Genomic DNA, 56,585 nt, shown 5'->3' on the forward strand with positions numbered 1-56,585 from the left:
CCCCCGGGGGGCGCTGTGCATCAACCCCCCCCGCGCCGGCCCCCCCGCCGTCAGCGACCCCCGATGGGCGCGAACACGGAGGCAGGGGGCGTCAGACGTCGTAGCGGGCCGGCAGGGCCGCCAGCGCGCTGACGTCCCCGGCGACCTCCTCGACCTGGGGTTCGGAGCCGTCGGGGGAACGGCGGAGCACGACCGCGGGGCCGGGTGCGGTGGGGGACACGGCCGTCCCGCCCACCGTGAACGCCTGGTCGCTGACGCGCAGCCAGGTCCCCTCGCGCAGTCCGAGCACGGCGACGTCGTTGACCTCCAGGAACTCCCGGAGACGGGTTTCGCGGGTCTCGCCCATGTGCGTGCTGGCCGGGTCGGCGTCGACGAAGTGCGGGTTCAGCTGGAAGGGGACCAGACCCAGGGAGGACAGCGTCGCGGGCTCGGTGATCGGCATGTCGTTGGTCGTGCGGATCGTCGGGGCGCTGATCCCGGTTCCGGCGCTGGCTCCCAGGTACGGCGTCCCCGACCTCGCGGCGTCGCGCAGAGCGTCCAGTCCTCCGTTGCCCTGCAACGTCTTGAGCAGCCGGAAGGTGTTCCCGCCGCCGACGAAGACGGCTTGCGCGTCGCGGATCGCCGCTCCCGGGTCGGCGGTGGTGTGCGCGCCGCGCACCGCGATCCCCAGGGGTTCGAGCGCCTCGGCGACGCGCGCGGTGTAGCGGTCGTGGTCGGCCAGGGCGTAGGGGACGAAGAGCAGTTCCGTGCGGCCGGCCAGGACGGCGACGACCTCGGTCAGCGCGTGCTCGAGGTACCCCCGGCCGTGGTTGGTCGAGTTCGACATCAGCAGCAGTTCCACGGTGAGCGGTCCTTCGTGGGGGAGGGGCGGGTCGCCGGAACCGTACCCGGCGGGGAGCGCCGGGTGATTTCACGTGTTCGTAACACGTGGGCGTGGACGACGGGCATGAGCCGGGCGTACCTTCCCTGGTCACAAGTCGGGACGCCGTTCCGACTATCGGAACAGGTGAGGCGAGGAGAGCCCGTGCCCGACGAGCTGCTGACCGTCCAGCGCGCGCTCGACGTCCTCGCGCTGTTCAGCACCGACCGGCCCGACTGGGGGGTCACCGAGGTGGCGGCCGAGCTGGGGCTGGCCAAGTCGCAGGCGCACCGGCTGCTGACCACGCTGGCCGGTCGCTCCTACGTCGTCGTCGACCCCCGCACCCGCAGCTACCGTCTCGGACCGGCCCTCATCGGGTTGGGACAGGTCGCCAGCCGCTCGGACGGGACCCGGCAGCTCGCCCTGCCCGTCCTGCGCCGGCTGGCCGCCACCAGCGGCCACTCCGCGCAGCTGAACGTCTACGACGGACCGCAGTACGTGCTCGCCGCGGCCGCGCAGTCCCCCAGCGAACTCCAGTACGAGTTCACCGTGGGCCGTCGCTACCCCTGGTACGGCGGCGCGGCCGGACACGCGATCTACGCCTTCCGCGACCCCGCCGAGATCCAGAGCTTCCTCGCGCTCGGGTTCACCCAGTCCGCCGAACGCGGAGCGCACACCCCCGAGGAACTGCTCGCCCGGCACGCCGCGACCCGGCTGCGCGGCTGGGCCCACTCCGCCGGGGAGTTCGACCCGCGCACCGCGGCCGTCGGCGCGCCGGTCCGCGCGGCGGGGCAGGTCGTGGCCTCGGTGATCGTCATCGCGGCCGTCCAGGCCCTCGAACCCGACCTCGACCGGATGGGGGCCGAGGTCGTGCGAGCCGCCGCGGAGCTGTCGGACGTCTTCAGCACCGGACGCGCGGTCGAGGCCCTCCCCCCGAACTCCTCCCCGAACGTCCCCCCGAGAGGACAACCGTGACCGTGCAAGACCAGGAGACGGGCACCGCCGACCGGCGTCACCCCCGTGCCCTCGAACCCGTGACCCTCGTGGTCCTGGCCCTGCTCAGCGTGCTGGGCGCCCTCATCGGCCTGCACATGATCACGACTCTCGGGGTCTCGCCGAACACCTCGGTGATCGGGGCCCTCGTGGCGATGCTCGTCGGGCGCGTGGCGTTCCTGGGCCTCGTGCGCATGCGCAGCGTCCACCGGCAGAACCTGGCCCAGAGCGCGATCTCGGGTGCCACGTTCGCCGCGGCGAACTCGTTGCTCACCCCCATCGCCATCCCGTGGGCGCTGGGCCGCCCCGACCTGGTCTGGCCGCTGCTGCTCGGCGCCGCGCTGGGTCTGGCGATCGACGTCTACGTGCTCTACCGCAGTTTCGGTTCCCGCTTCCTCCCCGCCGACGCGGCATGGCCTCCCGGTGTCGCCGCGGCCGAGACCATCAAGGCCGGCGACCAGGGCGGCAGGCGCGCCCTGGTCCTGGCCGGTGGTGGCGTCGTCGGACTGGTCGCCTCGTTCTTCGGCCTGCCCATGTCGGCCGCCGGTGTCGCCCTCATCGGGAACATCTGGGCCCTGGCCATGTTCGGCGTCGGGTTGCTGGTCAGCCAGTACGCGCCGGACCACCTGGCCGAGGGGACCACGTTGTCCTCGCTGTACATCCCGCACGGTGTGATGATCGGCGCCGGCCTCGTCGCGCTCGTCCAGGCCGGCCTGCTGCTGGCCCGACGGGACCGGGGGAAGGCCGACCTGGACCCGAGCCTCGCACCCGCTGTGGCGCCCTCCGCCCGTACCGTCGAGGACGACCCCACGACGGCGCCGACGGTCTCGGTGGAGCAGTTGCGCCGCACGATGTCCACCGGGTACGTGCTCTACGTCCTGGGAGCCGTCGTGCTGGCGGCCGTCACCGGGGTGTGGGCGGACATGCCCGTGCTCGCCGTCGTCGGCTGGGTCCTCTTCGCGGCGTTCGCCGCGATCGTCCACGAACTCATCGTCGGTCTGGCCGCCATGCACGCCGGCTGGTTCCCCGCCTTCGCCGTCACGCTGATCTTCCTCATCTGCGGGTTGCTGCTCGGATTCCCGACCGTCCCGCTGGCCGTCCTCGTCGGTTACTGCGCTTCCACCGGGCCGGCGTTCGCCGACATGGGCTACGACCTCAAGGCCGGCTGGCTGCTGCGGCGGGACAACCGGCCCTACACGGCCTTCGAACTGGAGGGCCGTCGCCAGCAGCTGCTCGCCAGCGTCGTCGGGTTCGCCGTCGCGCTGGGCCTGGTCGCCCTGCTGTGGCGTTCCTACTTCGCCGACGGTCAGCTGCCCCCGGTCTCGATCGTCTACGCCGACACCATCGCCGCCGGGCTGGGCGACCCCGAAGTCCTGCGCAACCTGGCCATCTGGGCCGTGCCCGGTGCGCTCGTCCAGCTCCTCGGCGGGTCCAAGCGGCAGATGGGCGTGCTGCTGGCCACCGGTCTGCTCGTCGCCACCCCGAACGCCGGCTGGCTCGTGCTGGCCGCTCTCGTCGTCCGGTTCGTCTGGGTCCGCCGTCGCGGTGAGCAGGGCGAGACCGAGATGGCCCTCGTCGGCGCCGGTCTCATCGCCGGCGACTCGCTCAACTCCGTCGGGAGGATCTTCCGTGGCTGACCTCGGCGTCATCACGATCGGCCAGGCGCCGCGCACCGACCTGACCCCCGAGCTCGTGCAGTGGTTGCCGGGCGTACGGTTGCACGAACGAGGTGCCCTCGACGGCCTCACGCACGCGCAGATCGCCCGGATGTCCCCGCGCGAGGGCGAGGAGGTCCTCACGACGCGGCTCGCCGACGGCTCCTCGGTCGTCATCGGCCACGACCACGTGCTGCCCCGGATGCAGCAGGCGGTCACCGAGCTCGAGGAGCGGGGTGTCGACGCGGTCCTGCTGGCCTGCACCGGCACCTTCCCGCACTTCGAGCACCGGAAACCGCTGCTGGTCCCGGAACTCATGATCGGCCCCGGCGTCGCCGCGCTCGCCGGCCGGGCGGCGACCGTCGGGATCCTCGTCCCGTTGCCGGAGCAACGCCAGCACCCCGACGGCAAGTACGCCGCGCTCGCCGCGAGGACCGTCGTGGCCGACGCGACGCCGTACTCCGCTCAGGACGAGGGGTTGCTCGCGGCCGCCGACGACCTGCGGGCCCAGGGTGCGGAACTGATCGTCGCCGACTGCATCGGCTACTCCCAGCGGATGCGCCGGCTGGTGTCCCGGCGCGCCGGTGTCCCCGTGGTCCTGGCCCGGTCGATCGTGGCGCGGCTGACCGCCGAACTGCTCGACGACGGGACCGCCGCGTGAGCCCCCTGGTCGGAGTGGTCCGGGTCGTCACCAGCGACGACACCGAGTTCCTCGACCGGCACGGCCGCCTCCTGGAGTCCGAGCAGGGACTGCGGACCCTCACCCGTTGCCTGCCCGACCAGCCGCGTGGCGTCTTCGACGACGCCACGTTCGCAGCCGCCGTCCCCAAGGTGCGCGACCTGGCCGTCGAGCTGGCCGGCCAGGTCGACGTGGTGGTCATCAGCTGTGCAGCCGATCCCGGTCTGGCCGAGGCGCGGGCAGCGGTCGACGTGCCCGTCGTCGGTGCCGGATCGGCGGCCGCGGGCCTGGCGCTGGCGCTCGGCCGCCGCGTCGGTGTCCTGGACCTGACCGCGCGGACTCCCGAGTCGATCACGTCCGTCCTCGGCAGCCGCCTGCACCTCGCCCGTCAGCCCGACGGCGTGCGTGAGACCCGCGACCTGCTGACCGAGCAGGGACGGGTCGCGTGCCTCACCGCGGCTCGCCGGATGGTCGAGGACGGCGCCGACGTCCTGCTGCAGGCGTGCACCGGGATGACGACCACCGGTCTGGCCGCACAACTGCGCCGCGAACTCCGAGTGCCCGTCGTCGATGCCGTGCGCGCCGCCGGCACCGTCGCCGCGCTCGCCGCCTGAGAACCCGAAGAAGCCCCACCAAGGAGAAGCACCTGTGTCCTGGCGTCACGTCCTGAACCTCTTCGACCTGCTCGACTCGCCCGCCGCGAGCGGGACGGCCGCGGCCGACCTGCTCACCGCCCTGGGCGCCGAGGACGTCGTCGTCACCCCGGTCACCGGTCCGAAGGGGACGACCGAGTTCGTCCGGCTGACCATCCCGGGCACCGACGGCAGGTCGGCCGGCGGGAGCGCCCCGACGCTCGGCATCGTCGGGCGGCTCGGCGGGCTGGGAGCCCGTCCCGAGCAGATCGGTTTCGTCTCCGACGGTGACGGGGCGCTGGCGGCCCTGTCGGCCGCCGCCAAGCTGCTGGAGATGGCCTCCCGCGGCGACCGTCTGCCCGGCGACGTCGTGGTCGCCACCCACGTCGACCCCGACGCGCCCACCCGCCCGCACGACCCGGTCCCGTTCATGGACTCGGCCATCGACATGTCGGTGACGAACCAGTACGAGGTCCTGCCGGAGATGGACGCGATCCTGTCCATCGACACCACGCGCGGCAACCGCATCGTCAACCACCGCGGGTTCGCCATCACCCCGACGATCAAGGAGGGGTGGATCCTGCGGGTCTCCGAGACCCTGCTGGACTGCGTCGAGCGCACGACGGGCCTGAACCCCGTCGTGCTGCCCATCACCACCCAGGACATCACGCCGTACGGCAACGGTGCCTACCACGTGAACTCGATCGTGCAGCCGACGACCGCGACGTCCGCACCCGTCGTCGGTGTCGCCCTCACCGCCGTCACCGCCGTCCCGGGGTCGGCGACGGGGGCCTCGGACCTGCAGGCCGTCGAGTCCGCGGTGCGGTTCGTCATCGAGGTGGCCAAGGACTACGGCCGCGGGATCGCCTCCTTCCTCGACGAGGAGGAGTTCGCGGACCTGGTGTCCCGCTACGGTTCCCTCGCCCACCTGCAGACGATGGGCGCCGACAGCTGACCGCTGCCCCCACGGCCGGAGCGCCGGCCGTGGGGCAGGGCCGGGTCAGAACCCCGCGACCTCGTGCGGTTCGTACGGGGCCTCGAGCTCGGCGACCTCCTCGGCGGTGAGTTCCAGCTCGATCGCGGCCAAGGCGTCCTCGAGGTGGTGCGGTCTGGTCGCCCCCACGATCGGCGCGGTCACGACGGGGTTCTGCGCGACCCAGGCCAGCGCGACCTGCGCCCGCGGGACCCCACGTCGTTCAGCCACCCGCGCCACGGCCGCGACGATCTCGGCGTCGGAGTCGCGGTACAGGGTCTTGCCGAACTCGTCGGTCTCGGAGCGGCTGGTCGTGGCGTCCCAGTCGCGGGTCAGCTTCCCGCGGGCCAGCGGGCTCCACGGGATGACGCCGATGCCCTCGTCGGCGCACAGCGGCAGCATCTCGCGCTCCTCCTCGCGGTAGAGGAGGTTGTAGTGGTCCTGCATGGTGACGAACCGCGTCCAGCCGTTGAGGTCCTGCAGGTGCAGGGCCTTGGCGAACTGCCACGCCCACATCGAACTCGCCCCGAGGTAGCGGACCTTGCCGGCCGCGACGACGTCGTGCAGCGCCTGCAGCGTCTCCTCCAGCGGGACCGTCGGGTCGAACCGGTGGATCTGGTACAGGTCGATGTGGTCGGTGCCCAGCCGGCGCAGGGAGTTGTCGACCTCGGTGAGGATCGCCGCGCGCGACAGGCCCGCGCCGTTGGGGCCCGGGCGCATCCGGCCGTGCACCTTGGTCGCGATGACGACCTCCTCGCGCGGCACCGCGGCCAGCAGCGTCTTGCCGACGATCTCCTCGCTGGAGCCGTCGGAGTACACGTTGGCGGTGTCGAAGAAGTTCACGCCGGCGTCCAGGGCGCGGTGCAGGAAGGGGACGCTGTCCTGTTCGGACAGCGTCCAGGCGTGGTTCCCGCGCTGGGGGTCGCCGTAGCTCATGCAGCCGAGCACCAGCCGCGAGACCTCGAGGCCGGTGTGGCCGAGCTTCACGTAGTCCATGCCGGGATGCTGCCCGATCCTGCCGCCCGATCGCGCGGTGGAACCACCCACCGCACGCCTGGGCGATCGAACGATCAGCGCTGATCGAACGGTCTTGACCGGTTCCGGGAGCGCGCGGCACGGTGGCGATCACCGGGGACCGCGACGACGCGGTTCCCCCGAACAGCTCGGGAGAGCCCGTGACCGTGACCTCCGCGTCGCGCGGGTACCACCGCGACAGCCCCCACCCGGGCCGGCCCTGCGTCGCCCTGGCCATGGACCCCACCACCAGCCGCCGCGTCCTCGACGACGGTTTCCTGGCCCGGCTGGCCGCCGTCGCCGACGTCCGGCCGGGAGTGCTGGCGGAGTTCGGCTCGGCCGCGGCGCGACGGGCCCTGGCCGGAACCGACGTCCTGGTCACCGGGTGGGGGTGCCCGCCGCTGACCGCGCAGGTCGTGGCCGCCGCGCCGCAACTGCGGGCCGTCGTGCACACCGCCGGGTCCGTCCGCGGCCACGTGACGCCCGCGGTGTGGGAGGCGGGCATCGCCGTCTCCTCGGCCGCGCCGGCGAACGCGGTCCCGGTCGCGGAGTACACGCTCGCGGTGGTGCTGCTGGCCGGCAAGCGCGCCCTCGCCGCCGCCGCCGAGTACCGCCGCACCCGCGCGCGGATCACCGGCCCGCTGCGTGACGCCGTCGGGAACTTCGGCGCCACCGTCGGCGTGCTGTCGGCCTCCCTCGTGGGCCGGCGCGTCACCGAACTCCTGCAGCCGCACGACGTCCGGGTCCTGCTGCACGACCCGTACGTGCCCGACGCCGAGATCCGCGCGCTGGGCGCCGAACCCGTCGGGCTGACCGAACTGTTCGAGCGCAGCGACGTGCTCACCGTCCACACGCCCCTGCTGCCCGAGACCCGCGGTCTGGTCGACGCCGGGTTGCTGGCCCGGCTGCGGGACGGGGCGACCCTGGTGAACACCGCGCGGGGCGCCGTCGTCGACGCGCAGGCCCTGACGGCCGAACTGCTCTCGGGACGGTTGCAGGCCGTCCTGGACGTCACCGACCCCGAACCCCTGCCGCCGGAGCACCCCCTGTGGGACTGCCGCAACGTCCTGCTCACCCCCCACGTCGCCGGTTCCCTCGGCAACGAACTGCGCCGGCTCACCGCGGCCGCCGCCGGGGAGGTCGAGCGCTTCGCCGCCGGCGAACCCTTCGCCCACGCCGTGACCCGGGCCGCCATGGAGCGGTCCGCCTGAGCCAGGAGGTCTCGTGATCGACCCCGTCCGCTTCGCCGTCGTCGGCGCCGGTGTCATCGCCCAGCAGCACGGTCTCGTCCTGCACCAGCTCCGCCAGGAGACGGCGGGTGCGGTGGAACTGGTCGCCGTCGTCGACCCCGTCCGCTCGCGGGCGCAGGCCCTGGCCGACGAACGCGGTGGGCAGGTCCACACCTCGCTCGCCGAGGCCGTGGACGCCGTCGACTTCGACGTCGCCGTCGTCTGCACCCCCACCGGAACCCACGGCGAACTCACCGTGCAGGCCCTCCAGGCCGGCAAGCACGTCGTGGTGGAGAAACCCGCCGAGACCACCGTCGAGCGCATCGACGAGGTGATCGCCGCCCGTGACCGGGCCGGCACCCTGGTCAGCGTCATCTCCCAGCACCGGTTCGACCCCGCGACCGAGATCGTGGTGCGGGCCGTGGCGGAGGGGGAGTTCGGCCGGCTGACCTCGGCGGTCGCCTCGGTCGACTGGTGGCGCGGGCAGAGCTACTACGACTCCGGCGACTGGCGCGGCACCTGGGCCCTGGACGGCGGCGGTGCGCTGATGAACCAGGGCGTGCACACCGTGGACCTGCTGGTGGCGGCGATGGGCCGGCCCGTGGAGGTCTTCGGGTACACCGGCACGCTGGCCCACGAACGGGTGGAGGTCGAGGACGTCGCCGTGGGCGTCGTGCGGTTCGCCTCCGGGGCCCTGGCCACCCTGCACGGTTCCACCGCCGTCTACCCCGGGCTCACCGCACGGCTGCAGGTCCACGGGACACGCGGTTCGGCCGTGGTCGAGAACGACCGCCTGGTCTACTTCCACGGCACACCGGCCGGGCAGGAGGCACCGGAGGCCTTCATGGGCGGCAACGGCGCGGGCACGAACCAGGTGCAGCGGTTCGCCGGTCCCGACGGCGTCGTGCCGGCCCCGCCCACCAGCGTTCCGGGGCGGATGAACGACGCCCACCTGTACCAGTACCGCAACGTCCTGGCCGCCCTGCGCGGCGAGGAGGAACTGCGGGTGGGGCTGGAGGAGAACCGCCAGGCGGTCGCCGTCATCACCGGCCTGTACGAGTCCGTCCGCACCGGGGCGCCGGTGACCTTGACCGAACCCGCTCCCGCCCGCTGAACCCACTCACGAAGGAGGCGACGAGGATGTCGCGCAACGGCCGCCGGATCGCGGCGAACCCCATCCCCTACTGGGCGCAGGCCGGCAAGACCCGCGAGGTCTTCGAGCAGGCGTTCCGCGACTTCCAGGAGATCGGCTTCACGGCCGTCAAGGCCGACGTGCCCGAGGGCATGGGCGCCGCCGAGTACGCCAGGTGGCTCGCGGGTTTCGGGCTCAGTCCCTCGATCGGCCTGTTCAGCTCGCCGCTCGACGAGACGGTCGACGTGGGCGAGCTGCTCGAGCAGGCCCGGCGCTTCGGCGCGCAACAGGCCGAACTGGGCCTGGACCGCACGATGCTGTCCTCGATGGCGGTTCCCGCCCGGATGCGCACCCCGGCGGTGGGAGCCGACTTCGACCAGGGCCGGCTGGACCGGGCGATCGAGAACGCGGGACGGGTCTGCGAGGTGCTCCTGGCCGAAGGGGTCCGGCCGCTGCACCACTCCCACGTGGGTGGTGTGTTCGAGACGGAGGCCGAGGTCACGGCGTTGCTGGACGGGCTGGGACCGGACCTCATCGGTTTCGGTCCGGACACCGGGCACCTGCGCTGGGCCGGCGCCGATCCGCTGGATCTGATCCGGCGCTACGCGGACCGGATCGGCGGCGTCCACCTCAAGGACGTCTACCCCGACCACCTGCCCGCCACGGCGGACGGTGGCGACTACCGCTCGGTTTCGGGCAGCGGGCGGTTGTGGGCCGAACCTGGACGTGGGGTCCTCGACCTCGACGCGGTCGTGGCCGCGCTGCCGCCGGACTACGACGGCGACTACATGATCGAGGTCGACCACCCCAGCGTCGGCTCGCTGTACGAGTCGCACCGGATCTCCTTCGAGTGGGCGACGCGAGCCCTGGGTGAGGTGGCGGTGTCGTGACGGGAACAGACGGGTTGCGGGACATGGCGAACGCACGCCCGAACACCCCCCGTGGCGGAACCCGGCGTGCTAGGTTCTTCACCTCGAACCGGGTAAACGTTTACCTCGGGGTGCCGACGACGGAGGCCCCGCCGCGCCCGGGTCGATCCGTCCCAGCCCTTTCCGATGCAGGTGACGTGGCAGGAGCTCGAAGGTGAGATTCAACTCGACGCGCGAGAAGCCGGCGGCCCCGCCGACCGCAGCCCGGGTCCAGCACCGGCAGCCGGAGGTGCGACGCAGACGACGTCCCCTCACCCGGGACCAGGTGCTGCTGGTGGTCATCGGGCTCCCGGGGGCGCTGGCCCTGGTCCTCTTCCACTACGTGCCGCTGCTGGGCAACGTCATCGCCTTCCAGGACTACCAGCCCTACCTGGAGATCACCGAGGCGGACTGGGTCGGCTGGGCCAACTTCTCGTTCCTGTGGGACGGGAACCCGGAGTTCCTGAACGCCCTGTGGAACACCGTCGCCCTCACGATCATCCAGACCGTTCTCGTGTTCCCCGTCCCGCTGGCGCTGGCGCTGCTGCTGAACAGCCTGGCGGGGGAGCGGCTCAAGCGGACGCTGCAGTCGATCCTCTACCTGCCGCACTTCCTGTCCTGGGTGATCGTCGTGGCCCTCTTCCAGCAGATGCTCGGCAACGCCGGCATGCTCAACACCTTCCTGGTCCAGAACGACCTGCCCATCGTCCAGGTCATCGGGGCCCCGGAGTTGTTCAAGGCCCTCGTCACCAGCCAGGTGATCTGGAAGGACGCCGGCTGGGGCACCATCATCTTCCTGGCGGCGATCTCACGCATCGACCAGGAGCAGTACGAGGCCGCGGCGGTGGACGGGGCGAACGCGCGGCAGCGGCTGTGGCACATCACCCTGCCCGCGTTGAAGGGCCTGATCATCCTGCTGCTCATCCTGCGCCTGGGCAGCAGCCTGTCGGTGGGCTTCGAGCAGATCCTGCTGCAGCAGGGGCCGGTCGGCCTGCGGGCCAGCGAGGTCCTGGACACCTGGGTCTACAACAACGGCATCCTCGGCGGGAACTGGGGCACCTCCGCGGCGGCCGGCCTCGTCAAGGGGGTCGTCGGGGTCCTGCTGGTCGTCGGCGCCAACAAGCTGGCGCACGCCTTCGGTGAGAGAGGGGTGTACGAGAAGTGACCACCATCGAGAACGCCACCATCGGCGACAGCACGGACCGGCCGGCCACCAAGGACGGCAAGCGGCCGCCGTGGATGGAGAAGCCGCATCCCCTCACCCAGGCCGCGAAGTTCGTCGTCCTGTCGATCTGCGTCGCGCTGGTGATCGTGCCGTTCTGGTCGGTCATCGCCACGTCGCTGGCCGACCAGCAGACGATCAACGACTCCGGTGGGGGCATGGTGATGTGGCCGGGCGGCATCAGCCTGGACTCCTACGCCGCGGTGCTGTCCGGCGGTGTCGTCACCCGGGCCGTCATCATCTCCGTGGCCATCACCGTCGTGGGGACGCTGCTGTCACTGGCGGCCACCGCGGGGCTGGCGTACTGGCTCTCCCGTCCCCGCGCGGTCGGCGCCAAGCCGGTGCTGATGCTCCTGCTGGGGGCGGTGCTGTTCTCGCCCGGTCTCATCCCCAGCTACCTGGTGGTCAAGGAGTTCGGCCTCCTGGACTCCTACTGGTCGCTGATCCTGCCGGTGCTGGTCAACGCCTTCAACGTCATCGTGATGCGGGCCTTCTTCCAGGAACTGCCCAAGGAGCTGTTCGAGTCGGCGGCGATCGACGGCGTCGGGGCGTTCACGGTGCTGACCCGCATCGTGCTGCCGCTGTCCAAGGCCGTGCTGGCCGTGATCGGCCTGTTCTACGCGGTGGCGTACTGGAACGCCTTCTTCAACGCCCTGCTGTACATCCAGTCCAGCGAGAAGTGGCCCATGGCCCTGGTGCTGCGCACCTACGTCGTCAACCAGACGACCATCGGTGGTGACCAGGTCGGTGGTGAGGTGCTGCCGCCGCAGTTGCCGCTGCAGATGGCCATCCTGGTGATCGCGATCGTCCCCATCCTGCTCGTGTACCCCTTCCTGCAGCGCCACTTCGCCAAGGGCGTCATGATCGGCGCGGTCAAGGGCTGACCCCGCACCGCTGCTTCCAACCAGTTCGGATCGAGGAGGATCCATGTCCCACAGCGCTTTCCACCGGCCCATCGGGCGACGAGGGCTGATCGCCGGTGCCGGGGGTGCGGCTGCGTTGTTCGCCTCCGGCGGACTCGCCGGGTGTTCCGGCGGGAGCAGTGGTTCCAGCGGTGAGTCCGCCGAGAACACCGCCGTCCTGCCGACCTACGTCCCCTACACCGGCGTGCAGCCGGACCTGCCGGGGACCGAGGAGGGCGTCGACCCGGGGTTCTACAACTGGCCGGCCGAGAACCCCACTGCGGTGCCGGAGGTACCGGGGAACGGGGAGACGGTGACGGGGATGGCGAACATCTACTTCGCCGTCCCGCCGGGGCCGGGCAGCAACAGCTACTGGGCGGGACTGAACGAGCGGCTCGGGGTGGACCTGCAGCTGCAGATGGTCAGCAACGCCGACTACCTGCAGAAGTTCCCGACGACGATCGCGGGCAACGACCTGCCCGACATGCTCCAGGTGCCGAACGGCTTCCCGCCGCCGGTGCCGAACATGCCGCAGCTGCTGGAGAAGCGGTTCACCGACCTGTCCGAGCACCTGTCGGGCGACGCGGTGAAGGACTACCCGAACCTCGCGAACATCCCGACCCGCACCTGGCTGAACACGGTCTACAACAGCGGCATCTACGGCATCCCCATCCCGCGCGGGGCGATCGGCAACTACCACTTCATCCGGCAGGACCTGTTCGAGAAGGCGGGCGTCTCGCCCGCACCCGAGAGCTACGAGGAGTTCGTCGACGCCACCAAGGCGCTGACCGACCCCAAGCAGCGGCGCTGGGCCTTCAGCCAGATCAACCAGCCGCGGCAGCTGCTGGGACGCATGAACGACGAGCCGAACATCTGGGCCGAGGAGGGCGGCAAGCTCACCCACGTCTACGAGACCGAGCAGTACAAGCAGACCGTCACCGACCTCATCGCGATGTGGAAGTCCGGGGTCATGCACCCGGACTCGTTCAACCCCCAGCAGCCGTTCAAGCAGTTGTTCAACGCCGGAACGGTCGCCATCAACGCCGCCGACGGGTACCCGGGCTGGATCCAGTACCAGCTGGACAACGCCTCGAACCCCGACTTCAAGCTGGGACTGATGCCGGTCTACACGCGCGAGGGGGGCGAGCTGGCCCGGTGGAACCTCGGGAGCGGGTTCTTCTCCATCACCCTGCTGAAGCAGCAGGAGGACCCGGAACGGATCAAGCTCATCCTGCGGGTCCTGAACTGGCTGGCCGCGCCGTTCGGCACCGCGGAGTACAAGTACCGGCTGTTCGGTGAGGAGGGTGTCGACCACACCCTCGACGCCACGGGCAACCCGGTGCTCACCGAGACGGGCACGACGAACACGGTGCTGCCGATCCGCTACCTGGCCGACAGCCCGTACAACATCTACGTCCCCGGCCGCCCCGACGACGCCGACGTGCAGCACGACTACCAGTCGTTGGAGATCCCGACCGGCATCGCCAACCCGGTCCTGGGCCTGTACTCCAACACCGCCTCCAGCAAGAACGCCACGGCCGACAAGGCCTTCCTCGACGGGGTCTGGGACGTGGTCCAGGAACGGCGGCAGTTCGCGGAGCTGGACAACCTCATCGCGACGTGGCGCAGCGCGGTCGGCGACGCCATGCGGACCGAGTACCAGGACGCGCTGCAGAAGGCGGGGACGACGACGGGCTGAGCTGCGCTACGCCGCAGGCGAACACGGGCATTGAGTCGGGTGGACTCAGGTTGTGCTCCTCGACGGCGCTCGCACCGAGCGCCACGACCGTCCGAGGAGGACACACCATGTCCCAGTTGTCCGTGTGGCGCCGCAGCCCCTTCGACGCCCGTTTCGAGCAGCAGTTCGACACCCTGGTCCGCAACGCGTTCGGTCCGGCCACCCGTCCCACCGGCTTCGTCCCGGCCGCCGAGGTCGGCCGTGACGGGGACGACGCGGTCGTCCGGCTGGAACTCCCCGGTGTGTCCCTGGAGGACGTCACCGTCGAGGTCGAGCGCGGCAGCCTCGTCGTGCGCGGTGAGCGCAAGGACGTCCGCTCCGAGGACGAGCGCGGTCGCAGCGAGATCCGCTACGGCAGCTTCCGCCGCAGCTTCTCGCTGCCGAGCACGGTGAGCGCCGACGCCGTGAGCGCGAGCTACGACGCCGGGGTGCTGACCGTCCGCGTCGCCGGCGCGCACGCGGCCGCCCAGCCGACCCGCATCGCCGTGACGACGACGGCCCCCGCCGTCGGGACCACGAACGAGTCGTCCGCCGAGGTCACCGAGGCCTGATCTGGCCCCGGGGGAACGGATCGTTGACGCATCCGGCCGGTAGGTCCGGCCCGACGCGTCAACGGTCCGGTCCCCGCCAGCCCGTCAGCGCGCCAGGCGCACCGAACTCGACAGCAGCGCGGCGTGCACGAACGCCTGCGGCAGGTTCCCGCGCAGCTGCCGTTCCTGCACGTCCCACTCCTCGCTGAGCAGCGCCGCCGGGCCGCAGGCGGCGCGGTTGCGCTCGAAGAACCGGAACGCGTCGACCTCCTGGCCGTCGGCGTGCAGCGCCTCGGCCAGCAGGAAACCGCACAGCAGGAACGCCCCCTCGGTGGTGCCCAGCGGCATCGAGTCGGGGGAGTAGCGGTAGACGTGGTGGTCCTGGACGAGGTCGCGGCGCACCGCGGCCAGCGTCGCGCGCGAGCGCGGGTCGTCGACGGGGACCGCGCCGTGCAGCGCCGGGCGCAGCAGTGCCGCGTCCACGCCCGGCTGGCCCGGACTGCGCTGCCAGCGACCCTCCATCGGATGCAGGCAGTCGCGCGAGGTGCGCGCCAGGATGGTGTCGGCCAGCGCCGCGTACCGCGCGGCCTCACCCGGCGTGGACACCTGCGCCATGCACTTCAGCCCGGCCACGCACTCCAGCCGCGAGTGCGCCCACCAGTCGTCCTCGATCTCCCAGATCCCGGCGTCGGGTGTCTCCCAGCGCTTCTCGATGGCCGACACGACGACCTCGACGGCCCGTCGGCCGTCGGTGTCGAGCACGTCGAACCTCGCGGCCGAGGCCAGCAGCTGCAGGACCTCCCCGAAGGCGTCGAGCTGGAACTGCCCGCGCACGCGGTTGCCGGCGATGTCCCAGCCGCCGGGGTAGCCGGCCAGCCCCGTCGACCGCTCCTCGGGCACGGGACCGCCCAGCACCGTGTAGGCCGGGACGAGGTCGGGGCCGTCGGCCAGCACCCGCCGGGTCACGAAACCCACGAGGTCCTCGTACAGCGGGTACGGCGCCCCGCACTCGGCCAGCGCCAGGCCCGCGTAGCACTGGTCCCGGATCCAGGCGTAGCGGTAGTCGTAGCTGCGGCCCCTGTCGGCGTGCTCGGGCAGCGACATCGTCGCCGCCGCCGCCATCCCGCCGTCGTCCGAGGTCAGCCCGCGGATCACGGCGAAGGAGTGCCGCGCCTCGGTCGGGGCGATGCTGTCGGGCACCTCCGGCACGGCCGAGCGCCAGGTGTGCACGGTCGAGGTCCACGCGTGGTCCGGATCGGGGACCTCCTCGCGCACCCGCGTCCCCACCTCCAGCACCAGGTGGTGCTTCCCGCCGGCGGGAACGGCCAGGTGCGCCCGCAGGACACCGTCGTCCACGGCCGCCTCGCCCAGCCCGGACAACCGCACGTGCAGGTCGCCCGTGCGGGCCGTCCACCGGCCCGCGTCGTCGCGCTTGAGCGACCGCAGCGCCTTCGTCCCGAACTGGGCCCGCAGGTCGAACACGACGTCGACCTGACCGTCGCCCTCGACGGCGGTCACCTCGCGCAGCAGGACGGCGCACTCGGGGTCGCTGGGCATGGCCATCGCGTCGCGGCAGTCGATCGTGCCGTCCCCGCGGGAGGTCCAGTGGTGCCGGAACACCAGGGTTCCCGGTTCGTAGCACCCACCCCACGTGAACGGGTGCGAGGGGGTGACGGCGAACACGCCGCGGCCACCGAGCAGCGAGGCGAACACCGCGTCGTCGTGCCAGCGCGGGGAGCACATCCAGACCACGTCGCCGCGCGGGCCGACGACGGCCCCGCGGGCGCCGTCGGCCACGAGGGCGTAGTCGCGCAGGACGTGCGGCGGGAACTCGCGGGCCAGGTCCTCCGGGGTCACCCTCGCGCGCCGGTGGTCAGCAGCAGCTTGCCGACGTGCGAGGAACCCTCCATGACCTCGTGCGCGCGGGGGGCCTGCTCCAGCGGGAACCGGTCGTGCACGACGGGACGGACGACACCGTCGACCAGCAGCGGCCACACGTGGTCGCGCACGCTGGCCACGATCGCCGCCTTCTCCGCGGTCGGCCGGGTCCGCAACCCGGTGGCGTGCACCGAGAGCCGTTTGCGCAGCACCAGGCCCAGGTCGAGCTCGGCGCGCGTCCCGCCCTGGGTGGCGATCACCACCAGCCGCCCGCCGGTGGCCAGCACGTCGAGGTTGCGCGCCAGGTACGGGGCGCCGACGACGTCCAGCACGACGTCGGCACCGGCCGGTTCGAACTCCCGGACCCGTTCGACGAAGTCCTCCGTGCGGTAGTTCACGAGCAGTTGCGCGCCGAGGTCGGCGCAGCGTTCCAGCTTCTCCGGTGAACCCGCCGTCACCGCCACCCGGGCACCGACCTGGCGGGCCAGCTGGATCGCCATCGTGCCGATGCCGCTGGAACCGCCGTGCACGAGCAGCAGTTCCCCCGGCCGCAGCCCGGCGAGGGTGAACACGTTGCTCCAGACCGTGCAGGCCACCTCGGGCAGGGCGGCCGCGTCGACGACGGAGACCCCCTGCGGAACGGGCAGCAGCTGCCCGGCCGGGACGGCGACCTGCTCGGCGTAGCCGCCGCCGCCCAGCAGCGCGCAGACGGCGTCGCCGACCTGCCAGCCCGAGACCCCCTCGCCGAGGGAGGAGATCCAGCCCGACACCTCCAGCCCGGGGTGCTCGGGAGCGCCGGGGGGCGGAGGGTACTTCCCCTCGCGCTGCATCACGTCGGCCCGGTTGACGCCGGCCGCGGCGACGCGGACCACCACCTCACCGGGCCCGGCGACCGGGTCGGGCAGCTCGGAGACGACGAGGGACTGCGGCCCTCCGGGGGTTTCCACGATCACCGCGCGCACCCTGGGGACACTACGTCGGGCCCTCGTCCCCCGCTCGTTCCAGGAGAGCCTGCGCCCGCGCCAGGTCGTCGGGGTCGTCGACGTCGAGCGCCTCCAGCGCGCTGACGGGCACCTCCACCACGGCGCCGCGGAAGACCTCGCGCAACGGCCGCCCGGCCACGGCCGGCAACCCGTCCAGCACCCGGACCGCCGCGCTGCGCCGGTGCGCCGACAGCAACGGCTGACGACGGCCGTCCGGGTCCACGCCGATCACCGCGTCGGCCTCCGGATGCGCCCGCAGCGCCGCCACCAGGCGCTCGACGGCGCTCGCCGCGAACGGCTGGTCGGCGCCGAGCAGCACCACGACCTCGGCGGAGGTGGTCGCCAGGCCGGCGGCGAAGCCGGCCAGCGGCCCGCCCCCGGGCGGGTCCTCACGCACCCCGCCAGGTCCGACGAGGACCACCTCGAACCCGCCCAGTCCCGCCAGCAGGGTGTCCAGCACGGTGCTGCCCCCCAGCGGCGCCCGCAGCTTGTCGGCCCCCGGCCGCACCGCGGAGAACCGCGTTCCGGCGCCGCCCGCGACGACGACCACGGTCGTTCCCACGTCTCCTCCAGGCCACCCCCCGTCGGGGGTCGAGATTGCACGTTTCACCTGAACGGTCAAGCGGCGCGCCGTGCAGCCGATGGGCCGTTCGAGGGTTGTCGGGCCGAGGGGTTACACCTCGCGGTCCCACGTCCCGATCACTCCTGAGTCTGCTCGACCCCTGGTGGGCAGTTTTCCACCGCTCACCAACGCGTACGGAAGGTTGACATGCTGCGGAACCTGAGCATCCGAGCCAAGCTCGCGGTCCTCCTGGTGGTGCCACTCGTGCTGCTGCTCGTCGCCGTCGTCGTGACGACCGCCCAGAGCGCGGTGACGACCACCGAACGTCGCCACCTCGCCGCCTACGCGAAGTCGACGCAGACGATCAACGAGTTCTTCACGGCCCTGCAGACCGAACGGCAGAACGCCGTCGAGTACCTGGCCGCCCCGAGCGAGGAGGGCAGGAGCCGGCTGGCGACCGACCGCGCCGCCACCGACGCCGCGGTCGCCGCGGTGCGCCAGGCGGCCACCGACAGCGGCCTGGACCTGACCTCCGGCGCCGCCGGCGCCGTCGACGAGCAGCTGCTGCGCGCCCTGGGGCAGACCCTGCCGCAGACCCGCAGCGCCGTCGACGGCGGGACCACCACGCCCCTCGCGACGCTGTCCGCCTACAGCGACATCAGCTCCACCGCGACCGACCTGACGGTCGCCGTGGCCGAGAACGCCGCCGACCGCGACATGGCGCAGGAGATCGGCGCCTTCGGGTACCTGCTCAAGCGCGTCGACGCGCTGGCCCTGGAGCAGACCGCCGGCGTCCTGGCCATCCAGGGCAACGCCACCACCGCGGTGGAGACCCTGCGCGGCACCGCCATCGAGCGGGGCACGTACTTCGAGCAGCAGGCCCGCCACCGCCTGCGCGCCGACGACATCGAGGCGCTCGACTCCCGACTGAACTCCGGCGCGACGACCTCGGCGCTGGCCTTCCTCAACCAGGACCGCAACCTGTTCGAGGCGAGCAGCGCCCCGTCGCTGAGCCAGGCCGACTGGGAGGAGACCTCCGACGAGGTCATCACCGCCTACCAGGACGCCACCGCAGCCCTCGCCGACGACGTCGCCGAGGAGGCCGACGCCGCGGCCACCCGCGCCACCATCGGCACGGTCGTCCTGCTCGCCGTCGTCCTGCTGGTCTTCGTGGCCGTCGGCTGGTTCGGCTTCCGCGTCGCCCGCAGCATCGGTGACCGCCTGCGCGACCTGGCCGCCGCCGCGACCGAGGTCCGCGACGAGCTGCCGCGCATGGTCGAGCGCATGCAGACCCCGGGCGAGGGCCCGGGCGTGGAGTTCACCCCCATCCCGGTGACCAGCAACGACGAGATCGGTCAGCTGAAGGTCGTCATCAACGACCTCAACGAGACCACCTTCCGCATCGCGGGGGAGCAGGCCGCCCTGCGCGCCTCGATCGCCGAGATGTTCGTCAACGTCGCCCGCCGCGACCAGACCCTGCTGGCCCGCCAGCTGGCCTTCCTGGACCAGCTGGAGCGGACCGAGGAGAACCCCGACACCCTCGAGGACCTGTTCACCCTCGACCACCTCGCGACCCGGATGCGGCGCAACGCCGAGTCCCTGCTCGTGCTGGCCGGCATCAACACCGGTCGCCGTCTGCGCCGGCCGCTGCCGCTGTCCGACGTCGTGCGCACCGCGGCCGGCGAGATCGAGCACTACGGCCGCGTCGACCTGGCCCTGCAGGTGGACCCGCCGGTCGTCGGCCACCTGGCCCTGTCGGCCTCGCACATGATCGCCGAGCTGCTCGAGAACGCGACGAACTTCTCCGACCCCGGCACCCGCGTCGTCGTCGGCACCGCCGAGACCGACCGCGGCGTCGAGGTCACCATCAAGGACGCCGGCCTCGGCATGAACGCCGAGGAGGTCGAGACCGCCCACCAGCGCATCTCCGGTGGCCGCGCCTCGGAGTTCGTCGGGGCTCAGCGCCTCGGGTTCTACGTCGTCGGCCGCCTCGCCGGCCGCCTCGACGTCGACGTCGAGTTCGCCACCGCCGAGGGTGAGGGCACGACCGTCACCCTGGTCCTGCCGGCCGCGCTGTTCACACCGGGCAGCGTCAAGGGCGGCGAGCCCGAACTGGCCGCGCTGGACTCCGGTCTGCCGCAGCTGGACGGCGCACCCTCGGCCCTGCCGGAGGCTCCCTCGGCCCTGCCGGAGGCGCCGTCGGCGCTGCCGCAGGCCCCGGGGGCTCCGGCCGCCGGCCCGCTGCCGACCCGCACCCCGTCCGCCCCGGCCGGTGGCGCGAGCACGATCGTCAGCAACCCGCTGGCCGCCGGCGGCCTGGGCGACGCCCTGTCCCAGACGCTGCAGCAGTCGGCCGCCGAGGCCGCCGCCAGCAGCGAGGTCGGCGTCACCGCGCCGAAGACCAAGGTCGAGGGCCGGCAGCTGCCGACCCGCAAGCGCGGTGCCCAGGCGCAGGCCAAGGTCGACGCGGCCACCGCTGCCCCGGCCGCCCCGGTCGCCGAGCCGGTCGCGCCGGTCGTGGAGCCGGCGGAGGACTGGAAGCCCGTCACCGCCCCGTCCCCGGGTGCGGCGGCGATGCCCAAGCGCGAGCGCAAGGCCGAGGCGCCGACCGCTCTGGCTGCGGCGCAGGACATCCTGCCCAAGGCCGGTCGCAAGCCGCGCCAGGTGCGCGACTCCGCGACCCCGCCGAAGACGGCCGCCGAGGCCTTCTGGACCTCCCGCAAGCGCAGCGGGGAGGACCTCAAGGGCTCCGCGCTGGACGCCCTGGAGGCCAACCGCGCGGCGCAGGTCGAGACCCCCGTGGCCCAGGCTCCGGCTCCCGTCGTGGAGGCCCCGGTGGCGCCGGTCGTGGAGGCTCCCGCGGCTCCGGTCGTGGAGGCCCCGGTGACGCCGGCCCCGGTCGTCGAGACCCCGGCTCCCGTGGTCCCGACCCCCGTGGTCGAGGCTCCGGTGGTTGCGGCTCCCGTCGTCGAGACCCCGGCTCCCGCCCCGGTCGTCGAGGCGCCCGTGGCCCCCGCCCCGGCCCCGGTCGCGGCCTCGGTCGCGGCGCCCGCCGCGCCGACCCCGGCGGCCCCGGCCCCCGCGGCGACCCGCACGGTCGGCGAGGCCCTGCGCCAGCGCAACGCCCTGGCCGCCGAAGCGCTGAACGCCCTCACCGAGGGCCAGAGCTTCACCCCCTCCCGGGGCACCGGCTCCGCACCGCTGGTCCGCCGCCAGGCGGGCGCCACGGCGGCCGCGGCCAAGCCCGCCCCGGTCCGCGCGGCGGCCAACCGCCAGCGCCGCGCCCCCGCTGACGTCCGCTCGATGCTGTCCGGCTTCCAGGCCGGCGTGTCCCGCGGTCGCGCAGGCGAGACCCCGGCCGCTCCCGAGAGCGGTGCCGACGGTGACGCCTGACCAGAACTCCCGGAAGTCCTTCCGGGGCGACGAAGAACGTCCGACCCACCACCCTGACCAGAAGAACGCCGCGAGAAGAGGAACCCCACTGTGACCGCGCTTAGCTCCGAGGCCGCCGACTTCAGCTGGCTCCTCGACAACTTCGTCAAGAGCGTCCCCGGCGTCACCCACACCGTCGTCGTCTCCGCCGACGGCCTGCTGATGGCGATGTCCGACAAGCTCCACCGCGAGGCCGGCGACCAGCTCGCCGCCATCGTCTCCGGCGTCTCCAGCCTGGCCCGCGGCGCCGCCAACCAGCTGCAGTCCGGCGAGGTGCGCCAGGCCATCATCGAGATGGACGACGCGTTCTTCTTCCTCGTCAACATCTCCGACGGTTCGGTCCTGGCCGTGGCCGCCGAGGCGGGCTGCGACGTCGGCCTCATCGGCTACGAGATGGCCATGCTGGTCCAGCGCGCCGAGACCGTCCTGACCCCGCAGCTGGTCTCGGAGATGCGGGCGGCCCTGCCCACCTCCGCGCCGGCCGCGGCGCGGTGGTGACGGCACGTGACAGCACCTGGTAGCGCGGACCTCTGGTCCGACGACGACGACCAGGACGTCGAGGAGTTCACCGTCCGCCCGTACACCGTCACCGGTGGCCGGACCCGCCCGAGCAACGCCGACCTCCCGGTCGAGGCGCTCGTGGAGGCCACGGCCGCACCGGAGATCGGGATGACGCCGGAACGGCGCAGGATCCTCGAACTCACCTCGACGTCCTACCTGTCGATCGCGGAGCTGTCCGCACACGTCCACCTGCCGGTCGGCGTCGTCCGCGTCGTGGTCAGCGACCTGTCCCAGTCCGGGAAGGTCCGCATCCACGGCCTCACGATGACCTCGGCCCCTCAACCCGCGACCACCATCAGCGTCCTGGAGAGTGTTCTCAATGGCATTTCCTCGCTCTGACGTGAGCCCCGCCGGAGCCGGAGCGCCCGCGGGAACCGACACTCAGGCCCCGCCCACCGTCGTCAAGATCGTCGTCGCCGGCGGCTTCGCCGTCGGCAAGACGACCTTCATCGGATCCATCTCGGACATCGAGCCGCTGCGCACCGAGGCCGCGATGACCGAGCACTCGGTCGGCGTCGACGACGCGGGCCTGAACTCCGAGCGCAAGACCTCCACCACGGTCGCCATGGACTTCGGCCGCATCGCGCTGCCGGGCAACCTGTGGCTGTACCTGTTCGGCACCCCCGGCCAGGACCGCTTCCTGTTCATGTGGGACGACCTGGTCAAGGGCGCCATCGGCGCCGTCGTCCTGGTCGACACCGACCGCCTGGACCAGTGCTTCCCCGCCGTGGACTACTTCGAGTCCCGCGGCATCCCCTTCGTCGTCGCGGTCAACTGCTTCGACGGCGTGGCCCAGCACGACCTGGACTCCGTCCGCGAGGCGCTGGCGGTCCCTGACCACGTGCCGCTCGTCTACACCGACGCCCGCTCCAAGGCCGCGACCAAGCACAGCCTCATCACGCTGGTGCAGACGGCGCTCGCACGCCTGAACGCCGCGTCCTGAGGTCGCCGCGCACCGGCGGAGGCCGGTCCCCGATCCCGGGGGCCGGCCTCTGCTGCGTCCCCCCGCCCCACCCGCCCCAACCACCCGGTGATCAAGGATTCAACGCCGGCGATCAAGGATTCGCGACCCCTCGAGCGCCGCGGTCGAATCCTTGATCACGGGGGTGGGGGGCGGGCGCGTTTCAGCTCTGCGGCCCAGGTGCCGATGAGAAGGCAGAGCAAGTGATGAGCGGTCCCGGCGACGGGGTCGCACCCGACGCGAGAAGTGGGAGCGCCCGTGGACGACATGGACGAGATCGTCCAGGAGTTCCTGGTCGAGAGCTACGAGAACCTGGACCAGCTGGACTCCGACCTCGTCGCGCTGGAGCAGCAGCCCGGTTCGCGGGAACTGCTGGCCAGCGTCTTCCGCACCATCCACACGATCAAGGGCACCTCCGGGTTCCTGGCCTTCTCCAAGCTGGAGTCGGTCGCCCACGTCGGGGAGAACCTGCTCGCCCGTCTGCGCGACGGCCAGCTGGTCATGACCCCGACCACGACCGACGTGCTGCTGCGCATGGTCGACACCATCCGTGCCCTGCTGAGCGCCATCGAGGAGTCGCACTCCGAGGCGGCCGTCGAGGTCACCGCCGTCGTCGCCGCCATCCGGGCGGTCCTCGACGGGGAGGAGCCCGTGCTGCCCGCCGGCGCCGCCGCCGGTGTCGAGGTCGCGCCCGAGCCGGCCCCCGTCGCCGAGCCGGCCCCCGTCGCCGAGGTCGCCCCCGTCGCCGAGATCGCGCCCGAGCCGGCCCCCGTCGCCGAGGTCGCGCCCGAGCCGGCCCCGGTCGTGGAGGTCACCCCCGAACCCGCTCCCGCGCCCGTCGTGGAGGTCGCGCCCGAGCCCGCGCCGGTCGCCGAGGCCACCCCGGCCCCGGCCCCGGCCCCGGTCCCCGCCGCCGCCCCGGCTCCCGCCGCCCCCGCCCCGGCCGGTGCCGCACCCGCCGAGAAGGCGTCGGCCGCCGAGGCCACCATCCGCGTCGACGTGGAACTCCTGGAGTCCCTCGTCCGCCAGGCCGGCGAACTCGTCCTGGCCCGCAACCAGATCCTCCAGCGCGCCGGCGCGCTGCGCGACGAGGACCTGACCCGCGCCTGCCACCGGCTGAACCTCGTCGCGAGCGAGATGCAGGAAACGGTCATGCGCACCCGCATGCAGGCCATCGACCACCTGTGGTCGAAGCTGCCCCGCGTCGTGCGCGACCTCGGGAACATGCTGGGCCGCAAGATCAAGCTCGAGATGGAGGGCGGCGAAACCGAACTCGACCGCACCCTGCTGGAGGCGGTCAAGGACCCGCTGACGCACATCGTCCGCAACGCGGTCGACCACGGCATCGAGCCGCCGGAGGTCCGTCGCGCGGCGGGCAAGAACGAGGTCGGCACGCTGAAGCTGCGCGCGGCCCACGAGGGCGGCCAGGTCGTCGTCGAGATCCGCGACGACGGCAAGGGCATCGACCCGGGCGTCATCGGCGCCAAGGCCGTCGAGAAGGGCCTGGTCTCCGCGGCCAAGCTGGAGGTCCTGACCCCGAACGACATCCTGCAGTTCCTGTTCCTGCCCGGTTTCTCCACCGCGGCCAAGGTCACGAACGTCTCCGGCCGGGGCGTCGGCATGGACGTCGTGAAGACGAACATCGAGCGCATCGGCGGTTCCGTCGACGTGGAGTCGGTGCCCGGCCAGGGCACCACCTGGCGGCTGCGGATCCCGCTGACGCTGGCGATCGTGCCGGCCCTGACCGTCGAGTGCGCCGGTCAGCGCTACGCGATGCCGCAGGTGAACCTGCTCGAACTCGTGAGCCTGGACACCGAGCGCATGAGCAAGGCGATCGAGGACGTCGGTGGCGCGAAGGTGTACCGCCTGCGCGGTGCGCTGCTGCCGCTGATCCGCCTCGAGGAGGCGCTGGAACTGCAGCGCCCCGCCGACGTCGAACTGCCGACGAACCTCGTCATCGCCGTCCTGGAGTGCGACGGACGTCGTTTCGGCCTGCTGGTCGACCGCGTCCTGGACACCGAGGAGATCGTCGTCAAACCCCTCTCCGGGGCGTTGAAGGCGATCGGGGCCTACGCCGGCGCCACGATCCTCGGCGACGGTCGCGTCTCGCTGATCCTCGACGTGCAGTCGCTGGCCCGCCGCACCATGCGTTCGGACGGCCTGGAGCACGTCAACGACGAGGCCGCCACCCAGCAGGCCGCGACCGGCGACGGGCAGCGTCTGCTCGTCGTCGGCCTCGGCGGCAACCGCCGGGTCGCGATCCCGCTGGACGTCGTCACCCGCCTCGAGGAGTTCCGCACGGACTCCATCGAGCGCGTCGGGCGCCGCGAGGTGGTCCGCTACCGCGGCGAGATCCTGCCGCTGGTCCGGCTCTCCAACCACCTCGGTGGTGGCTCGCGGTCGTCCTACTCGACGGAGGAGGTCGAGTCCGTCCCGGGTGTCGTGTACTCCGCACGCGGCCGGTCGGTCGCGATCGTCGTCGACGAGATCGTCGACATCGTCGCCGGCCAGGACGCGCACAGCGACATCGACGACGCCGGTCTGGTCGGTTCGGCGGTCATCCGCGACCGCGTGACCGAACTCCTCGACGTCCGCTCGGCGATCCTCGCCGCCGACCCGAACTTCTTCACCGAGCAGGCTCAGAACGAGCTCGCCGAAGCTTCCAAGCGACTGGGGGTCTGACGTGTCCACGCAGTACGCCACGTTCCACCTCGCCGGGCACCTGTTCGGTGTCGAGGTGCGGCGCGTGCAGGAGGTGCTCACCGAGCAGCCCCGCACGCCCGCGCCGCTGGCCCCGCGCGCCGTCGCCGGCCTGATCAACCTGCGCGGTCAGGTCGTCACGGCGCTGGACCTGCGCCGCCGGCTGAACATGCCCGACCGCGAGGAGGGCAAGGTCGCGATGAACGTCGTCGTCCGTGCCGCCGAAGAGGTCTGGAGCCTGCTGGTCGACTCCATCGGTGGCGTCATCGAGGTCACCGACTCGACCTTCGAGCCGCCGCCGGACACGCTGTCCGGGCCGATCCGCGAACTGATCCGCGGCGCCTACAAGCTCGACGACGCGCTGCTGCTCGTCCTCGACGTCGACAAGGCGCTGGAGATCGAGGGCGCGGAGAACGCGGCCTGAGAACGCGGCCTGAGAACTGCTGGACGGGGTGGGACCTCCGGGTTCCACCCCGTTCTGCGTCCGGCGGTCCACGGTGCCCGGCGTCGGCCGGCTACCCCGGGCGACGGTAGAGGTGCCGCTCGTCCTCCGGAACCACGGGCACCGACGACGCCTGCCCGGCTTCCTGCCCGGGTTCGTGCCCGGGTTCCTCCTCGGGAGGTTCCCCGGCGGTCGGTGCGGCCGCGGTCGCCGGCTCGGGAACTCCCTCCTCGACGTCGGCGACCGGGGCACCGGCGGGCCCGGCCCGCCAGATCACCAGGCCGGCCACGACGGGGACGACGATCGCCGGCAGCAGCAGCGCCAGGGCGCCGGCGACCTCGGGGAAGCTGTTCGTGGTCGGGCCGTACCAGTTCAGCTCCAGGGAGCCGGTGCCCTCGTCGGCCGCGCCGGACACACCGTGCACCAACCCGGCCGTCACCAGCAGCGCCTGCAGTCCCGCGAGGCCCGCGCCGGCTGCGGCCACGCGGCGTCCCCAGCGGTCCGGAACCAGCCAGGCCGGCCGGCCGGCGAGCACGACGGCGGCCACCGCGAGCGCCGCGACCGGCCCGGCGAGCAGAGGCCCGGGCAGGCCCATCTGGAACCACAGCACGCTGAACCGGCGCGAGACCGGCAGGTCGAAGCCGTCGGTGGCGCCGGCGTCCAGGCCGCGCTGGTCGGGGGAGATCCCGAAGAAGTCCGCGTCGTAGGCACCCGTGAGGACCCGCCGCCCCGCCTCGCCGACGAGGACCACCGGCAGCAGGCACGCCGCGACCAGGAGCCACGAGACCCACCGCCGCCGCGCGTCCTCGTCCGCAGCGCCCTCGCCGTCGCTCCGTTCGTCGCCGGAGCGCTCCTGCTCGTCCTCACCGGCCGTCACGACACGACGTTACGGCCGGGTGGTCCCCACGTCGCCCGGACGGCGCAACCCCGTCGCGAGGGGTGACCCACCCGGGGGTCCGGGAAGCCGGGGATGCGCCCGGACGGCTGACCTGACCTGGCCCGCGGGGTCACGCAGTGTCAGGGTGGGGCCACTCCGCCGGACCGGGCGGTGCGACCAGACCGGAGGCGACACCGTGCACTACTCCCTCGTGAGCTCTCCCGTCCTGGGCTTCGACCTCGTCCGGATCCCGCACGGCGACTCCACCGCCGAGGTGCTGCTGCGCGCGCTGGCCTGCGGTCCCCGCGAGATCGACCTCCTGGCCGCCCGGCACGACCCGGCCGTGCGCGTCGCCGCGTGGGAGTCCGTGCGCACGGCCTGCGACGACGTCCCGCAGATCACCGACGTGCTGCACCAGGTCGCCAACGGCCTGGCCGGTGAGGACTTCACCGACGAGGTCGCCGGCGCCCGCGTCGAGTCCGGCATCGTCCGCGTCCTGCAGACCAGCACCATCGCCGACGCCGACGCCCTCGTGCGGTTGGTGCACCACGACGTCCTGGACTGGACGTGGTCGACGCCGCTGGCCGGTGGCCCGCGGCTGCGCACCGAGGACGCCGGCCGCGCCGGTGACGTGCTCGCCGACGCCGCCGTGTCGACCTACCTGGGCGACCGGTTGCCCGACCACGTCCGCCGCGTCCTGGCCCACCCGTACCTGCAGGCGTCCAAGGACCTCGCCCCGCTGCCGGAGCAGCCCACGGGCCTGGGGCCGGAGCAGGCCGGCGTCGCCCGGGTGCTCGACACCCTGCGCCGCCTCGACGGGACCGACCGCGCCTGCCTGCGGGCCGTCGCCGACTCCAGCCGTCCGTCGGCCGGGGAGTGGGCCGGCGCCGTCCACGACGCGTCGTGGGCCGTGCACCTGTCCGACCGGGTGCGCACCGCCGCCGCCGCCCAGCTGCTGGCCGTCCGCGCGTTCCGGGCCGGCGGCCTCGACGCCGCCGACGGCGCGAGCGGGCTGTGGAACATCGTCTCCGGCGTCGTGCACGCCGAGGTCGTCGCCGACCTGCTCAGCTCCGACGCGCGCGCCGTGCTGGTGCGGCCGTGGGAAGCGGCCTTCGGCACCGCCTGAGGCCACCCCTGCGCCCCGGTACCGTGGGGGCGTGCTGGATCCCGCCGTGACGACCGGTGCCCCCGGTCCGTCGCGGGGCGGGTTGCGGGTGCTGCGCGCGGGGGCCGTCGCCGGCACCGTCCTGGGGCTGGCCGCCGGGGCGCACGTCGCCGCCGGTGGGGGTGTGCCCGCTCCGGCCCTGCTCGCGGCCGTCGCCGTGGTGCTGGTGGCCGTGTGCCTGCTGCTGGCCGGCCGGCGGTTCTCCTGGCCCGTCCTCGGCGGGCTCCTCGGGGGCGGGCAGGTCGCGTTGCACGCGGTGTTCGCCTGTTCCGGTCCCACGACGGCCGTCGTCGCGGCCGGTCACCACCAGGAGTGGACTCCGGTGGACGTGACCGCCGCCCCGGGGGTGTTCTCCGTCGGGATGACGTTCGCGCACGCCGTGGCCACGGTCCTGGCCGTGCTGGCGCTGGTCCACGGCGAGTTCCTGCTGTGGTCGCTGTGGGCGTGGTTGCGCCCGCTGGTCCGGGTCCTGCTGCCCGTCCTGCGGCACGTCGCGGTGCGGGTCGCCCCGGTGCCGGCCGACCTGCCGAAACCGCGGTCGGTCGCGGCGCGCCGGGTGCGCCGACGTGGTCCGCCGAGGGTTCCCGCCCTCGCCACCACGTCCTGACGACACCACCCGGAGTGACCACCGTGAAGACCACCCTGCCCGCGCGCGCCCTCGTCGTGGGCGCAGCCGCCTGCACCGCAACCGTTCTCGCCGCCGTGCCCGCCGCGGCCCACGTCCACGCCGTGCCCGACGCGACGGCCGCCGGCGGCTACAGCGTCGTGACGTTCCGCGTTCCGAACGAGTCCGACACGGCCGCGACGACCTCGATCGAGGTCGCGCTGCCGACCGACCACCCGTTCAGCTACGTGGCCACGAAACCCGTGGCCGGCTGGACCGCCGTCGTCACCGAGGGCGCGTTGCCCGCACCCGTGGAGGACGACGGGGTGACGGTGACGCAGGCTCCGCTGACGATCACCTGGACGGCCGACCCGGGAACTCCCGGGATCGCGGTCGGGCAGTTCGAGGAGTTCGAGGCCAACGTCGGTCCGCTGCCCGGCGAGGGGACCCGCATCGTCCTGCCGACCGTGCAGACCTACGCCGACGGTGAGGTCTCGAGCTGGACCGAGGTCGCCGAGGAGGGGGCCGGGGAACCGCAGAGCCCGGCGCCGGAGTTCACCACGACGGCCGCCTCCGCCGACGAGCACGGTGCGGCGACGGAGCACGTCGAGGAAGCCCAGGAACCCGCGGCGGCCGTCGAGGGTTCCGACGCCGACCCGCTCGCCCGCGGCCTGGCCGGCGGTGCGCTCGTCCTGGGACTGGCCGCCCTCGTGATCGTGCTGCTGCGGCGTCAGCGGTCCTGATCCAGCGGTCCCGACCCGTCGCGGGAGGGGGGCGTCGCCGGCGATCCCCCTCCCGCGGCGAGCAGTTCCCGACGTGGCGGCGAGGTCGCGGCGCGGCGGCTCAGGCGTTCGCGCTGAACCCCGCGACCGCCCGCACCACGGCCCGGTGCAGCAGCGGATCGCCCAGCGGCCGGAAGTGCCCCTCCAGCGGCAGCTCGACCTCCGCGGCCCCGGCCAGGCCGGGGGTGCCCGCCTCGCGCGGCACGTGCGGATCCCACCGGGGGCGCAGCGCCACGATCCGCGGGTGCGAGCTGACGTCGGCGACGAGCCGGCGCACCGCGGGGTCGCGGGGGGACAGCCGGCGCACCGACCGGGCCGGGAACCACGTCGCGTGGCGCGAGCCCGCGAACGGGGTGGCCACCGCGACGGCGCCGCTGACGCGGTCGGCCACCTCGGGCAGGGCGAACGCGGCCTTGGCGATCAGGCCGCCCTTGGAGTGCGCGACCACGACGACGTCGTGCAGGTCGAGGGCGACGAGCCGGTCGCGCACCAGCAGGGCGGCCTCGTCCAGCTCGGCCGAGTTCGCCCCCATCCCGGGGACGACGTGGACGGGGTGGCCGGCCGCGTGCAGCGCGTCGCCCAGGCCGCGCAGGACGTGCCAGCTCTCCCAGATCCCCGGCAGCAGGAGCACCGGCGCGCCCGTGCCGCCCGACCAGTCCGGGCTCCCGGGCAGCAGCGCCCGCAGCTGGGCCCGCACGATCCAGGCGTAGTCCGCGGCGCGAACCGCCAGGCGCAGGCTCACCGCTGCACCAGCTCGGCCGGCCACGTCGTCCGCGTGCCCCACCGCACGCCCTCGTCCTGGACCCGGTCGAGGCGGACGGTCGGTCCGCCGGGCGCGTCGGTGGCCGTCAGGCGGTGGGGCACCGCACCGTCCTCGCCACGGGTCAGTCCGTGGCGGCGACCAGGGCGTTCGCGTGGCCGTGCCCCAGGCCGTGCTCGGACTTCAGCCAGTTCACCTGCTCCAGGTGCTTCAGGCCCGGGTGCTCGGCGCGGTGGGCGCGCAGCAGGTCCTGCCACTCGGTGACCGGCCTGCCGTACTTCGCCTCGATCGAGGGGAAGTAGCTGGCCGGGCCCTTGACCTTCTCGCTCACGTGGTCCTCCTCTGGTGTCGTCCCTCGTCCGGATGACTCCCGGATCCTGCCGGATCCAGCGGTCACCGCGGGCGACCTTCGAGCGGAGGAGCTGCCGTGCCCGAGGATGCGCAGGCGACCGGACGTCTCATGACCGCCTACTTCGCGGCCATGACCGCCGGCGAGGACCTCACGCCGTACCTCGATCCCGGCGTCACCTGGACGGACGCCGACACCGGCGAGGTGTTCACCGGCCCGCTCGCCGTCCAGGACCACATCACGGCCCTGCACGAGACGCGGTACGCCGCCCGTCCCGTGGGGACCTCCCTGACCAGCGCGGCCGGGCGCGCGGTGCTGGAGGGCTGCTTCGTCGCCGACACGGGGGAGCAGCGTGTGCCCTTCTGCCTGGTCTACGACCTGGCGGGCTCCCGCATCGTCGCCATGCGGCTGTACGCGTCGTTCACCGCGTTGTCGCGGCTGGCGCGCTGAGCCCGGGCTCGCGGCCCGACGCGTTCCCGCTCGACGGGTGGCGCGCGGCGCAGCAGAGTAGGCGTGTACGGACAGTCACGACGTCAAAACACAGCGTCGCCTTCAAGGTTGGGCGCCGGACGCCGATGGATAGGAAGCCGCCCGTCCGGGTGGCGTTCCACGGCGCCGACCCCCGCGCCGGCGGCAGGGAAGGTCAGGTACGACGTGAGCCAACGCATCAAGGTGCTCACCGTGGACGACTCCGTCGTCGTCCGGCGGCTCGTCACCGACGTGCTGGCCTCCGACCCGGCCATCGAGGTCGTCGGTACCGCGCCCAACGGCAAGATCGCGCTCGACAAGATCGCCCAGCTCGCCCCCGACGTGGTGACGCTGGACATCGAGATGCCCGTCATGGACGGCCTCGAGGCGATCAAGGAGATCCGCAAGGTCGACCGGCGGCTGCCGGTCATCATGTTCTCCACGCTCACCGAGCGCGGCGCGACGGCCACCCTCGAGGCGCTGTCCTCGGGTGCCTCCGACTACGTGACCAAACCGGCGAACGTCGGCTCGGTCCAGGAGTCCATGGACTCCGTCCGCGAGCAGCTGATCCCCAAGATCAAGGCGCTCGTCCCGCACCTGGCGGCCCCGGCCCCGGCCCCGGCCGCACCCGTGCGCCCCGTCGCCGCGCAGCCGGCCACCCCCGTCACCACCCGCGTCCCCTCCGGTGCCGTCAAGGCCCCGCGCGCCCTCGTCATCGGGTCCTCCACGGGTGGCCCCGAGGCGCTGTCGGCCGTGCTGGCCGGACTGCCCGCCACCCTCGGTGTGCCCGTGCTGGTGACCCAGCACATGCCGCCGGTCTTCACCCGCCTGTACGCCCAGCGCCTGGACAAGGCGAGCGCGTTGCGCGTCGTGGAGGCCACCGACGGCGAACCCGTCGTGCCCGGCAGCGTGTACGTGGCTCCCGGCGACTTCCACATGGAGGTCGTCCGCCGCGGGCCGCAGCTGGTGGTCAAGTTGCACCAGGGACCTCCCGAGAACTTCTGCAGGCCGGCTGTCGACGTCATGATCCGCTCGGCGGTCGCCGCGTTCGGCGGGGAGCTGCTGGCCGTCATCCTCACCGGGATGGGCTCGGACGGGAAGCTCGGCTGCAAGGCCGTCGCCGCCGCCGGAGGGCAGGTCGTGGCGCAGGACGAGGCCACGTCGGTGGTCTGGGGCATGCCCGGAGCCGTCGCCCGCGAGGGCATCGCGGACGAGGTCCTGCCCCTGGGTTCCATCGCCGACGCCATCACCCGGCGGCTGGGCCCGGCGGCCCGGCCGGCGACCGCCGGCAGTTCCCCCCTCGCTTCCACACGTTCCACCGCCTCGGTACCTCCGCCGGCGTTCAGTCCCGCCGCTCCCGCGGCCCGTCCCACTCAAGGCAGGTGGTGACATGGCACTCACGACCACAGCCTTCGACTGGGTCTGCACCCTCGTGCGCAAGGAAAGTGCGATCGTCCTCGAGAAGGGCAAGGAGTACCTCGTCGAGTCCCGGCTCGTGCCGCTGGCACGGGCTGCGGGTGCGGCCGACGTCTCCGCCTACGTCGACGGCATCCGGTTGCGTCCCGACCGCCGTGCGCAGACCGCGATCGTCGAGGCGCTGACCACCAACGAGACGTCGTGGTTCCGCGACGGCGCGCCCTTCCAGGCGTTCTCGACGTCGGTGGTCCCGGCTCTGAAGCAGGCCCGCGCGGCGACGCGGTCGCTGCGCATCTGGTCGGCCGCCAGCTCGACCGGCCAGGAGCCGTACAGCCTCGCGATCGGCCTGCAGGACAGCCTCGTCGCCGAAGGGTGGCGCGCCGAGATCGTCGCCACGGACCTGTCCAACGAGGTCCTGGAGAAGGCCAGGGCGGGTCGCTACTCGCAGCTGGAGATGAACCGCGGGTTGCCGGCGCCGATGCTCGTGCGCCACTTCACCCGGGTGGGCACCCAGTGGCAGGTGAACGACGACATCAAGCGGATGGTGCGTTTCCAGCAGCTGAACCTCACGAGTTCGTACGCGGCCCTGGGCCAGTTCGACGTGGTGTTCCTGCGCAACGTGCTCATCTACTTCGACCTCGAGACCAAGCGGGACATCCTGTCCCGGGTCCGCAAGGTGCTGCGCCCCGGCGGTTACATGTTCCTCGGGGGAGCTGAGACGACGTTGGGCGTCGACGACAACTGGGACCGCGAACTCATCGGACGGGTTTCGGTCCACCGTCCCAAGAATGGAGGTCAGGCATGAAGGCTCTGGTCGTGGATGACTCCCGCGCCATGCGGAAGATCATCGCTGGTGCACTGCGCAAGCTGGGCTACGAGACGGTCGAGGCGGCCGACGGCGCCGAGGCGCTGGAGGTCCTCAAGTCGGGGTCGCTGCCCGACCTCGCCACGGTCGACTGGAACATGCCCGTGATGGACGGTCTGACGTTCGTCACCCAGGTCCGGGCCAACCGCGACTACCGCGCGCTGACCCTGATGATGGTCACCACCGAGGCCGAGCACGGGCAGATCGTGCGCGCGCTGGCCGCCGGTGCGCACGAGTACCTCATCAAGCCGTTCACCGTCGAGGCCCTCGAGGAGAAGCTCTCCCTGCTGGGGCTGCTGCCCGAAGGAGCGCAGGCGTGACCGAACTGATCGAGGAGACCTACGAGGAGCCGACCGACTACGTCGAGGACGAGGCGCTCGCGCAGATCGTCGACCAGATGTGGGCGTCGTACTTCGCGCACACCGAGTTCCTGGTCCCGGCCTACGAGCCGCACGACATCGAGGGCGAGATCCTGTGCGCCTCGGTGACGATCTCCGGCGCCCGTCCGGGCATCGTGACCGTCAGCGTCGAGCGTCCGCTGGCCGCGCCGCTGGCCGGTGCGCTGCTGCAGGAGGACGGTGAACTGACCGACGAGGACGTCTACGACTCCCTCGGCGAGGTCTCGAACATCGTCGGCGGCAACATCAAGGCCCTCGTGCCCGACGCCGGCCCGCTGGGTCTGCCGGTGGTCTCGACCGCCAAACCGCTCCACGGGGCCTCCGACCGTCTGGCCGCCAGGCTGGACGCCAACTGGCAGGGTCAGTGGCTGACGTTCGAGGTCTGGCTGGCCGCGGCCGCCCCGTCCGAGGAGGTCCGGGCGTGAAGGCGCTGGTCGTCGACGACAGCCGTGTCATGCGGCAGATCGTCATCCGCACGCTGCGGCAGGCGGGCTACGACTGGGTCGACGTCGTCCAGGCCGAGAACGGCAAGGAGGGGTTCGACGTCGTCCGCAAGGAGAACCCCGACATCGTCCTGTCCGACTGGAACATGCCGGAGGCCACCGGCTACGAGATGCTGCAGAACCTCCGCGGTTCGGGCATCGACGTGCCGTTCGGCTTCGTGACGTCGGAGGGTTCGGAGGAGATGCGGGAGAAGGCGGCGGCCGCCGGCGCCCTGTTCCTCATCGCCAAGCCGTTCACGCCCGAGGCGTTCGCCGCCGCGCTGGCGCCCGTCCTCGGCGGTGACGCCGGTGCGGGGGCGACGGAGACCTCCGTCGCCCAGGGCGAGGTGAAGTTCGACGTCAACCCGTTGCCGTCGAACCTGGCCATCCGCAACCTGCTGTCGGACCTGCTGAACCGCGACGTCGAACTGCGCGAGGGCAACCCCGTGCCCGTCGGTGGGGTTCCGGGGTCGCTGGTCGGGCTGTACGTCGACGACCACCTGAAGTCCAAGGCCGTCGTGGTCTTCGACTTCCCCTTCGCCGCGCACGCCGGTGCCGCGATCGGCCTGCTGCCCCCGGGGGCCAGCGAGGCCGCGATCGAGGACCGGGAACTGCCGGAGAACCTCGCGGTGAACTCCCGCGAGGTGCTCAACATCATGGCGTCGCTGTTCAACGTCGAGGGTGCCGCGCACCTGAAGCTGTACGCGTCGTACGTGCCCGGCGAGGTCCTGCGCCCGGACGTCGTGGACTGGGCGACCCGCACGGGTTCGCGTCTCGACCTCGCGGTCGAGGTGGCCCGCTACGGCAAGGGTGCGCTCAGCATCGTCACCTTCTGAGGTCGCACCCGGAGAACCCCCCGTCCGTCCGGACGGGGGGTTCTCCGTCGTCCGGGGTCCTCCCACCGGTGCGGGTCCTCGCACCGCAAGACGCTCGTGCGCCCGCCGCCGCCGCGGCGACCATCGGCACGTGACGACGACCGCCCCGACGACTCCCGCCGCGACAGCGCAGGACCTCCTCCTGCTGCTGCTGGAGGACGGCCGCCGCCGCGGCCTGCCGTCCCGCACCCTCGAGACCGTGATCGGCGGGGCGCTGCTGCTCGACCTCCTGGCCACCGGCCACCTCGAGTTCGCCGCCGACGGCGTGCTGGCCTACCGCCGCCGCGTCGTGGCGACGGGCGCCGAACCGGGGGAGGACCTGCGCCGGCGGGCCGTGCGGCTCGTCACCGGCCCCACGGGTGCGGGCCTGCCCGCGGTCACGGCCGTGGAGCGACTGGGATCGGCGCTGTCCGGGGCCGTGCTGGACCGGCTGGCCGCCGCCGGTGTCGCCGAGCACCGGCGCGAGCGCGTGCTGGGCCTGCTGCGCCGCGACCGCTGGGTCCTCACCCACCCCGCCCGGGCCCGCGCCGTCCGCGAGCGCCTGCGCGCGGTGCTGACCGGCGCCGCCGACCCCACCCCGCAGGACGCCGTCGCCCTGACCGTCCTGGCCGAGTCGGGTCGGGGCTTCCCGCTGGACGGGCTCGGCTGGAGCGCCCGTCGCGGGGCGGTCGCCGCCGCGCGCGAGCTCACCGCCGCGGTCCCGGGTCGTGCCGCACTGCGGGTCGCCGTGCTGGCCGCTGCCGGGTGAGCGGTCAGCGCAGCAGGATCGCCGTCGTGTCGTCCGGTCCCGCGGCCCAGTTCGGCTGCGCGGTCGGCCGGCCCAGCAGGTACCCCTGCCCGCACTCCACGCCGAGGTCCTTGAGCACCTCGAGCTCGCCGGTGCGCTCGACGCCCTCGGCCACCATCGTCGAGCCCAGCTCGGAGGCGAAACCCACCAGGGCGCGGGCGACCGCGCGGCGGGCGGGGTCGGTGTCGATGCCGCGGACGAAGGCGATGTCGAGCTTGACGATGTCCGGCGTCAGGTGCAGCACGTGCTGCAGGCTGGCGAACCCGGCGCCGGCGTCGTCGACGGCCACGCGCACGCCGGCCCGGCGCAGGTGCGAGATCACCTCGGTCAGCGCGGCGTAGTCCGCGACCGGATCGTGCTCGGTGATCTCGACGACCAGCCGGTCCGGGCGGGTGGACAGCAGCAGGTCGTGGGTGTCCTGGTCCAGCAGCGCCTCGGCGGAGGTGTTGACGCTGAGGTAGGCCCCGGCGGGCAGCCCGTCCAGCAGGGGCAGGGCGGAGGCGATGGCGGACTGCTCGAGCTTGACGCCGACGCCGGAGGAGCGGGCGTCGGCGAAGACCTGCTCGGGGCACCGCGGTGCGCCCTCGGCGCTGGTGAACCGGCTCAGCGCCTCGGCGCCGACGACGGTTCCCCGGTGCAGGTCGACGATCGGCTGCACCACGGTGAGCCGGCCGGCGCCGGCCACGAGGGCGTCGAGGGAGGCCAGCCGGTCGTCGCGTTCGGCGCGGCGCCGGTCACGGTGGTGCAGCACCCCGGCGACGAGCGCGGCGACGACGTGCAGCGCCTCGAGCTGGCGCGATCCCAGCGCCGCCACCGTCCGGTCGCTGACCCCGATCAACCGGCCGTGCGGTTCGCCGTCGGGACGGACGACGACGACGCTCAGCGGGCAGCCGCCGAGGTCGGTGTCGGCCAGGAGTCGGACCGTCGCGTGCGGTTCCAGGACGCTGGCGGTCTGCTCGACGTGGAACGGTGTGGCGGCCGTCGCGCGGGTCAGCGCGGCCACGGGGGTGCCGAAGATGTCGCGGGCCAGGTCCAGCAGCTGGGCGACGGCGTCAGCGTCGTCGTCCTGCGCGTGCACCTGTCGACCTCCCGCGGAACCTGCCCCCACCCGTCGCAGCGAACCGTGCGAGCCGCGGGCGCACCGCGCGGGGACGGTGCGAGCGCGAGGTGCCGCTGCTGACGGGACGACTTTTCCAGAACGCTGATCCACAGGCAATCACGAGACGGCAACAGTCACCAGTCGTGACCGAGGGTGATTGAGCGTCGGATCTCCGCAGGTGGGAGGGTCACAAGAGGACCGTCAGCCGCTAGCGTCGGCACCACCGGTCCCCAACGAGGAGGTCCCGATGACGAACTCCCACCTGTCCCCGTACCTGACCTTCGCCGGCACCACCAAGGAGGCCATGGCCTTCTACCACTCCGTCCTCGGCGGCAAGCTCGACGTGAGCACCTTCGGCGAGTTCGGAGCCCCCGACGGCGTCGACCCCGAGGGCGTCATGCACGCCCAGCTGGACACCGACACCGGCTGGACCCTGATGGCCAGCGACACCGCACCCGGCACCGAACTCGTCGCCGGCAACAGCGTCACCGTCGCGCTGTTCGGCGACGACGAGGAGGTCCTGCGCGCGGCGTTCACCGGCCTGTCCGAGGGCGGCACGGTGACGGTGCCGCTGGAGAAGCAGGTGTGGGGCGACGAGTACGGCGCCTTCACCGACCGCTTCGGCGTCTCCTGGATGGTCAACCTCTCCCCGGCCGCGGAGGGCTGAGGTCTTGCGGACCGTTGTCCGGCGCGCAGCGCCGGACAACGGTCCGAACCCGGCCGCGACCTCAGCGGCGCCCGGTCGGCCCGTGCAGCCGCATCCTCAGCACCGCGAGCATCGCCTCGCCGATGATCTCCTTCGACATCTTCGACGTCCCGTGCGTCCGCTCGGTGAACAGGATCGGCACCTCCCGCACGTCCGCGCCCTGCTGCAACGCCGCCAGCGTCGTCTGGATCTGGAACGCGTACCCCGCCGCCGTCAGCTCCGACAGGTCCAGGGACCGCAGCAACGAGGCGCGCCACGCCTTGAACCCGCCGGTCAGGTCCGCGACCGGGGCCCGCAGCAGCGTCCGCGCGTAGACGTTGGCCCCGCGCGAGAGCGCCTTGCGGTACCACGGCCAGGCGTCGTCGAGCGCGCCGCCGGGCACGTACCGCGCGCCCAGGACCAGGTCCCCGCCGGCCGCGACCTCGGCCAGCATCCGCGGCAGCGCCTCGACGGGGTGCGAGCCGTCGGCGTCCATCTGCACGACGACGTCGTGGTCGCCGGTGGCCAGCGCGTGCGCGAACCCCGCCCGGTAGGCCGCGCCCAGACCGTCCTTGCTCGTGCGGGTCAGCAGCCGGACGCGACCCTGCGGGTACCGCGCGGCGACCTGCTCGACGATCGCCCCCGTCCCGTCGGGGGAGGAGTCGTCGACGACCAGGACGTCGGGGGCGACGGGGGAGTGCAGGACCCGGTCGAGCATCCCGGAGATGTTGTCGGCCTCGTCGTAGGTGGGCAGGACGACGACGCAGCGCAGGGCTTCGGCCAACGTGAACTCGCTCGGTGGTCGGGAACGGACGGGCCTCCGACGCTACCGCAGGGTGATCGGGCGCCGATGAGTCCCGCACGGGCAGGCGGTCCACCGGGCATGAGCACCACGTCCCCGCCGTCCGGAAGCCCCGTGTCCGTCCTGACCTGCGTCGCCCGCGCCGCCCTCGCCGACGACCTCGCCGCGCTCAGCGACGAGCAGTGGCGCTCGCCGTCGCTGTGCAGCGGCTGGACCGTCGAGCAGACCCTCGCCCACCTGACCTCCGCCGCCCGGATGACGCCGTTCCGCTGGGTCCGCAGCGTGCTGGCCGCCGGTCTGCGCGCCGACGTGCACAACCGGCGCCGGCTGGCCGAGCACCTGGGACCGGGCCCGTCGGGCACGCTCGAACGGTTCCGGGAGGTCGTGCCCAGCCTGCGAGCGCCGTCGCGGCACGCCGCCGCGTGGCTGGGCGAGGTCCTCGTGCACGGCCAGGACGTCCGCCGCCCGCTGGGGCTGCCGGGTTCGGCCCCGGTCCAGGCCTGGACGGTCGTGGCGCGGTTCTACGCCGCCCGGAACTTCGCGGTGGACAGCCGGACGGTGGCGCGGGGACTGCGGCTCGTCGCCGACGACGGGCCGTTCGCCGTCGGGTCGGGGCCGCAGGTGGTCGGGAGCACCGAGGCGCTGGTGATGGCGATGGCCGGGCGCGCCGCGTACCTGCCGGAGCTGAGCGGTCCGGGGGCCTCGTTCGTGCGCTCGCGCATCACCGGCACCGGCCGCCGGTAGCGGTCCGTAGACTGGCGCGTGCCGGGAGGGCTGGCCGAGTGGTTGAAGGCGGCGGTCTTGAAAACCGCTAGGGAGGTACCCACTCCTTCCTCATGGGTTCGAATCCCATGCCCTCCGCTCGTCCCGCCCGCGGGGGCGGCCCGCCGCGCCCGCCTACCATGGGCGGGTGCAGGGAGCAGGGCGATGAGCGCGGTCGTGGGTCCGGAGATGACGCCGCAACGGCGGGCGACGGCGGTGCGGGCGTACAACACGCTGCCCGCCGAGGACCGGCACGACGTCGTCGCGCTGGCCCGGCAGGGCCGGCGACACCCGGACGAACGGGTCGCGGCGGTGGCCTGGTGGTACGCGGCCGCGGTGCTGCAGCCCCGCTGGTACAACCGGATGCCGGTCGCGGCGCCGTTCGTGGCGGCGCTGGCGCTGCTGACGGCCTCGCTCCTGCTCGACTTCTGGCCGTTGTCCCTGCTGGGCCTGGTCGTGCTGCTGGTCGGCGCGGCGCTCATCCGGCAGCGGCTGACCACCGCCCCGCTGCTGCGGCTCATGCGCCCGGCGGGTGCGGGGGAGCCGCAGGACTGACCCGCCGACACCCGCCGATACCCGCCGACACCCGCCGTCCCGTCCCACCGCCGGTCACCGGATCGGAGCTGGACGGAGCGGGTGGGGACGGCACAGCGTTCCCGCGCGACGCCGTCCGGGTGACGCCGTCCGGCCGACGGGTGAACACCCGTCCAGGCCACCGCTCACCCCGTCGATGACCAGGGCGTGCGGGTCCCCCGGGGAAGCGGTCGGAACGCGCTGAGCGCCTCGGGCCGGCTCGGCGTGGACCTCGTCGTCCTCGCGGTGCTCCTGGTCGCGCTGGCCCTGGTCCCGTCGGTGGCCGGGCCGGGCACGACGGCGACGCTGGCGGTGTTCGGTGTGGCCGAAGCCGCCGCGGCGTTCGCCGCGGCGGGCTGCCTGGCCTGGACGGGCCGGCGGAGCGGGGTTCCCGGGTGGTCCCGGCGCAGCTGGCAGCTGCTGGCGGCCGCGTGCCTGTCGTGGGGACTGGGGCAGCTGGTCTACGGCGCGCAGGACCTCCTGGGGCTGCGCACCGAGGGCACCACCGCGGCCGACGGCCCGTTCCTGGGGTTCTCGCTGCTGTCGGTGGTCTCGGCGCTGGTGGTGCTGCGCGGCCGGGCCCGGGAGCGCGCGGGGCTGCGGGCGCTGCTGGACGGTCTGCTGCTGGGCACCGCGCTGCTGACGGTGGTGTGGGTGGGCTGGCTCGGTGAGGCCGTGCGCCTGTCGCCCTACCCGGGCACGGACCTGGTCCTGCCGCTGGTGTACCCGGTGATGGACGTCGTGTTCGTGACGTTGACGATCATCTCGGTGCTGCGCACCGGTGTCACGGTCCCGGGCGTCCTGTGCCTGGCCGCGGCCTGCGCGCTGACGCTGGCCGACGCGGCCTACTTCTACGGGGTGCTGGCCGAGGCCGGTTTCACGACCGGGGGCCTGGCCGACCTCGCCTGGGTGCTGGGGTTCGGGTTGCTGGCCGTCGGGGCCCGCTACCGGCGCACGATGGACCGGGTGCACCACGCGCCGGCGGGGTCGTGGGTGTGGTTCGCCCCCTACGTGGCGATGCTGCCGGCGACGGTGTGCGGCGCGGTGCGGTTGTGGACCACGTCGGACCGGTTCGTGCTGACGGGCATGCTGTCGATGGTGGTCCTGGTGATGGCGCGGCAGTTCCTCGCCCTGGCCGACCACCGCCGCCTGCTCGCCGTCGCCGAGCGCCAGCGCCGGCAGCTGGACGTCCTGGCCCACGTCGACCCGCTGACGGGTCTGGAGAACCGCCGGCGGTTCTCCGAGCGGATCGCGCAGGCCGTGGCCGGGTCGCTGCGGACGGGAGTTCCGGTCGTCGTCGCCTTCGTCGACCTCGACCGGTTCAAGGCGGTCAACGACACCCTCGGCCACGCGGCCGGCGACGACCTGCTGCGCGGGGTCGCGGCGCGGTTGCGCACGTGCGTGCGGGAGGCGGACTGCGCCGCACGGTGGGGTGGCGACGAGTTCGCCGTCCTGGTCACCGACCCCGGCGCGGAGGTGGGCGCCGTCGCCGACCGCTTGCGGCAGGCCCTGTCCGAGCCCTTCCGGCTCGCCGGTGCGCCGTACGCGGCCACCGCGAGCGTCGGCGTGGTCCGCGAGGACCCCCGCCGTCTCCTGAGCACCCTGCCCGACGCCGCGCCGGACCCGGTGCCCGAACTCGTCGAGGCGTTGCTGGCCGCGGCGGACGCGCGGATGTACGCGGTCAAACGTGCCCGCGCCGACCGGGCCGTGGCTGATCACCGGGCCGATCAGTAGGGTCGTGGCCGTGGGTTCCGAGCGCGTGGCGGTGCAGGACGGGTTCCTCGCCGTCGACGTGGGTTCCACGGCGGGCCCGACGGTGCTGCTGCTGGCCGGGCAGTCGCTGGGGCCGCAGACCTTCGACGGGGTGCGCGCGGACCTGGCGGGCCGGTTCCGGGTCGTCGTCGTGCACACCCGCGGAACCGGCGCCTCGCAGGTGCCCGTCGGGGCGTGGTCGACGGCCACGTTCGCCGACGACGCCGTCGCCGTGCTCGACGCGCTCGGCCTCGCACGCGCGCACGTGTACGGGTTCTCGATGGGCGGCCGGGTCGCGACGCTGCTGGCCGCGCGGCACCCCGAGCGCGTCGACCGGCTCGTCCTGGGCGCCACCGGACCCGGTGGGGCGCACGAGGTCCCGCGGCAGGAGGAGGTCACCCGGCGGATGCGCCACACCGCCTCCGCGGAGGGCCTGGCCGGTCTGCTGGAACTGTTCTTCACCCCCGCCTGGATCGCGGCGAACCCCGAGGTGGCCCAGCGCTTCACCCCGCGCGGGACGCCGCGGGTCCGGCGCGCCCACCACGCGGCCAGCACCGGCCACGACGGGTGGGAACTGCTGCCCGCGATCGCCGCCCCGACGCTGGTCCTGCACGGCGCCGACGACGCGATGACGCCGGCCGCCAACGCCGCGGTGCTCGCCTCCCGGATCCCCGGCGCCCGGTCGGTCGTGCTGCCCGGCGCGCGGCACGGGTACCTGGAGGAGTTCCGGCCGCAGGCCTCGGAGGCCGTGCTGGAGTTCCTCGGTTGAGACGGTGCGCAGCGACCGGCAGGCTGGCGGGGTGGAACGTGAACTGGCCCGACGGCTGGTCGAGGTCCCCGGCGTCGTCGCCGTGGCCCTCGGCGGCAGCCGCGCCCGCGGTGAGCACGCCCCCGGTTCCGACGTCGACCTCGGCCTGTACTACCGGCCACCGCTGGACACCGCCACGCTGCGGCGCCTCGCCGACGAGTTCTCCGACGGCCCGGCGGCGCTGACCGAACCCGGCGGCTGGGGGCCGTGGGTCGACGGCGGCGGCTGGCTGCGCATCGGGGGAACCGCCGTCGACTGGATCTACCGCGACGTGGACCGGGTGGCGCGCAGCTGCCAGGACGCCCGGGACGGCCGGTGGGACTGGCACTTCCAGGTCGGGCACCCGCTGGGTTTCCCCGGCACCACCTACGCCGGGGAACTGTTCCACGGCGTCCTGCTGGCCGATCCGACCGGGGAACTGGGCGCGCTGCGCCCGGACGGGTTCCCGCCGGCGCTGCGGGCGGCGGTCGTGCAACGGCTGGACGAGGCGGAGTTCCTGCTCGGCGGGGCGGCCAAGGCCGATCCGCGGGGGGACCGCGCCTACGTCGCGGCGTGCGTGTTCCGCGTCGTCCTGCTGTGCGCGCACGCGCTGCACGCCGTCGCCGGACGGTGGGTGCTCAACGAGAAGGGCGCGATCGCCGCCACGGACCGGCTGGAACGGGTTCCGCACGACTTCGCCGCCCGGGCGCAGGCGTTGTTCGGCGCCGAACCCCAACCCCTGGCGCGGGCACGCGAACTCCTGGCCGAGACGACGGCGCTCGTGTCAGAGGACGGTCCGCAACGCCAGCGGTAGGCAGCGCACCGTCACCGTCGAACCCCCTTCGACGTGGAAAACCTCACCGTCGAGCTGCAACGGCATGGGGGTCCGCGTCGTGAACTCGTAGGCCTCCGACCGCGAGCGCACCGGGTGGGCGCCGCGCACGACCCGCAGGAACTCCCCGAGGAGCCGCAGCTTGCCGCGGTGCCGGATGAGCAGCGTCTCGAACCGGCCGTCGTCGGGGGCGGAGTCCTGGGCGAGCTGGGCGTACTTGGCCATCCGGTCGATGTTGGCGAACACCAGGCTGTCGAGCTTGATGTCCTGGCCGTCGTGGGTGATGGTCAGCGGCCGGTAGGTCCAGAAGGACCGCGCCACCAGCAGGGCCTCCTTCACCGCGTCGAGGTCGTTCTCGTTGAGCGCGGCGGCCGCGACCGGGGTGATGCCCAGGCCGACGTAGGAGTGCGCGACCCGGCGGCGTCCCGCGCCGGAGACCTCCAGCAGGTCGATCCGGGTGATCGGGCCGCCTTCGACGACGTCGCGGATCGCCTCGGCCAGGGGACGCTGCTGCACGGCGGTGGCGTGGTCGTTGGCGTTGCCCGACGGCAGGACCGCCGCCAGACCCCGTCCCGCGTCCACGACCCCGTTGACGACCTCGTGGTACCCGCCGTCGCCGCTGGCCGAGACGACCAGGGTGCCGTCGTCGTCCTTGACCGCGTCGCGGGCGATCTCCTCGGCGTGACCGGCGTGCTGGGTCTCGACCAGTTCGACGTCGACGACGCCCCGGAGCGCGTCGTCCAGCTCCCGGGCGTTGGTCGGCCCGTCACCGGTGCTGTTGGGGTTCAGGACGACGACGACCCGGCGGACTTCGCTCACGACACCACCTGTTCACTCGCTCGTGCGGAGGGCGCTCGGGTTCGGCGTCCCGTCACGGGGCCACGGTAGAGGTGATCGCGTAGCCGTGCTCCTTGTCCACGACGTGCAGGAGCTCCTGCCCGGCCGCGAAGCGGCGCACCTGCTCGTGCAGCAGGAGCTCCAGGCGCCCGGTGAAGCCCTCGGAGTCGCCCGCCAGGTGCGGGGAGACCAGCGCGCCGGGGGTGTCCCACCACGGGCTGTCGGCCGGCAGCGGCTCGGTCGACCAGACGTCCAGGGCGACGCCACCCAGGCGCCCGGCCCGCAGCGCCGCGAGCAGCGCGTCCTCGTCGACGACCGGTCCCCGGCCCACGTTGACGACGACCGCGCCGGGCCGCATCCGCTGCACCACCTGCGCGCCGACCAGCCCGCGGGTGGCCGGCGACAGGGGAGCGGCGACGAGGACGAGGTCGTAGTCACCGACGACGTCGGGCAGGGCGTCGGGGCCGAACAGCGCGCCGAACGGCGGCGCGGCGGGACGGGCGCTGCGCACGACGCCGTCGACGTCGACGCCCAGGGCCGAGAACAGCTGCGCCGTGCGGGTCCCGATGGACCCGGCCCCCACGACGAGGGCGCGCCGGCCGGCGAGGCTGCGCGTCAGCCGGTGCTGCCAGCGGTGCTCGTCCTGGCGCCGCACGGTGGTGGTGAGGTCCTTCAGGAACGCCAGGACGCACGCCAGGACGTACTCGGCGATGTCGGCGTCGAGGATCCCGCGGCTGCAGGTCAGCCGGCTGGGGTGCGCGCGCAGCGCCGGGAACAGCAGCCGGTCCGGGCCGGCGCTGCTGGTGTGGACCCAGCGCAGCGCCTGTGGCCGCGCGGTCTCCCAGGCCCGCTCGACGGCCACGTCGAACCCGTCCCAGACGACGAGCCCCTCGGCGGTGGCCAGGGCGTCGGGCAGGTCGGGGTCGTGCGGGTGGGCGACCCGCACGTCGGCGAGTTCGCGCAGCGGCGCCACGTCGGGGCTGCTGCCGACGGGCACGACCAGGAGGTGGGGCGTGGTCACCGCCCCATCCTGGCGGGTCAGCCGCGGAACTCGGCCGGGCGCTCGGGGGAGGCGGCGGCCAAGGCCTCGGTGACGCCCTCGACGCCCGTCTCCGCGCCGTAGACGGGCGTGCCCGGCTGCTGCCGCCAGGACTCGGCCAGCGTGCCGGCGTCCACCGCGTCGAAGCCCAGCTGGTCGACGAGGTCGGACACGACCTCCTTGGCGCGCTCGTCGTCCCCGGCGATCGGCAGGGCGCGGCGTTCCAGGTCGCCTGCGGGCCGTCCGGCGGTGAGCAGGTGCTCGGCCTGGATGCCGTTGAACGCCTTCACCCAGTTCAGCCGGCCGCGGGAGTCGAGGTGCCCGGCCGTCCACACCGTCTCCGGCGTCCCGTTCTCCAGGTCCTCGATCCGGCCGTCGCGTTCGCGGGGGTAGTAGTTGCCGGTGTCGACGACGACGGTGCCGTCGGGGAGGGCGTCGAGCAGGTCCGCGGGCAGGTCCGGCACGCTCTTGATCGGAACGGTCACCACCACGAGTTCGGCCCCACGCGCCGCCTCGGTCGCAGGAACGGCGCTCGCCCCGGTCTCGTTCGCCAGACCGCTGAGCGTCTCGGGCCCGCGGGAGTTCGCGACGCGGACCGTGTGGCCGAGCGCGGTGAACGCGCGGGTGAGGTTTCCGCCGATGTTGCCGGCGCCGACGATGCCGATGTCCATGGCGGCGACGCTACGTCCGGCTCCGGCGCCCTGCCGCTCGGGGCCGCCGAGGGCGGACCGTTGACGCAACGGGCCGGTAGGTCCGGCCCGATGCGTCAACGGTCCCCCAGCCGGACCCCGTCAGAGGGTGGCGGTGTCGATCACGAACCGGTACCGCACGTCCGAGGCGAGCACGCGCTCGTAGGCCTCGTTGACCTTGTCCGCGGCGATGACCTCGACTTCGGAGCCGATGCCGTGCTCGGCGCAGAAGTCGAGCATCTCCTGGGTCTCGCGGATCCCGCCGATGTTGGAGCCGGCGAAGCTGCGGTTGCCCATGACCACGGAGAACATCCGCAGCGAGACCGGGTCCTCGGGCAGGCCGACGTTGACGAACGCGCCGTTGACGTCGAGCAGCGACAGGTACGCGTCGAAGTCCAGCTGCGCGCTGACGGTGTTGACGATGAGGTCGAAGGAGCCCTTGAGCTGCTCGAACGTCGCCGGGTCGGAGGTGGCGTAGTAGTGCGTGGCGCCCAGGCGCAGCCCGTCCTCCTCCTTCTTCAGCGACTGCGACAGCACGGTCACCTCGGCGCCCATCGCGGCGGCGAGCTTGACGGCCATGTGGCCCAGGCCGCCCATGCCGACGACGGCGACCTTCTTGCCCGGGCCGGCGCCCCAGTGGCGCAGCGGGGAGTAGGTGGTGATGCCGGCGCACAGCAGCGGGGCGGCGACGTCGAGCTCGATGCCGTCGGGGATGCGGCAGACGAAGCCCTCGGTCACGACGATGGCCTGCGAGTACCCGCCGTGGGTGGGCCGGCCGTCCTTGCCGACGCTGTTGTAGGTGCCGACGTTGCCCTGCAGGCAGAACTGCTCGCTGCCGGCGGTGCAGTTCTTGCACTCCCCGCAGGAGTCGACCATGCAGCCGACGCCGACGCGGTCGCCGACGGCGTACCTGGTGACCTCGGAGCCGACCTCGGTGACGATGCCGGCGATCTCGTGGCCGACGACGACGGGGTAGTTGGCCGGCCCCCACTCGCTGCGGGCGGTGTGGATGTCGGAGTGGCAGATGCCGGCGAACTTGATGTCGATGGCGACGTCCTTCGGGCCGACGTCGCGGCGCTCGACCTCGAAGGGGGTCAGCGGCTCGGTCGCGGACGTGGCGGCGTAGGCCTTGACGGTGGTGGGCACGAAGGCTCCTGTGACTCGCGGATGGTCGGCACGCGCGTCGTTGCGCTCACCACAGACGGTAACCCCAGGACACCGACAGCGCTGAACGGGTTCGTTGCAGCCTCTACCAGACGCGAACCACCCGTCACGGCGGCACCATGGAGGAGTGTGCTCGAGAACCCCGGCCGCCGACGTGGACCTGCCCGCGGACCTGAGCGCCGCGCGGCACGGCCGGGCGTTCGTGCGGGCACAGGTGTGCCCCGAGCACTCCGGGGACGTGCTGGACCGGGCGCTGCTGGTGGTCTCCGAGCTCATCGTCAACGCCGTCGAGCACGGGCAGCCGCCGGTGCGGGCGCGGGTGGCCTGCCGGGACGGCGTCCTGCGCCTGGAGGTCAGCGACGGCAGCCCGCAGCTGCCCCGGCAGCGGACGGTCGACACCTCCGCCGAGTCCGGTCGCGGGGTCGGGCTGGTGGCGACGATCTGCGCGGACTGGGGCGTGCGCGAGGAGGAGGCCGGCAAGACCGTGTGGTGCGACCTCACCGCCTGACCCCCGCCTGAGCACGGGTGGAGGAGGTGGTCAGCCCTCGGCCCGGACCGCCACGATCGCCACGTCGTCGTCGCTGCCGCCGGGCAGCATGCGCGCGAGCAGTTCGTCGCACAGCGTCTCGACGTCCAGCTCGGCCAGGGAGGCCACCACGTCGCGCAGCTCGGCGAGCCGGACCTCCATCGACCGGTCCCGGCGCTCGACCAGGCCGTCGGTGTACAGCAGCAGCGTCGACCCGGGCTGCAGGACGGCCGACTGCTGCGTGCGTTCCTGCTCCGCCCCCAGGCCCAGGACGATCCCGTCACCCTCCAGCATCCGCACCGCACCGTCCGGGGCGGCGGCCACGGGAGGCAGGTGACCGGCGGTGCACCAGCGGATCCGCCGTTCCCCGGCCTCGTCCACGCCGTCGAACTGGAGCACCACGGCCGTGGCCAGCGTCGTCAGGCCCAGCCCGTCCAGCAGGCGGTCCAGGCGGTGGACGACCTCGGCGGGCTCGGCGGAGCGGTCGTAGGCCAGGGCCCGCACCAGGGTGCGCAGCTGTCCCATCGCGGCGGCCGCCGACACGTCGTGGCCCATGACGTCGCCGATGACGACGACGGTCGAGCCGTCGGGCTGGGTGAAGGCGTCGTACCAGTCGCCGCCGACCTGCGCGGCCTCGGCGGCGGGGATGTAGCGGGTGGCCACCGACAGGCCCGGCGTCGTCGTCGGCGGGGTGAGCAGGCTCAGCTGCAACGTCTCGGAGGAGCGGCGCTGCTGCGCGTACAGCCGGGCGTTCTCCAGCGCCACGCCGGCGCGGGCGCCCAGGTCGGTCGCGGTGGCCAGGTCGTCCTCGGTGAACGGCGGACGGTCCGGGCCGGACAGCAGGGTCAGCGATCCCGTCACCTGCCCGCGGGCCCGCAGCGGGACGACGATGGCGCTGCCCAGGCCCAGGACCCGCAGCAGCGCACCGGCCTCGGTGGAGGTCACGGCGTCGACGTGCTCGTCCTCGACCGAGACGAGCGTGGGGCCCAGGTCCCCGCGCAGCACCCGCATGGAGATCGAGCCCTCGTTCAGGCCGGCCTGCAGCTCCTGGAAGCGCGCCGCGTCCCCCGCCCGGCTCGGGCTGGCGTGCGAGGCGCGGATGTGCCGGGTCCGGCCGCTGGAGTCGAGCATCGTCGCGAACGCCCACTCGGCGAACTCGGGAACCACCAGTGAAGGCAACAGGTCCTGCGCCGCATCGGGATCGAGGACCTCGGACAGCTGGTCGGTCACTCCGGAGAGGAACTCCAGCCGGTGCCGGGCGTCCCGTGCGACGGCCAGCGCGGCGTCGCGTTCGCGTTCGGCCTGCACCCGCAGCGTGACGTCGGACTGCACGCCGACGAAGTGCGTGACCTCGCCTTCGGCGTTCAGGACGGGGGAGATGACGACCTCGTTCCAGAACGCCGTCCCGTCCTTGCGGTAGTTCAGCAGCAGTTCGGTGACCGTCTCGCCGGTCTGCAGGGCCGTCCGCAGGCGGCGCACCGCGGCGCGGTCGGTGTCCGGCCCCTGCAGGAAGCGGCAGTTCTCGCCCAGGACGTCGTCGCGCGCGTAGCCGGTGACCTTCTCGAAGGCGGGGTTGACCCACACCAGCGGGTTGTCCGGCCGGTTGGGGTCGGAGATCGTGAACGACAGGTCGCTGGCCAGGACCGCACGCGAGTGCAGCCGCTCGGCCGACTCCTTGGCGTCGGCGACCATCTGCTCCTCGCGCAGCGGCAGCAGGGCCACCAGCGCGAGCCCGGACAGCTGGTCCACCGGGGCGTCCGACAGCGGCAGGCCGATGACCCACAGCGCCTCGCGTTCCCGGGACATGTCCGAGGAGCGGGCCGCGGTGACGCGTTCGCCGTGGACGGGTTCGCCGCGCGCGATGCGCGACAGGGGGGAGGCGTCGTTGGCCGGGTCGGTGATGTCGTCACCGGCCGAGGTCTCCAGCCCGGCCCGGCGCGACCAGTCGTCGGCGGGACAGGGCAACCGCATGCCGGGCGCGAGCTGCTCGGCGAGGGGGTTGGCGAACAGGACGGTGCCGTCGGAGACCTGCACGAGCAGGACCGCACCGGGCTGTCCGTGCAGCACCTGGGGCAGCCGCTCGGCGACGGCATCACCGGCGAAGGCGGCGTTGGTTCCGTCCATCCCTTCGACCCTAGCCCCACAATGCGGCGGGTGCGACCGCCGCGTCCGGACCTGGTTGCGCCGCAGATCGTCGAGATGATCTCCGGCGGGATCCAGCCGTTCGTGTGACGTCGTTGGTACGTTCCGTCACGAGTTCGTCCGGGCGGCCGAGGGGTGGCGCCGAGGTGAACGACCGGGGTGCACACTGGTCGGCGTGATCGCCTCGCACGACGAGTGGCTGGCCGGCCTCGACGAGCCGCTGCGGCAGGAAGCGCTGCAGTGCCTGCTCGCCGGGACGTACTCCCGGGCGCTCCTGGCCTCGCTGCGGGACTCCGGTCCCGTCATCTCCCGGCGCGAACGCGGGCTGGACGACCCGGAGAAGGCCCAGCCCGGTGACCCGCTGGGGGCCAACCTGCAGACCTTCCTGCGCGAGCGCTTCCTGCTCGAGCTCCGGGAGCCCGCCTGGTTCTGACCGCTGCGTCCCTGCGCCTCAGCGGGCCGGCACCCCGGCGTCCACCACGGTGACGTTCCTGGTCGCCTTCCCCCGGTACAGCGCGTCGTCGGCCGCGGCCATGACCTCCTGGGCGCTCAGCCCCGGTCGCCACTGGCTCACCCCGACCGTGCAGCTCTGACCGTCCGGCACGGCCGCCCGGACCCGCTCCAGGACGACGACGGCGTCGGCGGCCGAGCACCCCGGCAGTACCAGCGCGAACTCCTCACCGCCCCAGCGGGCCAGCGTGTCGACCTCGCGCAGCTGGGCGCCGGCGGCCGCGGCGAACTCCCGCAGCAGCCGGTCGCCGGCCAGGTGCCCGCGGGTGTCGTTGTACTGCTTGAAGTGGTCCAGGTCGAGGAGCGCGAACGCCAGCGGTGCGTGGCTGCGCACCGACCGGGCGATCTCGGCGCGGGCCAGCTCGTCCCAGCGGCGACGGTTCACCAGCCCCGTCAGCGGGTCGTGGTCGGCGGCCCGGGCCAGCTGGGCGAGCAGGTCGGCGCGGGCGAAGGCGTGCGCGGCTTCGGCGGCCAGCCCGGCCAGCACCGCGGCCGTCGTGGGATCGAGGGCGGGGATCCGCTCGTGCCAGATCACGCCGAGCACCCCGACGACGCGGCCGTCGGGGTCGACGACGGGCTGCCAGGCGCCCGAGACCGTCCCGCACAGCGCGACGAGGGCGGGATGGGCCTGCGGGTGGGTGGCGACGTCGGCCTCGAACAGGGGCTCGCCGGAGAGGTAGCTGGACAGCACCAGGCTCACGTCGCCCCGCACGTCCAGGCCCAGCCGCGTGCCCTCGGGCAGCCCGACCGTGGACGTCGACACCAGCCGGCCCTGCCCGTCGGGCTGCAGGAGGTAGGCGACCTGCGCCCCGGCGACCTCCAGGGCGGCCGCGCAGACGGCTTGGCGCGGGTCCTCGGCCGTCAGCACCGCACGGGAGGCGCCGGCGAGCCGCTCGACCTGGTCGGCGTGCGCGGCCAGCTTCGTGTTCGCCTGCGCCAGGGCGCCTTCGCGGATCCGCAGCCGGTCCACCAGCACGGCGCGTTCGTCGCGGCCGACGGCCAGCGCCAGGCTCAGGACGGCGAGGAAGGCGGCGTGCACCTGCACGACGAGCGCGCGGACGGCCACGTCCCCGATCGAGGCGAACGGCCCGTGCCCGGCCATCGTCCCCAGCACCCCGGCGCTGGCCACCGCCAGGGTGGTGAGGGTGACCAGCGTGGTGTCGAACCGCAGCGCCAGCCAGATCGTCGCCCCGATCGGCAGGAACGCCAGCGGCAGCCCGTCGGCCAGCCAGAACACCCCGGCGTAGGCCAGCAGGGTCACTCCCAGGGCCAGCCCGAGCTCCACGGCGGCGAACCGCCGGCCGGACACCGAGACGGGGACGCGGGCCAGCAACCGCAGCAGGACGGGGGTCACCAGCAGGATCCCCGCGCAGTTGCGGGTGAACCACACCGCCGCCGCCACCCAGCCGAACGTCCCGCCGTCGAGGGTGACCGCCACGGCGCCCCCGGCGGTCGAGACCGCGCAGGCGGCGCCGGTGGCGCCCAGCAGCGCCGCCAGCTGCCGCGAGCCCAGGCCGTCGGCGGGGTCGAACCAGCGCCGTCGCCAGCGCGCGAACAACGCCGCCTGCACGAGGTTGGTCGTGACGAAACCCGCGACGAGCAGGGGACCGGCGCCGGTGGCGCTGTTGGTGACGACCGTGACGAGCGCCATCAGGAACGCGTCGAACCACGGGGTGCGGCTGCGGCTGAACCACGCGGCGGCCACCCCGGCGGCGGGCCAGACGAGGCTGACGCCGCCGCCGTCCAGGGCCGAGGCGCGCCCGCAGAGCACCGCGAGGGCGAACAGCGCGGCGAAGCACAGGCTGGGCCACAGCCTGTGGACCGGCGCCTGGGCACCGGCCCGGGAGGGGGACCGGGGAGTCACACGATGGTCTTCGGCGCGTGGTGGGGGGATCCGTAGTCCAGGAGCCCTCGCGGTTGCCCGGCCGGGCGCTGCGCAGGGCTCAGTTCGCGGTGAGCTCCCGCTCGCCGTCGGGCGCCCCGAGGAGTTCGGGCACCGGGTACGTGCGCGCCAGTTGTTCACCGAGCAGTTCGCGGGGAACGGCCGGGGAGTACAGCCAGCCCTGCCCCAGCGGAGCGGAGATGAACCGGCAGATCGCGGCCTGCTGTGCGGTCTCCACGCCCTCGACCACGACGGTCAGCCCCAGCCGGTTCGCCAGGTCGACGACGCAGGTGACGACCGACTGGCCGTTGACGTCCTCGGTCAGCGACTGCGTCAGCGACCGGTCGATCTTCAGCACGTGCACCGGCAGCCGGCCCAGGTACCCGAACGCGGAGTAACCGGTGCCGAAGTCGTCGATGGCGATCCGGCAGCCCAGGCCGGCCAGTTCGGTGACGACCCGCTCTGCGGGGGAGTCCTCGCCCAGGAACACCGATTCGGTCAGTTCCAGGGTCAGCAGGTGCGGGGCGATCCGGTGCTGCGCCAGGAGTTCGCGGACGGTGTCGGCGAAACCCGGGGACTGCAGTTGCACGACGGAGACGTTGACCGCCAGCCCCACGCCGACGGAGAACACCCCGGCCTCGTGGGCCCAGCGGACGGCGCTGCGCAGGACGTGCTCGCCCAGGGCGACGACGAGGTTGGACTCCTCGGCCACCGCGACGAACTCCACCGGCGGGATCCGGCCCAGGACGGGGTCGTCCCAGCGGGCCAGGGCCTCGAACTTGTCGACCCGGCCCGTCGCGAAGTTCACGATCGGCTGGTAGTGCACGTCGACGAGCCCGTCGCGCACGGCCGTGGCGAGGCGGTCGCGCAGCAGGCTGCGGCGGGCGTGCTCGGCGGCGACGGTTCCGGAGTACACCGACACCGACCCGCCGCCGAGGTGCCTGGCGTCGCGCAGGGCGATGTCGGCCTGCACGAACGGCGTCATGACGTCGCCGGTCGCCACCACCGGGCAGGTGGTGAGGCCGGCGACGGCCGTGAGCGGAAACCGCCCGGCCCCCTCGACCCGGCCGGGGGCGGTGGCGATGGCGGCCAGCAGGCTCCGGGCCTGGTGCAGGCACCGCGCCGGATCGCCCGGCAGCACGACCGCGATCTGGTTCCCCCCGGTGCGGTAGGCGCTGCCGCCCAGTTCACCGGCGACCGTGCGGACCGCGTCGGCGGCGGCCGCGATGACGGCGTCACCGGCCGGGACCCCCAGGACGTCGTTGACGTCGTCCAGGCCGACGAGTTCGACCAGGACCAGCGACTGCTCGTGGTCGGGTCCGGTGAGGACGCGTTCGAGCAGCGTGCGGTTGCCCAGCCCGGTCAGCGCGTCGTGCAGGGCCGCGAACTTCAGGTGCGCGGTGGTGCGGTCGATCGAGCGCGCCGTCGCGGCGTGCCGGACCGTGAACGTCACCAGGACGCTGACGTACATCCCGTACAGGACGGGGTCGGCGCGCGGGGACAGCACCAGCAGGACCAGGTCGGCGAGCAGGATCGGTCCCGGCACCAGGGAGGCCGTCTCCAGCCGGCGGGCGGCGCGCTCGGCGGCCTGCCCGCCGTGCCGGACGACGCCGTCGCGGGGCAGGGCCAGGAACCCGACGACCCCGCCGGCGGCGGCCACGACGGCGGCCACGCAGGCGACGGCGGAGCTGTGGTGGAAGCAGACCGCGGCCAGCGCGGACCCGGCGCCGTTGACGGTCAGGGCGGTGGCGGCGATCCGCAGCCGGGGTTGCTCGACGGCCAGCGCGATCGCCGCGCACGCCACGAGGGAGGCCACGGCCAGCACGACGACGGTGCCGGCGGTCCAGCCGGCCGTCCCGGCGTGCCCGGTGCGCGCGAACGCGTCCCAGCCAGCGGTGGCCAGGGCGCTGCCGAGCATGAGCGCGTCGACGACCAGCGGCGGGTCGTCGCTGCCGGCGCGGGCGTGCACGAGCAGCTGCAGCAGGACGGCGAGCGCGCCGAGCTCACCGATCGCGAACGCCAGCTGCGCGACGGGCAGCGGGCCCACCTGCTGGGTCGGCAGGAGCCCCGCGGCCGCCGCGCCCAGGCCCCACAGCGTCGCCGCCGCGAGGTACCTCTCCGAGTGGTGGCCGTGGCGCAGCGCGAGCAGCGCCACCGCGGCCGCCACGACCACCGCGGTGCCGGCGGCGGCGACGGGTGCCCGCACGGTCCCGCCGAGGCAGACCGCCAGCGCCACCAGGGCCGCGGCCAGCGCCAGCAGCAGCGCCCCTCCCGCGAGGCGGCCCGCGGTGGGGCGCGTGAGGGAGGCGACCATGGTGGTGGTGTCGGTCGATCCGTGCGTGAACTTCACGCAGATCCTCTAGAAGGTCGCGTCCTGGGTCGTGACCACCGCGGGGACCGGGGAGGATGGTCCGGTTCGGTGCTGGACCAGTGAGATGTGGTGGGTGTGTTGGCCAAGGGCAAAGTCCGCTCGTACGACGACGAGCGCGGGTTCGGCTTCATCAGGAGCCCGGAGGCTCCCGATGACGTCTTCTTCCACTTCAAGGACATCGTCGGGTCCGAGGAGGGCCCGCTCGAGGGTGCCACCGTGGAGTTCACGCTGACCGAGGGCGAGCGCGGCCCCAAGGCGACCGGTGTGCGGGTGGAGTCCCGGCGCACCGGGGGCGGTGCGCCCGAGCGCTCGCGGCCCACGTCGCGCGGCGGTGCCGGCGGTGGCGCGGTGCAGCTGCGCGAGTTCCGCCGCGAGGTCACCGAGATCCTGCTGTCGGTGGACGGCCTGACCAGCGGGCAGATCCGCGACGTGCGCGACTTCCTGACCGACTACGGCATCGACCGCGGCTTCGTGGCGGACGAGGGCCCGCGCCGGGGCTGACCGCCGCGCGGACCGGAACGTTCCGACACCCCGATCGCGTTCGGAGGTGTCGGAACGTTCCGGTCGAGAGTTCTCCACAGGGACGGAGCGTGACGCCGTCCTCGTGGGACATCCTGCGCCGCGTGCGAGGAGGGGCGGGAGACGCGCGGCGCCGCGCTCAGCTGCGCGCTGCGGGTGTGACCGACGGTCAGCTGCGAGCCAGCGCCTACCGCTCGCCCCACCGCGGGGTCCACGCAGCGGCCGACGAGCCACCGACGGTCGAGCGACGGATCCGGGACGTCGTTCCCCTCCTGCCGCCGGGCGGGGTCATCGGCGGCTGGGCGGCCGCGTACCTGCACGGGGCTCGCGACCTGGATGGCCTCGTCGGCGGACGTGAGCTGCCCGTCCTGGTCTGCCTGCCCCCGCACCGGCGGCTGCGGCCGCGTCCGGGGGTTCGCCTCCTGCGCTCGGACCTCGGGCCGAGGACGTCACCGAGGTCCGCGGCGTCCCGGTGACCTCGGGAGTCCGCACGGCAGTGGACCTCGCGAGGCTGTCCGGGCAGGCCCGTCGAGGGGTGGTGGCGATCGACGCCCTGTGGGCTGCAGGGGCGACGACCGGGCCGGCGGTCCTGGCGCACCTGGAGGAACGGCCGAAGCTGCGCGGCTCACCGGTCGCCCGCGAGGCCGCCCGGCTCGCCGTACCGGGCGTGCGCTCCCCGAAGGAGTCGGAGCTGCGGATGATCTGGCTGCTGGACGCCGGCCTGCCCGCCCCCCTCGTCAACGAGCGCGTCGTCGACGGCGAGGGCAACCACCTCGGACGTCCGGACCTGCTGGACGAGGAGGCCGCGGTGGCCGCCGAGTTCGATGGCCGTCGTCACCTCCGACTGGAGGTGACGACGGTCGACAACGTGCGGCAGGAGGGCCTGGAGCGGCATGGGTTGATCGTCGTGCGGTTCACGGGACTGGACGTCTCGCCGGGCCACCGCGGGCGGACCGTCTGGCGACTGCGCGACGCCCGACGACGCGGGCTGGAGCGGCGCGGCTCGGGCCCGCGCACCTGGTCCGTCGCTCGGTGAGGCGCAGACTGGAACGTTGCGACACCTCGTAGGCGAAATCAGGTGTCGGAACGTTCCGGTCCAGGCCGATGATGCGGCCGTGACCGTGCTCACCGGCTGCCACACCGCGGACCTCACCGTCGAGGACCGCGCCGCGATCCGCGCGCTGCTGACCGACGCCTTCCGCGGCGGCCCGGACGGCGACTTCGACGACGACGACCTCGAGCACGCCCTCGGCGGCTGGCACGCCCTCGTCCACGACGGGGACGCGCTCGTGGGTCACGGTTCGGTGGTGCGGCGGCAGTTCCTCATCGCCGGCCGGCCGCTGCCCGTCGGCTACGTCGAGGCCGTCGCGGTCGCTCCCACCCACCGCCGGCGCGGGATCGGCTCGCTGGTCATGACCGAGCTGGAGCGGGTGGTCACCGCCGGGCACGGCGTGGGGTTCCTGGGCGCCTCCGACGACGGCGCGGCGCTGTACGCGGCGCGGGGCTGGCCGGTGTGGCGCGGGCCGCTGCACGTCATGGCGCCCACCGGGGTCGAGCGGACGCCGGAGGAGGACGGCGGGGTGCGGGTGTTCGACCCGGCCGGGTCGCTGGACCTGGACGCCGAGCTCGTGTGCGAGTGGCGGTCGGGGGACGTGTGGTGAGGTGAGCTGAGACGTCACGTTCCCCGCGGCTCGATGTCACAGCACTGTGACCCGCGCGCGCCACCGCGTACGAGCTCCAACTGGGCGCTGCGCTGCGCGAACGCCGCGAGCGAGCCGGCCTGACCCAGGCGCGGCTGGCT

The 56,585-nt window shown here is 73.5% G+C and carries 58 protein-coding genes, 1 tRNA gene and 1 pseudogene (1 of these 60 running past the window's edge); 42 read left to right on the plus strand and 18 right to left on the minus strand.

Annotation, left to right across the window (positions count from 1 at the left end):
* Positions 1 to 91: 91 nt before the first annotated feature.
* Positions 92 to 841 carry a dipeptidase PepE gene (gene pepE / locus ACRYR2_RS15795; RefSeq protein WP_432563844.1) on the minus strand — a complete coding sequence of 250 codons (750 nt, stop codon included), beginning with the start codon at positions 839 to 841 and terminating at the stop codon, positions 92 to 94.
* A 183-nt stretch (positions 842 to 1,024) separates the two neighbouring features.
* Here pepE and ACRYR2_RS15800 point away from each other — a divergent pair, with 183 nt between their 5' ends.
* Genes ACRYR2_RS15800 through ACRYR2_RS15820 form a run of 5 tightly spaced genes read left to right on the plus strand, consistent with a single transcriptional unit; the run spans position 1,025 to position 5,773 of the window.
* Positions 1,025 to 1,834 carry an IclR family transcriptional regulator gene (locus ACRYR2_RS15800; RefSeq protein WP_432563845.1) on the plus strand — a complete coding sequence of 270 codons (810 nt, stop codon included), beginning with the start codon at positions 1,025 to 1,027 and terminating at the stop codon, positions 1,832 to 1,834.
* A complete protein-coding gene (locus ACRYR2_RS15805; RefSeq protein WP_432563846.1) occupies positions 1,831 to 3,489 on the plus strand; it encodes an OPT/YSL family transporter in 1,659 nt (552 codons plus the stop codon). Before ACRYR2_RS15800 ends, ACRYR2_RS15805 begins: the two co-directional genes overlap by 4 nt.
* Positions 3,482 to 4,168, plus strand: a complete 687-nt coding sequence (locus ACRYR2_RS15810) for an AroM family protein (protein WP_432563847.1) — start codon at positions 3,482 to 3,484, stop codon at positions 4,166 to 4,168. Before ACRYR2_RS15805 ends, ACRYR2_RS15810 begins: the two co-directional genes overlap by 8 nt.
* Before the next feature lie 5 nt (positions 4,169 to 4,173).
* The gene (locus ACRYR2_RS15815; protein WP_459115344.1) at positions 4,174 to 4,800 is read left to right on the plus strand and encodes an aspartate/glutamate racemase family protein; all 627 of its coding nucleotides are present in this window, start codon (positions 4,174 to 4,176) and stop codon (positions 4,798 to 4,800) included.
* 34 nt (positions 4,801 to 4,834) lie between these two features.
* Entirely contained in the window at positions 4,835 to 5,773 is a 939-nt protein-coding gene (locus tag ACRYR2_RS15820) for a DUF1177 domain-containing protein (protein WP_432563849.1), read from the plus strand.
* A 45-nt stretch (positions 5,774 to 5,818) separates the two neighbouring features.
* On the opposite strand, the gene ACRYR2_RS15825 is transcribed toward ACRYR2_RS15820, so the two are convergent.
* Complete coding sequence (locus ACRYR2_RS15825; protein WP_432563850.1) at positions 5,819 to 6,787, minus strand: aldo/keto reductase; 969 nt, start codon at positions 6,785 to 6,787, stop codon at positions 5,819 to 5,821.
* 254 nt (positions 6,788 to 7,041) lie between these two features.
* On the opposite strand from ACRYR2_RS15825, the gene ACRYR2_RS15830 reads away from it, so the two are divergent.
* The 7 genes from ACRYR2_RS15830 to ACRYR2_RS15860 all read left to right on the plus strand — a co-directional run bounded on the left by ACRYR2_RS15830 (position 7,042) and on the right by ACRYR2_RS15860 (position 14,487).
* Positions 7,042 to 8,016, plus strand: coding sequence for a hydroxyacid dehydrogenase (locus ACRYR2_RS15830; RefSeq protein WP_432563927.1), 975 nt, complete (start codon positions 7,042 to 7,044; stop codon positions 8,014 to 8,016).
* 13 nt (positions 8,017 to 8,029) lie between these two features.
* A complete protein-coding gene (locus ACRYR2_RS15835) occupies positions 8,030 to 9,148 on the plus strand; it encodes a Gfo/Idh/MocA family protein (protein WP_432563851.1) in 1,119 nt (372 codons plus the stop codon).
* 26 nt (positions 9,149 to 9,174) lie between these two features.
* Positions 9,175 to 10,056, plus strand: coding sequence for a sugar phosphate isomerase/epimerase family protein (locus ACRYR2_RS15840; protein WP_432563852.1), 882 nt, complete (start codon positions 9,175 to 9,177; stop codon positions 10,054 to 10,056).
* A 193-nt stretch (positions 10,057 to 10,249) separates the two neighbouring features.
* Entirely contained in the window at positions 10,250 to 11,239 is a 990-nt protein-coding gene (locus ACRYR2_RS15845) for an ABC transporter permease subunit (protein WP_432563853.1), read from the plus strand.
* Positions 11,236 to 12,180, plus strand: coding sequence for a carbohydrate ABC transporter permease (locus ACRYR2_RS15850; RefSeq protein WP_432563854.1), 945 nt, complete (start codon positions 11,236 to 11,238; stop codon positions 12,178 to 12,180). The genes ACRYR2_RS15845 and ACRYR2_RS15850 overlap by 4 nt, the downstream gene beginning before the upstream one ends.
* A gap of 43 nt (positions 12,181 to 12,223) precedes the next feature.
* Positions 12,224 to 13,897: an extracellular solute-binding protein gene (locus ACRYR2_RS15855; protein WP_432563855.1), complete on the plus strand. Its 1,674-nt coding sequence runs from the start codon at positions 12,224 to 12,226 to the stop codon at positions 13,895 to 13,897.
* A gap of 107 nt (positions 13,898 to 14,004) precedes the next feature.
* The gene (locus ACRYR2_RS15860) at positions 14,005 to 14,487 is read left to right on the plus strand and encodes an Hsp20/alpha crystallin family protein (RefSeq protein ID WP_432563856.1); all 483 of its coding nucleotides are present in this window, start codon (positions 14,005 to 14,007) and stop codon (positions 14,485 to 14,487) included.
* Between the two features lie 84 nt (positions 14,488 to 14,571).
* Here the strand turns inward: ACRYR2_RS15860 and ACRYR2_RS15865 are convergent, their stop codons facing one another.
* The 3 genes from ACRYR2_RS15865 to mobA are packed head-to-tail and all read right to left on the minus strand — an operon-like array spanning position 14,572 to position 17,889.
* On the minus strand, positions 14,572 to 16,323 hold the full coding sequence (locus ACRYR2_RS15865) for a glycoside hydrolase family 15 protein (protein WP_432563857.1): 1,752 nt from the start codon (positions 16,321 to 16,323) through the stop codon (positions 14,572 to 14,574).
* Positions 16,320 to 17,306 (minus strand): NAD(P)H-quinone oxidoreductase, encoded by a 987-nt coding sequence (locus ACRYR2_RS15870; RefSeq protein WP_432563858.1) that lies wholly within the window; start codon positions 17,304 to 17,306, stop codon positions 16,320 to 16,322. The genes ACRYR2_RS15865 and ACRYR2_RS15870 overlap by 4 nt, the downstream gene beginning before the upstream one ends.
* Before the next feature lie 10 nt (positions 17,307 to 17,316).
* Positions 17,317 to 17,889: a molybdenum cofactor guanylyltransferase gene (mobA, locus tag ACRYR2_RS15875; RefSeq protein WP_432563859.1), complete on the minus strand. Its 573-nt coding sequence runs from the start codon at positions 17,887 to 17,889 to the stop codon at positions 17,317 to 17,319.
* Positions 17,890 to 18,096: 207 nt separating this feature from the next.
* On the opposite strand from mobA, the gene ACRYR2_RS15880 reads away from it, so the two are divergent.
* The 6 genes from ACRYR2_RS15880 (at position 18,097) to ACRYR2_RS15905 (ending at position 25,967) form a co-directional block, all read left to right on the plus strand.
* Positions 18,097 to 21,282 (plus strand): sensor histidine kinase, encoded by a 3,186-nt coding sequence (locus ACRYR2_RS15880; RefSeq protein ID WP_432563860.1) that lies wholly within the window; start codon positions 18,097 to 18,099, stop codon positions 21,280 to 21,282.
* Positions 21,283 to 21,372: 90 nt separating this feature from the next.
* Positions 21,373 to 21,819 carry a roadblock/LC7 domain-containing protein gene (locus ACRYR2_RS15885; protein ID WP_432563861.1) on the plus strand — a complete coding sequence of 149 codons (447 nt, stop codon included), beginning with the start codon at positions 21,373 to 21,375 and terminating at the stop codon, positions 21,817 to 21,819.
* A 6-nt stretch (positions 21,820 to 21,825) separates the two neighbouring features.
* Positions 21,826 to 22,221 (plus strand): DUF742 domain-containing protein, encoded by a 396-nt coding sequence (locus ACRYR2_RS15890; protein ID WP_432563862.1) that lies wholly within the window; start codon positions 21,826 to 21,828, stop codon positions 22,219 to 22,221.
* The gene (locus ACRYR2_RS15895; RefSeq protein ID WP_432563863.1) at positions 22,202 to 22,825 is read left to right on the plus strand and encodes a GTP-binding protein; all 624 of its coding nucleotides are present in this window, start codon (positions 22,202 to 22,204) and stop codon (positions 22,823 to 22,825) included. The genes ACRYR2_RS15890 and ACRYR2_RS15895 overlap by 20 nt, the downstream gene beginning before the upstream one ends.
* A 276-nt stretch (positions 22,826 to 23,101) precedes the next feature.
* The gene (locus tag ACRYR2_RS15900; protein ID WP_432563864.1) at positions 23,102 to 25,525 is read left to right on the plus strand and encodes a chemotaxis protein CheW; all 2,424 of its coding nucleotides are present in this window, start codon (positions 23,102 to 23,104) and stop codon (positions 25,523 to 25,525) included.
* 1 nt (position 25,526) lies between these two features.
* Complete coding sequence (locus ACRYR2_RS15905) at positions 25,527 to 25,967, plus strand: chemotaxis protein CheW (RefSeq protein WP_432563865.1); 441 nt, start codon at positions 25,527 to 25,529, stop codon at positions 25,965 to 25,967.
* Between the two features lie 91 nt (positions 25,968 to 26,058).
* Here the strand turns inward: ACRYR2_RS15905 and ACRYR2_RS15910 are convergent, their stop codons facing one another.
* Positions 26,059 to 26,862 (minus strand): hypothetical protein, encoded by an 804-nt coding sequence (locus ACRYR2_RS15910; protein ID WP_432563866.1) that lies wholly within the window; start codon positions 26,860 to 26,862, stop codon positions 26,059 to 26,061.
* 211 nt (positions 26,863 to 27,073) lie between these two features.
* Here ACRYR2_RS15910 and ACRYR2_RS15915 point away from each other — a divergent pair, with 211 nt between their 5' ends.
* From ACRYR2_RS15915 to ACRYR2_RS15925, 3 genes are read left to right on the plus strand one after another with little or no spacing between them, the layout of a single operon-like run.
* The gene (locus ACRYR2_RS15915) at positions 27,074 to 27,988 is read left to right on the plus strand and encodes a hypothetical protein (RefSeq protein WP_432563867.1); all 915 of its coding nucleotides are present in this window, start codon (positions 27,074 to 27,076) and stop codon (positions 27,986 to 27,988) included.
* Between the two features lie 31 nt (positions 27,989 to 28,019).
* Positions 28,020 to 28,634, plus strand: coding sequence for a hypothetical protein (locus ACRYR2_RS15920; protein ID WP_432563868.1), 615 nt, complete (start codon positions 28,020 to 28,022; stop codon positions 28,632 to 28,634).
* A gap of 23 nt (positions 28,635 to 28,657) precedes the next feature.
* Positions 28,658 to 29,374: a YcnI family copper-binding membrane protein gene (locus tag ACRYR2_RS15925; RefSeq protein ID WP_432563869.1), complete on the plus strand. Its 717-nt coding sequence runs from the start codon at positions 28,658 to 28,660 to the stop codon at positions 29,372 to 29,374.
* 100 nt (positions 29,375 to 29,474) lie between these two features.
* On the opposite strand, the gene ACRYR2_RS15930 is transcribed toward ACRYR2_RS15925, so the two are convergent.
* The 3 genes from ACRYR2_RS15930 to ACRYR2_RS15940 are packed head-to-tail and all read right to left on the minus strand — an operon-like array spanning position 29,475 to position 30,504.
* Positions 29,475 to 30,155: an esterase/lipase family protein gene (locus ACRYR2_RS15930; RefSeq protein WP_432563870.1), complete on the minus strand. Its 681-nt coding sequence runs from the start codon at positions 30,153 to 30,155 to the stop codon at positions 29,475 to 29,477.
* Positions 30,152 to 30,277 (minus strand): hypothetical protein, encoded by a 126-nt coding sequence (locus tag ACRYR2_RS15935; RefSeq protein WP_432563871.1) that lies wholly within the window; start codon positions 30,275 to 30,277, stop codon positions 30,152 to 30,154. The genes ACRYR2_RS15930 and ACRYR2_RS15935 overlap by 4 nt, the downstream gene beginning before the upstream one ends.
* A 20-nt stretch (positions 30,278 to 30,297) precedes the next feature.
* Positions 30,298 to 30,504 (minus strand): DUF4287 domain-containing protein, encoded by a 207-nt coding sequence (locus tag ACRYR2_RS15940; protein ID WP_432563872.1) that lies wholly within the window; start codon positions 30,502 to 30,504, stop codon positions 30,298 to 30,300.
* 96 nt (positions 30,505 to 30,600) lie between these two features.
* On the opposite strand from ACRYR2_RS15940, the gene ACRYR2_RS15945 reads away from it, so the two are divergent.
* The 7 genes and pseudogenes from ACRYR2_RS15945 to ACRYR2_RS15975 all read left to right on the plus strand — a co-directional run bounded on the left by ACRYR2_RS15945 (position 30,601) and on the right by ACRYR2_RS15975 (position 35,774).
* Positions 30,601 to 30,972, plus strand: a complete 372-nt coding sequence (locus ACRYR2_RS15945) for a nuclear transport factor 2-like protein (RefSeq protein WP_432563873.1) — start codon at positions 30,601 to 30,603, stop codon at positions 30,970 to 30,972.
* Between the two features lie 204 nt (positions 30,973 to 31,176).
* Complete coding sequence (locus tag ACRYR2_RS15950; RefSeq protein WP_432563874.1) at positions 31,177 to 32,379, plus strand: protein-glutamate methylesterase/protein-glutamine glutaminase; 1,203 nt, start codon at positions 31,177 to 31,179, stop codon at positions 32,377 to 32,379.
* Between the two features lies 1 nt (position 32,380).
* Entirely contained in the window at positions 32,381 to 33,211 is an 831-nt protein-coding gene (locus ACRYR2_RS15955; protein ID WP_432563875.1) for a CheR family methyltransferase, read from the plus strand.
* Complete coding sequence (locus ACRYR2_RS15960) at positions 33,208 to 33,591, plus strand: response regulator (RefSeq protein ID WP_432563876.1); 384 nt, start codon at positions 33,208 to 33,210, stop codon at positions 33,589 to 33,591. The genes ACRYR2_RS15955 and ACRYR2_RS15960 overlap by 4 nt, the downstream gene beginning before the upstream one ends.
* The gene (locus tag ACRYR2_RS15965; protein WP_432563877.1) at positions 33,588 to 34,094 is read left to right on the plus strand and encodes a chemotaxis protein CheX; all 507 of its coding nucleotides are present in this window, start codon (positions 33,588 to 33,590) and stop codon (positions 34,092 to 34,094) included. Before ACRYR2_RS15960 ends, ACRYR2_RS15965 begins: the two co-directional genes overlap by 4 nt.
* A pseudogene (locus ACRYR2_RS15970) lies at positions 34,091 to 34,447 on the plus strand (response regulator); the annotation flags it as partial. The gene ACRYR2_RS15965 and the pseudogene ACRYR2_RS15970, both read left to right, overlap by 4 nt.
* Positions 34,448 to 35,117: 670 nt before the next feature.
* On the plus strand, positions 35,118 to 35,774 hold the full coding sequence (locus tag ACRYR2_RS15975; protein ID WP_432563878.1) for a GOLPH3/VPS74 family protein: 657 nt from the start codon (positions 35,118 to 35,120) through the stop codon (positions 35,772 to 35,774).
* A 4-nt stretch (positions 35,775 to 35,778) separates the two neighbouring features.
* Here the strand turns inward: ACRYR2_RS15975 and ACRYR2_RS15980 are convergent, their stop codons facing one another.
* Complete coding sequence (locus ACRYR2_RS15980) at positions 35,779 to 36,891, minus strand: EAL domain-containing protein (protein ID WP_432563879.1); 1,113 nt, start codon at positions 36,889 to 36,891, stop codon at positions 35,779 to 35,781.
* Positions 36,892 to 37,159: 268 nt separating this feature from the next.
* Between ACRYR2_RS15980 and ACRYR2_RS15985 the strand changes: the two genes are divergently transcribed.
* Positions 37,160 to 37,579: a VOC family protein gene (locus ACRYR2_RS15985; protein ID WP_432563880.1), complete on the plus strand. Its 420-nt coding sequence runs from the start codon at positions 37,160 to 37,162 to the stop codon at positions 37,577 to 37,579.
* Between the two features lie 61 nt (positions 37,580 to 37,640).
* Here the strand turns inward: ACRYR2_RS15985 and ACRYR2_RS15990 are convergent, their stop codons facing one another.
* A complete protein-coding gene (locus ACRYR2_RS15990; protein WP_432563881.1) occupies positions 37,641 to 38,381 on the minus strand; it encodes a polyprenol monophosphomannose synthase in 741 nt (246 codons plus the stop codon).
* Between the two features lie 99 nt (positions 38,382 to 38,480).
* Here ACRYR2_RS15990 and ACRYR2_RS15995 point away from each other — a divergent pair, with 99 nt between their 5' ends.
* From ACRYR2_RS15995 to ACRYR2_RS16020, 6 genes are all read left to right on the plus strand, one after another.
* Positions 38,481 to 39,143 carry a maleylpyruvate isomerase family mycothiol-dependent enzyme gene (locus ACRYR2_RS15995; RefSeq protein WP_432563882.1) on the plus strand — a complete coding sequence of 221 codons (663 nt, stop codon included), beginning with the start codon at positions 38,481 to 38,483 and terminating at the stop codon, positions 39,141 to 39,143.
* A gap of 24 nt (positions 39,144 to 39,167) precedes the next feature.
* Positions 39,168 to 39,260: transfer RNA gene (locus ACRYR2_RS16000), tRNA-Ser, on the plus strand.
* Positions 39,261 to 39,326: 66 nt separating this feature from the next.
* On the plus strand, positions 39,327 to 39,716 hold the full coding sequence (locus tag ACRYR2_RS16005; RefSeq protein ID WP_432563883.1) for a hypothetical protein: 390 nt from the start codon (positions 39,327 to 39,329) through the stop codon (positions 39,714 to 39,716).
* A 186-nt stretch (positions 39,717 to 39,902) separates the two neighbouring features.
* Positions 39,903 to 41,468 carry a diguanylate cyclase domain-containing protein gene (locus ACRYR2_RS16010; RefSeq protein ID WP_432563884.1) on the plus strand — a complete coding sequence of 522 codons (1,566 nt, stop codon included), beginning with the start codon at positions 39,903 to 39,905 and terminating at the stop codon, positions 41,466 to 41,468.
* 10 nt (positions 41,469 to 41,478) lie between these two features.
* Complete coding sequence (locus tag ACRYR2_RS16015) at positions 41,479 to 42,255, plus strand: alpha/beta fold hydrolase (RefSeq protein WP_432563885.1); 777 nt, start codon at positions 41,479 to 41,481, stop codon at positions 42,253 to 42,255.
* A 31-nt stretch (positions 42,256 to 42,286) separates the two neighbouring features.
* Positions 42,287 to 43,087, plus strand: a complete 801-nt coding sequence (locus ACRYR2_RS16020; RefSeq protein WP_432563886.1) for a nucleotidyltransferase family protein — start codon at positions 42,287 to 42,289, stop codon at positions 43,085 to 43,087.
* On the opposite strand, the gene ACRYR2_RS16025 is transcribed toward ACRYR2_RS16020, so the two are convergent.
* From ACRYR2_RS16025 to ACRYR2_RS16040, 4 genes are read right to left on the minus strand one after another with little or no spacing between them, the layout of a single operon-like run.
* The gene (locus ACRYR2_RS16025) at positions 43,058 to 43,924 is read right to left on the minus strand and encodes a diacylglycerol/lipid kinase family protein (protein ID WP_432563887.1); all 867 of its coding nucleotides are present in this window, start codon (positions 43,922 to 43,924) and stop codon (positions 43,058 to 43,060) included. The genes ACRYR2_RS16020 and ACRYR2_RS16025 overlap by 30 nt on opposite strands.
* Positions 43,925 to 43,976: 52 nt before the next feature.
* Positions 43,977 to 44,963: a D-2-hydroxyacid dehydrogenase gene (locus ACRYR2_RS16030; RefSeq protein WP_432563888.1), complete on the minus strand. Its 987-nt coding sequence runs from the start codon at positions 44,961 to 44,963 to the stop codon at positions 43,977 to 43,979.
* Positions 44,964 to 44,980: 17 nt separating this feature from the next.
* Positions 44,981 to 45,751, minus strand: a complete 771-nt coding sequence (locus ACRYR2_RS16035) for an NADPH-dependent F420 reductase (protein WP_432563889.1) — start codon at positions 45,749 to 45,751, stop codon at positions 44,981 to 44,983.
* Between the two features lie 21 nt (positions 45,752 to 45,772).
* Positions 45,773 to 46,816 carry an NAD(P)-dependent alcohol dehydrogenase gene (locus tag ACRYR2_RS16040; RefSeq protein ID WP_432563890.1) on the minus strand — a complete coding sequence of 348 codons (1,044 nt, stop codon included), beginning with the start codon at positions 46,814 to 46,816 and terminating at the stop codon, positions 45,773 to 45,775.
* Between the two features lie 145 nt (positions 46,817 to 46,961).
* On the opposite strand from ACRYR2_RS16040, the gene ACRYR2_RS16045 reads away from it, so the two are divergent.
* Positions 46,962 to 47,342, plus strand: coding sequence for an ATP-binding protein (locus ACRYR2_RS16045; RefSeq protein ID WP_432563891.1), 381 nt, complete (start codon positions 46,962 to 46,964; stop codon positions 47,340 to 47,342).
* A 30-nt stretch (positions 47,343 to 47,372) separates the two neighbouring features.
* Here ACRYR2_RS16045 and ACRYR2_RS16050 read toward each other — a convergent pair whose 3' ends face one another.
* Positions 47,373 to 49,484, minus strand: coding sequence for a SpoIIE family protein phosphatase (locus ACRYR2_RS16050; RefSeq protein ID WP_432563892.1), 2,112 nt, complete (start codon positions 49,482 to 49,484; stop codon positions 47,373 to 47,375).
* Between the two features lie 193 nt (positions 49,485 to 49,677).
* On the opposite strand from ACRYR2_RS16050, the gene ACRYR2_RS16055 reads away from it, so the two are divergent.
* Complete coding sequence (locus ACRYR2_RS16055; protein WP_432563893.1) at positions 49,678 to 49,935, plus strand: hypothetical protein; 258 nt, start codon at positions 49,678 to 49,680, stop codon at positions 49,933 to 49,935.
* Between the two features lie 18 nt (positions 49,936 to 49,953).
* Here ACRYR2_RS16055 and ACRYR2_RS16060 read toward each other — a convergent pair whose 3' ends face one another.
* Together ACRYR2_RS16060 and ACRYR2_RS16065 are read right to left on the minus strand one after the other, a co-directional pair.
* Positions 49,954 to 51,876, minus strand: coding sequence for a sensor domain-containing diguanylate cyclase (locus ACRYR2_RS16060; protein WP_432563894.1), 1,923 nt, complete (start codon positions 51,874 to 51,876; stop codon positions 49,954 to 49,956).
* A 79-nt stretch (positions 51,877 to 51,955) separates the two neighbouring features.
* A complete protein-coding gene (locus tag ACRYR2_RS16065; protein ID WP_432563895.1) occupies positions 51,956 to 54,244 on the minus strand; it encodes a putative bifunctional diguanylate cyclase/phosphodiesterase in 2,289 nt (762 codons plus the stop codon).
* Positions 54,245 to 54,343: 99 nt separating this feature from the next.
* Between ACRYR2_RS16065 and ACRYR2_RS16070 the strand changes: the two genes are divergently transcribed.
* The 5 genes from ACRYR2_RS16070 to ACRYR2_RS16090 all read left to right on the plus strand — a co-directional run.
* On the plus strand, positions 54,344 to 54,766 hold the full coding sequence (locus tag ACRYR2_RS16070) for a cold-shock protein (protein WP_432563896.1): 423 nt from the start codon (positions 54,344 to 54,346) through the stop codon (positions 54,764 to 54,766).
* Positions 54,767 to 54,855: 89 nt separating this feature from the next.
* Entirely contained in the window at positions 54,856 to 55,260 is a 405-nt protein-coding gene (locus ACRYR2_RS16075) for a hypothetical protein (RefSeq protein ID WP_432563897.1), read from the plus strand.
* Positions 55,261 to 55,280: 20 nt separating this feature from the next.
* Positions 55,281 to 55,820, plus strand: coding sequence for a hypothetical protein (locus tag ACRYR2_RS16080; RefSeq protein WP_432563898.1), 540 nt, complete (start codon positions 55,281 to 55,283; stop codon positions 55,818 to 55,820).
* Between the two features lie 79 nt (positions 55,821 to 55,899).
* Entirely contained in the window at positions 55,900 to 56,445 is a 546-nt protein-coding gene (locus ACRYR2_RS16085) for a GNAT family N-acetyltransferase (protein ID WP_432563899.1), read from the plus strand.
* An 80-nt stretch (positions 56,446 to 56,525) separates the two neighbouring features.
* Positions 56,526 to 56,585: the 5' portion of a helix-turn-helix transcriptional regulator gene (locus tag ACRYR2_RS16090; protein WP_432563928.1), read on the plus strand. 177 nt of this gene lie beyond the right edge of the window; only the first 60 of its 237 coding nucleotides appear in the window; its start codon is at positions 56,526 to 56,528; its stop codon lies beyond the right edge, outside the window.

Source organism: Kineococcus deserti (genome assembly GCF_050871945.1).
GTDB lineage: Bacteria > Actinomycetota > Actinomycetes > Actinomycetales > Kineococcaceae > Kineococcus.

What these genes read in the sequence shown, in the direction of transcription:
- ACRYR2_RS15825 (WP_432563850.1), bottom strand. Translation starts at nt 6,787, where the DNA reads ATGGACTACGTGAAGCTCGGCCACACCGGCCTCGAGGTCTCGCGGCTG.
- ACRYR2_RS15830 (WP_432563927.1), top strand. Translation starts at nt 7,042, where the DNA reads ATGGACCCCACCACCAGCCGCCGCGTCCTCGACGACGGTTTCCTGGCC.
- ACRYR2_RS15840 (WP_432563852.1), top strand. Translation starts at nt 9,175, where the DNA reads ATGTCGCGCAACGGCCGCCGGATCGCGGCGAACCCCATCCCCTACTGG.
- ACRYR2_RS15855 (WP_432563855.1), top strand. Translation starts at nt 12,224, where the DNA reads ATGTCCCACAGCGCTTTCCACCGGCCCATCGGGCGACGAGGGCTGATC.
- ACRYR2_RS15860 (WP_432563856.1), top strand. Translation starts at nt 14,005, where the DNA reads ATGTCCCAGTTGTCCGTGTGGCGCCGCAGCCCCTTCGACGCCCGTTTC.
- ACRYR2_RS15880 (WP_432563860.1), top strand. Translation starts at nt 18,097, where the DNA reads ATGCTGCGGAACCTGAGCATCCGAGCCAAGCTCGCGGTCCTCCTGGTG.
- ACRYR2_RS15895 (WP_432563863.1), top strand. Translation starts at nt 22,202, where the DNA reads ATGGCATTTCCTCGCTCTGACGTGAGCCCCGCCGGAGCCGGAGCGCCC.
- ACRYR2_RS15955 (WP_432563875.1), top strand. Translation starts at nt 32,381, where the DNA reads ATGGCACTCACGACCACAGCCTTCGACTGGGTCTGCACCCTCGTGCGC.
- ACRYR2_RS15960 (WP_432563876.1), top strand. Translation starts at nt 33,208, where the DNA reads ATGAAGGCTCTGGTCGTGGATGACTCCCGCGCCATGCGGAAGATCATC.
- ACRYR2_RS15985 (WP_432563880.1), top strand. Translation starts at nt 37,160, where the DNA reads ATGACGAACTCCCACCTGTCCCCGTACCTGACCTTCGCCGGCACCACC.
- ACRYR2_RS15995 (WP_432563882.1), top strand. Translation starts at nt 38,481, where the DNA reads ATGAGCACCACGTCCCCGCCGTCCGGAAGCCCCGTGTCCGTCCTGACC.
- ACRYR2_RS16005 (WP_432563883.1), top strand. Translation starts at nt 39,327, where the DNA reads ATGAGCGCGGTCGTGGGTCCGGAGATGACGCCGCAACGGCGGGCGACG.
- ACRYR2_RS16050 (WP_432563892.1), bottom strand. Translation starts at nt 49,484, where the DNA reads ATGGACGGAACCAACGCCGCCTTCGCCGGTGATGCCGTCGCCGAGCGG.